This window comes from Schaalia sp. Marseille-Q2122 (genome assembly GCF_903645355.1).
Lineage (GTDB): Bacteria > Actinomycetota > Actinomycetes > Actinomycetales > Actinomycetaceae > Pauljensenia.
In genome coordinates, this window is sequence record NZ_CAHJXR010000008.1 from 57,672 (window position 1) to 115,342 (window position 57,671).

The window sequence follows — 57,671 nt, forward strand, 5'->3', positions numbered from 1 at the left end:
GGCAAGTTTGTCATTCACTTGATGGTATGCACCCGCCGCCAATGGGGACGACGGGTATCAACCATCAGGAGTTTGTCGTGAGCACCTTTGCGCCAGGACCGCTTCTTACTGCGGCCCGCTCATTCCCGTCCGTGACATGGAATGATTCCTCTGACCTGGACGAATTGCGTCAATCCATCTCCTTCGGCGGCGTGGGCGCCACCTGCAACCCCGTCATTGCACTCACCACGATCTCCGCCCACCTCGACACCTGGACGCCCCGCATCCAAGCCATCGCCGACGCCCACCCCACGTGGAGCGAATCCGAAATCGGCTGGCAGGCCGTCAAGGACATGTCCGTCGAGGCCGCCGCCTTGCTTGAGCCCGCTTTCGAAGAGCACAAGGGCCGCAATGGCCGCCTGTCGGTTCAAACCGATCCGCGGTACTACCGCAACGCCGACAAGCTCGCGGATCAGGCCGAAGAATTCCACCACATGGCGAAGAATATTATCGTCAAGATTCCCGCCACCGAGATCGGCCTCAAAGCCATTGAAGAAGCCACCTACCGCGGTGTCTCCATCAATGTCACCGTCTCCTTCACCGTTGCCCAGGCCGTCGCCTCCGCAGAAGCCATCGAACGTGGCCTCAAGCGCCGCGAAGCTGAGGGTCTGTCCATTGATGAGCAGACCGCCGTCGTCACGCTCATGGTGGGACGCCTTGATGACTGGGTGAAGGAAGCTGTCGCACGCAAGGGCATCTTCATTGATGCCTCCGCTTTGGAGTGGGCGGGCGTGGCCACCTTCAAGAAGGCCTACAAGATCTTCCAAGAACGTGGATACCGCTCGCGCGTCTTGGCCGCAGCCTTCCGTAATGTCTTGCACTGGACCGAACTGCAAGGCGGCGACGTTGTGGTCTCCCCGCCCTTCAAGTGGCAGGCCATTATTAACGCCTCCGACTACGAGCCCGTCGCCCGCATTGACGAGCCCGTCTGCGAACACTACCTCAAGGAACTCAGCCGAGTCCCCGAATTCCTCGAAGCCTACGAGGAAGATGGCCTGGCCGTGGAGGACTTCCAAAACTACGGCCTGACCCGCAAGACCCTGCGCCAGTTCCTCCAGGCCGACGCGGATCTGGACAGCCTGGTGCGCAACATTATCTTGCCTGCACCCTAAAGGCCCTGTCTCCTCCCCTTAGGGACAGTGGCACCCGCCGTGCGGCCCGAGACTCCACCCCTTCGTCTCCGGGCCGCACGGTTTTATGTGCGCTCGCCCTATCACGCGGGCGCGACGGGATCTCCTCATACGCCCCTCCCCGCCACTACAGCTCACTTCAGTCTCGGCGCCCAACTGTGCACCCAAGGCGGAATTGAGCCCACGTCGGCGCCTGTACCGCGTGAACGCACATGCGGGAGTCCATTGGCGCTTGATCAGCCGGTGAACCAGGCTGCGCGCCTACGCTTGCTCCTTCAACCAGGAGCATAGAAGCTGGCAGTCATCAGGAGAGAGCTCAGCGATAATACGCTCGCCCTCGAGAAGCAAGAGGGTACCCTCTGCAAAAGCCATCCCCTGCAGCGCCTCACCTACCGCGCTGTCAGCCACAATCACTTCAGGTGACACCAAGAAGTAATCGCCCGGCGGCTGGGAGTCTCGGTCGGCTTCAATGAGGATAGGCCCGTCGCAGAGTTTGAATAGCTCCTGATAGTGAAACCCCAGGCTGAACTGCCCATCAGAAATGACAACGCGTCGCCGCATCTTGCGCCAAGTGGCCAGCAGTCCTCGAGGTGGTACCTCGTCAACACGAATATCGAGATTATTAAGAACGATGGACTTTGGATCATTCATCATTGCTCCCCAATTGCGCTAAGGCTTGTGTAGAGATCATTGCATGCGGGGCCATATCCCGTACGAGAGCCCTTGGAACATAACAGTCCTCAAGTAGCACTTAGGTCACCCTAGCGCCCAGGTGTGCACCCAGGGCAAGATCCGGCCTCAAACAGGCGTTTTCTCCGCTGGCGTCACACGTGGGCGCTGCTGGATAGACGCCTTTAGGCTTTCGGCGCCACCACAATGATGGGCGTGTCAAAGACACCGTGCACCGTCACTGACCCGTCGGCACACTCCACGTCAGCACCAACAACAGTGCCCTTGACACGCGCAGCTGACCAGTCAAAGCCTTCAGGTAGGTTGGACAGCAGGAAAGTGCCCTTGCAGTCATCACTCACGCTCTCCGAAGCGAGGAACACCGCGCAGTGATCCTCGTGGCCGATCGCTCGCACCCACGCCGACGTGCCGGTGAAGGCACACACGGCTTCTGGCGCTTCCATGGCATGTCCGCGAACCAGTTCCTCCTTACCAGCAACCATCCACGAGGCCATGCCTTCCAGGCAGTCGATCTGCTCTTGTGGCAGCGTGCCGTCGGCGCGCGGGCCGACATCAAGCAGCAGACGCCCACCCTTGCTCACGACATTCACCAAGTGCTTAAGGGCCGCAGCAGCACTGAGGTAATGCTCGGGTCCTTCGGCGCGGTTATAGCCAAAGGACAGGCCAATACCGCGGCAGTTTTCCCAGGTTTCCTCGCCCTCGTTTTCCGACATGTGCTGGTATTCGGTGGTGAGGAAGTCGTGGTGAACGCCGCCGTAGCGGTCATTCGTCACGCCTTCGGGGCAGCGAGCGTAGAAGTATTCAAAGAGACGACCCAGGCCGTACTCCTCGAAGTGTTTGCCCTCGTCGGGCCACTCAATGTCATTCCAGAACACGTCGGGCGTGTAGCGGTCGATCAAGTCCACCGAATGCACGTAGCAGTAGCGCGCGTACTCAGCATCCTTCGGGCGGCAACGGTCCATCACGTCATCTTGGTGAATGATGGGGCGGAAACGGCGGTAGTGCCAGTCCAATCCACCCGAGTAGTACACGCCAAAACGCATCCCGGCGGCGCGGGTGGCCTCGGCAATGTCAGCGACGAGGTCGCGGCGCGGGCCGCGGCGGACCGTATTGCGATCCCCCGTTTCGGGCGCATCCCACAGGGTCACGCCGTCGTGGTGTTTGGTGGTGGGCACGACGTAGTCGGCGCCCGCTCGTTTGAAGAGGTCGGCCCAGGCGGCGGGGTCGAAGTTGACCGGATCCCACATGTCGAGGAAGGCCTCGTAGGACAGGGTGCCGTAGAGGTCGAAGTGACGCTTGGCGGCCTCGGAGCCGGGGATGCGGATGGTGTTGAAGTACCACTCGGCGTAGGCGTTGTGGGTGAACCACTTCTCCCAGTCTTCTTCCTCGCCGAGCTCAGCGTAGGGCTCAGCCCAGGCGGGCACCGAGTAGGGGCCCCAGTGGATGAAGATACCCAGTGGCGTGTCGGTGAACCATTGCGGGGTGGGACGTTTGAGGTCCTCCCAGGTTGTTGCGGTGAACTCCATTGTCATCGGCCTCCGAATGCGCCCAGGGCGACGCCCTTTTCCAGCTGTCGTTGCAAGAATACGACGATAAAGATCGAGGGGATAGTCGCCATGGTGACTGCGGCCATCATCGGACCCCAGTCGGTGCCGCGTTCGCCGGAGAACATCTGCAGACCAAGGGGGATCGTGGCCAGGTGGGAGTCATTCACCACGATCAGCGGCCACAGGAAGGTCGACCAGTAGTCGATGAAGGCGAACACGCCGACCACCAGGATCGGTGCCTTGAGTAGGGGCAGGAGGACGTGGAAGAGAATGCGCACGTCACCGCAGCCGTCAATGCGGGCGGCTTCCTCGAATTCGCCGGGCAGGGAAAGCAGGAACTGGCGAATAAGGAACGCACCAAAGGCGCCAAAGGCGAAGGGCACGATCAGGGCGAAATAGCTGTTGACCAGTCCAGCCTTTTGCATACCGATGTAGAGGGGGATCACGAGGACTTCTTGGGGCAGCACGAGGGTGCCCAGGAAAAGCAAGAAGAGGTGATCACGGAAGCGGAAGCGTAGGCGCGAGAAGGCGTAGGCCGACAGCAGGGACACGGTCATCACCAGCAGGGAGCCCGCGGTGGCAACCAGCAGCGAGTTGAGGATGATTCGCCCAAATGGCATGGATTGCAGGGCAGAGGGGTAGTTCGACCACGCGATCTCACTGCCCATGAGTGAGGTTCCCGTGGAGAAGACCTCGACGGTGGGCTTGAGGGAGGTCACGACCATCCAGAAGAAAGGGAAAAGGAAGAACGCGCCGATAACGGTCATGCCGATGGTGGAGATCGTCCGGTTGAGCACGCTGCGCTGGGTCACGCTGTGGTGGCTGGTGCTGGAAGTCTTAGGCATCGTAGTTCACCCACCTCTTCTGCTGTGTGAATTGAAGGGCGGTGATGAGCATGACAACAACGAAGAGCACCCAGGCCATTGCTGAGGCGTAGCCGAGCTTATCGAAGGAGAAACCGTTGCGGTACAGGTACAGCACCATGGTGTTCGTGGATTCACCCGGGCCGCCCAGAGTGAGGAAGTAGGGCTGGGCGAAGACCTTGAAGGCGCCGATGACGGTCATGACCGTGCAGAAGAAGACGGTGGGAGAGATCATCGGGAAGACGACGAGGAAGAAGCGGTTCCAGCTGTTGGTGCCGTCAATCTTGGCCGCTTCCAGTACCGAGGTGTTCAGGCCGTTCAGGCCTGCGGTGAGGACGACGATGTTGTAGCCCAGGCCCTGCCACAGGGACATGAGTAGCAGTGAGCCCATGGCGAGGGTGGGGTGGTTGAGCCAGGGAATCGGGTCAATGCCGAGGGTGCCCAGGGCATTGTTGACCACGCCGTTGTCGTTGAGGAGAAGACGCCAGATGAGGGCGTTTCCTGCCATGGGCGTGACCACCGGGATGAAGAAGATGACGCGCATGAGGCGCGACCAGCGTTCCGGGATGGCCTGGAGCCAGTAGGACAGGGCGATGGCGATGACGAGGTTAAGAATGGTGTAGAGGATGGCGAAGACCACGGTGTTGCGCATGACCGTCCAGAAGGCGGGGTCAGCGCCGCTCAGCATCCTCGTGTAGTTATCGACGCCGACGAATTCGGCTCCTCCGTGGAGTGACCACGAGAAGAAGGAGATAACAAGGGAGGCGATCAGGGGGATGACGATGAAGAACAGGAAGCCGAGCATGCCCGGGCCAAGGTAGATGGCGGCTTTGAGGCCATCCCCTGTGCGGGTGTCCGCAGGGGCTTTATCGTCCCTGCGGACACCCTTCCTGTCTCCATTGCGGGTGCCCTCGAGGGCGGCAGTGGAAACACTCACGTTGGGTCCTCGCTATTCAGTAGCGTGTGGCTGCTGGCGCTCTTACTGAGCGCTACCTGCGATGGCAGCAAGCATGTCGGCTGCGGTCTGGGTACCGCGGTAGCCTTCAGGGCTGTACTGCACGAAGGAGGTCGACACCTGGTTCCAGGAGTTGTTGGAGACGAAGGGGATGCCCTTCTTGAGGAGTTCTTCGATGGCGGCCACGTTGTCTGCTGGCTTCTTAGCTGCCCAGCGCTCAACCTGGGATTCAACGGAGGGAACGGTGCCCTGGGTTTCTGCCACGGCGCCGATGACCTCGGGGGTGACGAGCTTCATGAGGACCTTGAAGGCGCCTTCCTTGTCCTGGCAGGTCTGGGAGATGCCAAAGCCGGAGCCCTGGATGACGCCGATGGTGTCACCGGAGGGCGAGGGAATGACGGCAACGCCGAGGTCTTCGCCGAGTTCCTTTTCGAAGGCGCCGTACATCCAGGGGCCGTCGAAGATCATGGCTGCGGTGCGTGCATTGAATGCGCCCTGGGCGACGTCGTCGCCGTCAGCGGCGGAGGGGGCGGCAGCGACCTTGTGGACGTTGACGAGGTCGAAGGCGAATTGGACGCCGTCAACGAATTCCTTGTCGGTGATGCCGAGGGTGCCGTCGGCCTTGGTGACAACGCCACCGAAGGAGTGGGCGAGGGTGCCGGGGGCGTTGTCCATGAAGCCGGACTTGATGGCGACACCGTACTTGCCGTCCTTGGTGAGGGCCTTTGCATCGGAGAGGAACTGTTCGGTGCTGTAGTTCAGGCCGGGCAGTTCGAGTCCGGCTTCCTTGAACATGGCCTTGTTGTAGAAGAGGACGTCGGGTTCTGCGTCGTAGGGTAGGGCGACGATGTTGCCGTCGACGGTCATGCCCTTCATCATGGCGTCGTTGTACATGGAGACATCGACGTTGTTTGCCTTGATGAGGTCATCGAGGGGGGCGAGGATGCCCTTGAGTTCCTGAGCGCGTGCAGCCTGGGTGGTGAGGATGCAGGGTGCGTCAGGGTCGGTCATGCGGGTCTTGACCTTGGTCCAGTAGTCGTTGAAGGCGGGGCCGTCGAAGGTGAGGGAGAACTCCGGGTCGGCTTCCTTTGCTGCGTCAACGAAGGCTTGCCACTGGGCGCGGTCATTCGCTGTAGATACCCAGGTGAACATTTCCTTGGTGTGGTCGGCGCCGTCGGCGGCTCCGCTTTGTCCGCCTCCTCCTGAGCAGGCGGCAACGCCAAGAACCATTACTGTTGCGGACGCGATGGCGGCAACCTTGTGGAACGTCTTCACTGTCATCATCCTCCTGAGGATGTCACCCCTTCGTGCGTGTTTGACGTCATCGTCACGAAAGTCATTCTGTGTTTATGTGGAACGAACTCCGTAGTTCGCGGTGGCCCTTCTCGGCTGGCCTTCGTTAGCGCTACCGAGACTGGGCGACTACACCCTCCGTTGGGTGCCAACACATGAATGTTACATGGTCTGATTATGTTAGGACAATGGAATTCGCAGGCAATTTTCAGGAGAGCGGATAAAATGGCGAACTTCCGCCAAAAAGTACCGCAACGCAAGTTTTCCAGAACGCCACGGTCATCCGTGCATGACTACTGACAAAGAGAGTTTGTACTGTCATTTACTACCACCCTACTTCCCCGCCACCAGCTCCCCTCAAAAGGCCCCTGACAGGCAAAACGGGTGCAGTCGAACAATGTCCACTGCCCGGCCAAACCCCGTATTCGCACGCCCGCACGTCACATGCCGGTAACCTCGTGCATCTGCGCAAGCGCGCGCAACCTCGCGGCACAATCTTCAGGCAGGGTGTCACCGTCAACGATTCCTGGATCCGACTCAATCACCATTTCCTCGGCAGAACTCCACGACGGCCAGGCTTCACACACGTCGACCACCACCACCGTGACATTGTCTCTGCCGCCCGACTCAATCGCCGATTTCACGAGGCACTGGGTGGCCTCTTGGGGGTCTTGCACGCCTGCGAGGATGTGCGCGATGACCTCGTCGCTGACTTCACCATGCAGACCATCTGAGCACAGAAGGTAACGGTCACCCGTGACAGCAGGAAGAGTGAGTTGATCAATGGCGAAGCTGGCACCAAAACCCGCACCCAGCGCCTTTGTCAGCACATGCTTTCGTGGCATGACCTCAGGAAATGCCGATTCCACAAATCCCAGCGCACAGAACTCCTGATACTCCGTGTGATCGACTGTCAGCTGCGTGAGCTCCCCGCTCCGATACCGGTAGACCCGAGAGTCCCCGATATTGAAGATCCGCACGCAGGGCAGTTCAGCATATGTTGAGAAGACAATTCCGGTCATCGTTGATCCGGGTGCACCCTCTGACCGTCCGAGTTCAGACAGACTTCGAGTGGTGTAGTAGAGCGCGGCCAGCACCTCACTTGAATCTGCGAAACCACCGTGAGGGGTGTGAGCGCTCATTTCCTCAATCACCTTGGCAGAGGCAACTTCACCCGCACGATGCCCGCCCATTCCGTCTGCAACAACAAATAGCGGAAAGCGCGCAATATAGGAGTCTTCATTACCGCGTCGAACCAGACCTTGATCCGTTGAGACACCGGAAGCAATGCTCACCCCACATGGGCTGTTCTCTCCAACCGTGGTGGCATTGGCAGCGAAATACACACCACTCACCTCCGATTCGTGTGGGCCTGAAAAGGCGTGCACACAGGAGAAACGGGCACTCCAGCCCATAGCAGTGTCACCCTTTGTGTCTGGCCATCATCGTCGGTGGGCCAAGTATCCATATTTGCTTCCTGTGCGTCGTGGCATCAAACTCTGCGATCCTCGCAGCGCGTCTCATTTCCTTCCGCCACTGTCTTTTGACAGTTGAGGAGGAAGCGCGCCGCCAGCAACACTACCGTGATTGTAGTCCCCGGAAAGAGTGCCGCGAAAACGCTCGCAGTATCTTTTTCAGCATTTTCCGATACACCCGTACGTGCTACTTTTCCCTGTGCGTAAGCTCGACGCATGGCGATCTTTTCATCTTCCAACGCGGGAGCTGCGGCGACAGAGCCCTGCCCCTGCCTTTCGGGCCGCGTCCTTGCGCAGTGCTGCCTGCCCTACCTTGAGGGAGCACCCGCCCCCACGCCTGAAGCGCTCATGCGCTCGCGCTACACGGCCTTCGTCTTTGGCGACGAGGACCACCTTTTCCGCACCTGGCACCCCCGCACTCGGCCTCGCCCTCCCCTGTGCGACCCGTCAGTTCGCTGGCGGGGGGTGGAGGTCCTGCGCGCGCAAGTGCGGGCAGTGACCTCGAAGGACGAGGGCGACGCCGCAACCTCGTTGCGTGAACCCTCGCCCATCGGTGTGGTGGAGTTTCGCGCCCACTGGAGCGATGCGAGCGGGCGCAGCGGCGTCATGCACGAGGTTTCCCGCTTCGACCTGACTTGCACAGGTGGTGCGGTTTTTCCTTGCTTGGGTCCTGTTTTTCGTTGGTTTTCTGCGGTTGTGTTTTCTGTTTTGGGTCACTAACGGGGCCTTTAGAATAGGGGCGTGACCCCGTTTATTCGTCGTGTGAGAACTGCTTCTGGTGCTGTTGCTGTGCAGATTGTGGAAAAGCAGGGACGCAAGAACGTCGTCCTCAAACACGTCGGTTCGGCACATTCTGAGGCGGAGTTGGCTGTGTTGATGCAGGCCGCACGCGAGGAACTCCACCCTGATCAGCTGGCTTTCGATTTCGGGGCGTTGGAGCAAAGTAAGGTTGAACCTTTACAGGTCACTCACATGCAAGCGGGCGTGTTGTGGAAGGTCCTCGAACAGGCTTACGCTGACCTTGCTTTTGACGTGCTGGACGATGAAGCGTTTAAGCAGATGGGGGACTGCTGTAGGTTTGGTTGACAGTTTTCCTTCTGGTTTTCAGGCCGCGATTGATACGGCTGGTTCCATGATTGTTTCGTATTCGATGGGTGTCAACTTCCCCAGCGCTCGCTGGCGTCTCTTCCTGTGATAAGTCCGTTCGATCCAGTGGGTGATCGCTGCTGACAGCTCGCGCCGGGTCGCCCAGGATTTGCGGTCGAGGACATTCTTTTGCACGAGGGCGAAGAAAGATTCCATCGCGGCGTTATCCCCACACGCTCCGACTCTGCCCATCGAACCTTTCGCCCCGTAGGCTTTCAACGCGGCACCGAACTTCCTGGATCGGAATTGCGAGCCTCGATCCGAGTGAACAATCACGCCCTTGGGCTCACCGCGCTTCCTCATTGCGTCCTCAAGTGCCGCCACCGCGAGGTGTGATTTCATCCGCGCGCTAGTCGCATACCCAACGATTGTGCGTGAACACAGGTCCTTGATCGCGCATAGATACAGTTTCCCTTCCCTCGTCCAGTGCTCAGTGATATCTGTGACCCAGGCCGTGTTTGGTGTATCAGCGTGGAAGTGGCGTTGGAGCAAATCATCATGAACCGGAGCACCCGACTTCCTCCCACGCGGCTTTCGCCGAGCAATGACAGAGAACGCCTGGATCTTCGAGCACAATCGCCATACGCGCCGCTCGGAAATCTTCACGCCTTGCCCGTGAAGCTCATCAGCAATGAACCGGTAGCCGAACTCTGGATCATCAGCGTGGATCTGGCGAATCTTGGCAATGATTTCCTCGTCTTGGGCTTGCCTGTCTGAGACAGGGCTGGCTAGCCATTTGTAGAAAGCTTGGCGAGAGAATTTCAATACCCGAGCCGCGATCGTCAAGGTTGCCTTTCCTTGAGCGATCAGTTTTTCCACGGTCGGGAAGATCTTTTTGGGCGAATCGCCTCCTGGCTCAAGTAGGCTGCTGCGGCGCGCAGGACTTCGTTTTCCATCTCTAGCTCACGAATCCGCTTCAAAGCGGCGCTCATCTCCTTGGCGACCTCCGGGTCACTCGAGGGGCTCATCCCGTGAGCCTGTAGGCGGGCGTCAGTGATCCATTTCTGTAACGAGGACCGCGAGACACCCAGATCAGCGCATACTTGCCGGCGGCTCATCCCTGATTCGACCAGAGCGACCGCGTCAGCCTTGAACTGATCAGAATACAACTTCGGCATAATCAACATCCTTCCCCTTGCCCCACACACGTGAAGCAAGCCAAGTGTCAACCAAACCTACAGCAGACCCGTGCTCGAGGAGCTAGGACGTGAGCCGATGCATCGCAACTCCTACCAGGCATCACTGAAACGCTGCGCTCAGCGTTCCTACCGGGACCGGCTTGCTCAGGCCTGCTTTGCTCACACCAGCACTCATGGGGATTTGTCCCTTGTGCTTTATGACGTGACGACCCTGTATTTTGAGGCCGAACGTGAGGATGAATCCTGGGATGCCAATGGGGCGTTTCGCCGTATCGGGTACTCCAAAGAACGCCGGGTTGACCCCCAAATCATTGTTGGCCTACTCGTTGACCGGGCGGGAAACCCTCTGGAGGTGGAAGCCTTTGAAGGGAACAAGGCTGAAACCCACACCCTCATCCCCATTATCGAGCGCTTCCAAGACCGCCACGGTGTTCATGATTTCGCCTCTTCCCAAATGAGGGTGTGGGTGGGTGTGAGCTAGTGCGGGGGTGTTGGTGTGTGGATAGGCGTTGAGGTCTTCCGATGATGGGAGTTAACACAGCACCCAACGGGAAGACCTCAACATGCCCAACGCTACCTTCATTGAGCCTGATTTGACTACTTTTGCTGGTTTGGACGGCCTTGGGCTCATTGTTACCGGCCAGTGTATTGAGCCTGAGCGAGCAGTGCTCGAATGCCGCGTGGTAGAGCCGGATAACTGGTGCAGGAGGTGTGGCTGCCAAGGACTAGTACGCGACAGTGTGACGCGAAGGCTTGTGCATGTGCCTTTTGGGTGGCGTCCTACCAGTTTGTTGGTACGGCTGCGTAGGTACCGCTGTCGGGAGTGTGGGCATGTGTGGCGACAGAACATGGAGTCAGCAGCAGCCCCCAAAGCACTCCTGTCCAGACGGGCGGCGCGATGGGCGTTGGAAGCGGTTGTGTGCAAGCACTTGAGCATAGCTAGCCTCGCCCAGGGGCTAGGGGTGGCTTGGGATACCGCTAACGACGCTGTAGCGGCTGAGGGCCTGGAGGTCTTGATCAATAACCCGGCCCGGTTTGACGGTGTGAGAGTTATTGGCGTGGATGAGCATGTCTGGCGTCATACACGCAAAGGAGACAAGTACGTTACTGTCATCATCGATTTGACCCCGGTCAGGGACGGTACTGGCCCGGCCCGTCTGCTGGACATGGTCCAGGGGCGTTCCAAACAAGCTTTCAAGAATTGGCTAAGCGAACGCGATCAAGCCTGGCGTCGGGGCGTTGAAGTGTTGGCCATGGACGGTTTCACCGGGTTCAAAACTGCCGCGAGTGAGGAATTACCCCAGGCCAGGGCCGTGCTAGATCCCTTCCATGTCGTCAAACTAGCAGGAGATGCGCTTGACCAGTGTCGGCGGCGTGTTCAACAAGAACTCCACGCACGCCGTGGGCGATCAACTGATCCCTTGTATAAGGCCCGCCGCACCCTACACACCGGCATCGACCTGCTCACCCCTGTCCAGCACAAGCGTCTAGAGACGCTGTTTGCCAACGATGACCATGCCCAAGTTGAGGTCACCTGGGGCGTGTACCAAAAAATGGTGGCCGCCTACCGCCATCCCGACAGGGCCAAAGGCAAGCAACTCATGCAAGACCTCATCACCGCGATCTGCAAAGACGTGCCCGAGGCCCTTAAAGAGATCAAAACCCTGGGACGAACACTAAAGAAACGCGCCACTGACATCCTGGCCTACTTCGACCACCCCAAGACCAGTAACAGTCCCACCGAAGCCATCAACGGTCGCCTCGAACACCTACGCGGCACCGCTCTGGGCTTTCGCAACCTGACCAACTACATCATCCGCAGCCTACTAGAAACAGGCGGCTTCAAACCCCACCTACACCCTTAAATCGGAAGAGCCCCATATCTGATACATATCGCAATGTATCCAGTTGAGGTCAATATAACGTTCAAAAATTGCCGCTTTCAAGTGCTTCACAAAATATGAACATACGTTCCCGTTAGCGAACATCAGTTCAAGGACACACATAATTTTGCGCTAAGTTCTGGTGAATACTGTGTGAGGCTCTGTTTATCCAGGTGGGAGGCTTTTCGACTTCTTCTCTTCTGATGCCGCGTCCGCGTAAGTATGGAGAAGCTGCGCCTGAAGCTGTGCTGTCATGGGATTTTCAGTGCTCGCTGTTGGTGTACCTCAGGAACCTAAGGCGGTTTCACAGGTAGTTGTCGAGACTTTTGGACTGCTCACAGAAGCAGGTGGAACCGTCCTTGCTTTCGCTCCTTTCTGGCTTAAGGATGGATTATTTTTGTGGCACAGGAGTTTCTTGGGAGTTCAAAGAGCGCGCTGTTCGTTCAGCGTTCGATCACTAGGAGGTACATGGTTGTTCGTCCTTTGCGGCGGCTGAATCAACCGGCTTCAACTCTGTTGTTTCCCCGCATTCAGTGCTGGAGTGGACGAAATAGGACGCAGGCGCTTTAAAGGATGGTGAAGCAAGCGCTATCGGTGACGCAGCAGAACATGCTCACCTTCGCTGGGAGAAGCGCAAACTGTGACGGATCGACGAACTCCTCAAGGAAGCGTCACCAACTTCGAGATCTCACTCGTTCTAGGCAGCCTTTCCTTCGTAACGCCAAGCTTGCGCACGATTGAGACACAACTGCCGTGACCGATAGCGTCGGGTCATCAATCAAACGATAGTCGACCCGGCGCGCTGCCCGATCCTTGTACTCCTGTAAATATTGTTGGGGAATAATCCAATCCTCCTCGAAAGACCGAGGTACAAAACTCAGGACGGTTCAGAACTCCAACTTTGGTCGCACCTGGTGGTGAAAATTTCCCCTTTTTGGGCCTGTTTTATACCACCAGCTGCGACCAAACTCTTTTAGCCACCTGTGGGACAGCGTTCTGGCACGCGGTGTGCGCCCGTAGAATGGCAGCCATGTCCGCAGCCAATGATGTTCCTGCCTCGACCGTTACCCCCTGCCCTGCCACCGCCCCGGCACTTCCCGCCCTGCCTGTGCGCGGCGTGGATGGCCTCGTCCCCCTGAATGCTGATGCGCGCATTGCCGCCTGGCAGCGCCTGCAGTTTGGCCTCTTTGTGCACTGGGGGGTGTATTCCCTGTACGAGGGCTCCTACCGGGGTGTCCCGCAGGGGATTGGCTATCCGGAGCAGATTAAGGCGTGGATGCAGATTCCTGACGAGGAATACCTGCAGGCCGCCCGCGAATGGCATGCTGAGGAGTGGGATGCGGCCGCCCTGTGCGCTGCGGCGAAAGCGGCGGGCATGACCTACGTGATGATCACGACGAAGCATCACGATGGTTTTTGCATGTGGAACACGGCCACAACGGATTTCAATATCGTCGCCCAGAGCGCCTTCGGCCGCGACCCCCTGGCTGAGCTTGCGCGTGAATGTGCGGCTCAGGGCCTGGGGTTGGCCTTCTACTTTTCCATTATTGACTGGACCCAGCATGAGGCAGAGCCCTACGCGAACCTCAACGCGATCCCTGAGTCGATGATGCCCCTCATTGTGGCCCAGATTGAAGAGCTGCTGACCAACTACGGGCCGATTGTCGAGTTCTGGTTCGACATGGGCGGACCGACGCCCGATCAGTCTGAACGCCTGGCGGCCACGGTCCGCCGCTGCCAGCCGAGCACGACGGTGATGAATTCGCGCGTGTGGAATGACTGCGGCGATTTCGAGGTCGGCGGCGATAATGACATCCCCGACTTCTTCCAATACGGCCCCTGGGAGTCGGTGCGCTCGATCTTCCCGGCCGCCTGGTCCTATTGCACGACGGACAAGTGTGACCGTTCGCCTGAGACGATCATTCCGCAGGTCAGGGCCGCTATTGGTGACCTGGTGACGGTTCTTTCTGGGGGCGGGCAGTTTGCCTACAATATTGGCCCGATGGGGTCGGGGGCGATTGACCCCTACGACCGGCAGGTGTTGGAGGGGATTGGCGCGTGGATGGCGCGTCACCCGCGAGCGCTACGAGGCGCCCGCCCGACCTGGCTGCCGATTGAGGCCGCCTCTGGTGCCTGGCGGGCGACCGCCACCGACTCGGAGCTCTACCTGTTCCCGGCCCAGTGGGAGGAGGGGCTGGAGATTCGTCTGCCGGGTGTGGCCAACGCGGTGTGGCGGGCCGAGGTTGACGCGGCGGGCGCGGGTGCTCGCGGTGGGGTCAGCACCGTCCGTGCTGTCAGCGGGGTCGGCACTGTCGGCTTGGTCGGCGGGGACACTCATGCCGCCTGCACTTCCGGCACCGCTGACTCCTCCTCCGCTGCGAGCCTCAACAGCACCGTCTTTGACGAGGCCGCCCGCGCCCTCCCTGTGCGCCGCGAGGGCAACGAGTGCGTGGTGACCCTCGTGGGCCCCTGCCCTGATGACATCCAGCCGGTTGTGCGACTGGAGTTGGATGGGCCGCTACGTCTGCTCCCTGCGACGGCAGTCCCCCTGGCTGCCGCCCCTGAGGAGGATTCGTCCCGCGCGTGGGCGACGCTGCGGGGCTGCGACCTCGTGGCTCACCGCAGTGCGAAGGGCTACGGCGGGGGCTTTGCCGCCTTCGATGCCGTGGTGTTCAATGCGTCGGACACTGGGTTCCCACATGTGAGCCTACGCTTTTTCTTCGACGAGGGCGACGCCCCCTCCCCCACCACCATGTACCGCCTGACCTGGGGCGATACCTCGATTGACGTGAGTGGTACCGAGCTGGCTGCTGGCCCTATTCGCCTGGATACACACGTGGGCGCACATGTGGGAGCACACGCGGCGGCGCGCCTGCGGATCGAATACGCCCACCCCTTCTATTACGCCGATGCCCTTGACCTGCGTGTGGCGAGCATTGAGGTGGAGTGTTTCGCACACTCCCCCTCCCCCAGTGTGCCGGTCGTTTCTGCCGAGCCCGCCAGTGTTGGGGCTTATGCGGGCGAGCGCGTGCGCCTGGCTGCGGCTGTGAGCGGCTGGCCTGCGCCCAGCTACCAGTGGTATCGGGTTGATGTGGACGCGCTGGATAGCGAGGGCCTTCCTGGTGTTGCGATCCCGGGCGCGACGGCCTCGGTCCTTGAGATCGCTGGACCTGAGATCAGCGCGCCCGAGAGCGCCGGAGCACAGCACGCACACTCAAGCGCGTGCTACGTCCTCGTCGCCACTAATGAGCATGGCAGCGTCACCACGCAGCCCGCCACCATCACCCTGCGCTCTGGTGAGGCCCAGCGCGGTGTTCCGCCGCGCGTGGGGGCGATTACGGTGGAGGCTGTCATGGGTGAGAACCTGTCCATGTCCGGCGATGGGGCGAACCGTATTGTCACCATCAGTGCGGGCACGGTGCTGGGCTGCGCGGTGGAGGTCAGCGGCGACCCCTACCCCACCCTGCAATGGCAGTTGCTGCCCAGCGGGGCTGTGGACTGGGAGGACCTGCCCGGCCAGAGTGCCCCCACCTGGACGCGCATCATTGACGAATCCTTCAACGGTGCCAAACTACGCGTGCAGGCCGCAAACCCCGCAGGCGTAGTAACGAGCGGTATGGTGACTCTGCGGGTTTTCTGAGGCGCGTTTTCTGGTACAGGTTTTCTGAGCCGAGTATTCGAACTTTGGCCAAAAGAGTGATGCGACTCACACGCACGTTTGACCTTCTCAGATTCAATTTGAATTTTAGACTTGGGGAGTTGTGGTCCCGTAAGGGGAGAAGGGGTGTGGCTCTGTTGGGTTCTGAGCTGGCGTTGACTATTGGCGCTCAGGGGCGTGCTGGGGATATGGTGCGCCAAGCGCGTGCTGAGCTTGAGGCGGCGTGGGGGACGTGCGTCGATGATGTCGAATCCGCTGGTGCTGGTGTGCGTAATGCGGGGATGCCCGTTGTGGGTGAGGCGATTATGGCCTGGGGTGAGTTGCTTGCCGAGTTGGTGGGGGATTTAGAGGCTTTCGCGGGGGCGTTAGACGCTGTGGATGTGAATGCTTCTGCGGTGGATCGTCAGGTTGAGCAGGCTTTCACTCAGGCTCTCAATAGTCTGCCTGACAGTGAGGTGGGTGCGCAGTGAATGCAGCAGAGTTAGTGCATTCGTGTGCGGCGTTGAACCAGATGAGTGGGGCGCTACGTAAGATGCGCGGAACGCTTGTGGGGACCAGCGCCGATTTGGATGAGTCCTTAAGGGTTGCTTTGGCGGGGTGGAGTCAGGATTCAGCCTCTCGTCAAGCTCAGATGCAGCGCTGGGAGCAGTTACACGCCCAAACTAGGAGGCTCAGCACGGCGTTGGGCGCAATCATTCAGGCTGTGGATGCGATCAACCTGGAGGCCGGTGAGTGTGAGGATCACACGGTGGCAATGGTTGTTGAGGGGCGCGTAGCGTGGTAGGTAATGATTTTCGCGTGGAGACGTCCTCACTGGCCTCGCTGGCCTCAGAGTTGGACACTCTGGTGGGGGATCAATGGCGTTTTGATGTCGAGGATTTCCTCCCGGCTCGTTTTGAGGTCACCGACGAGGACGTGTGGAGGGCAGTCAGCGTGTTTCGTGACCGGTGGGAGCTGGGCATGAACGCCCTCACTGAAGATCTTGCCCAGGTCAGTGAACGTCTCAGCGCCGTTGCGGGTAGGTATATCGAGTTTGACCAGACCGCCACCGAGGCTGGCCAACGCGCCCTTGAAGCGGTCCACGCAGCAGCGTTCCGTTGCCCCGCACCCACTCCAAGTACGCACCCTCACACCAGCCAGGAGTAGGGGCATGACGGGGCGGGTATTCCACGTTAACGCCAACCCCGGCGCTATTGCCAGCCGGGCCACGACGTTGCGTGAGCGCGGCCAGAAGGTGTGTGCCGTAGCAGACCAGATGCGCACCCTTGGGCCCGGCTTGTGGGAGGGCCCCGCAGCGCAGGCTTTCCATGAGCGCTTCACCCTTGAGCCTGACCGGTGGGAGGAGATGGGTCAAGCCTTCATTGATGCCGCCCAATCCCTGACCTCGTATGCCCAGGCCCTCCAAACCGCGCAAGACCACGCCAGTGAGTGCCAACGGCGTTACGACGAGGTTCAAAGCATGCGCGCCCAGCATCGCGCACACCCCCAGGCCAGCATCACCGATCAGCCTTACGCGTGGAGTGTGAGCCCCCGTTTTTCTGATCTGATTGGACCTGACTTTGCGGGGATGGAAGCAGCGATCGAGGCCGACTGGCAGGCTGCGATAGCCGATCTGAGATCTTCCTCTACTGCGTGTGTCAACGCCCTCAACGCCGCCTGCGCTAACGCCCCCCAACAACGCTCCTGGTTTGACGTACTCAACGCCTACCCTCGCGGCCAATACGAAGCCGGCATGGACATCGCCCTAACTGGCTTGCACACTCTCATCACACCCGTCACGCTCGCATGGCAAGCCGGTACCGGCAAAATCTCTCCGGAGGCCGCATGGAAAGTTCTCAAGGCTCCCTTTACCCACCTGCGGGACCTGGGGCAAGCCTTCATCAACGCGCCCCTGGACACCGCTGGCAACATCATCTGGACTGCCCTTGACATTGAGGGCCTCGCTGACGATGCGCCCCGCGCCCTAGGTAAACACACCGCCAATATTGGCTTGTCTCTCCTCGGCGGAGCCACCTTCCTGAAAAGCGCCAAAATCCTGCATACCCTCAGCCGCCATGTCAACCCTCCTGCCTTCGTTAAAGGTGTTCACCACCACACCCACCTTCCCTCCAATGAGCTTGGCATACGCCGCAGGCCCACAGACCACGCCCCTCATCACCCACCACACCACCCCACAGACTCACACACACCCACCCTCTCAGCCTCCTCCCTGACAGCACCCACCCACTCCCCACCCCAGACTCCACCCCGCACCAGCCCCAACACCAACGCCAGCTCCGGCTGAGGTAAATCCCTTCGCTGACCTCGAACGCCGCCTCAACACCCACACCCACACCACAAACAACCCCACCAACTCACACATCGACCACGACCGCCTCCTCCAACGCCTCAACCCCAACCACCACACCAACACTGACGCTCCTGCGCCCACCACACCCCCTGACATCACCCGCGATCATCACCTCCCCGCCAACCCCGATCGCGACCCCGCGCCCGAGCCCAGCAACACTCACCACCTCGCCGAGAACGACGGCCCAGAGCACCCCGAACACCCCACCACCACCGAAAACCCCACCCACTCAACACACCCCACGAACACGCCTCTCGATAATGCGGAGGCGACAGCGACGTATGACCCTCACTCCACCCAACCTTCCACCCTGCCAACGCTCAAGAGTGAAGAAGAAATCGCCGCTCTGACACGACCCACAGGCATCAGCGACAAACACTACGAAACCCTACGCCTCGAACGCACCCAAGCACCCACAGGAATAGACCACCTCGCACGCACAATCCCTATCGTGGGAGACAACTCGGTCCCGCCCCCTCGCGATGCTTCTGCCCTTGATCAAGGCACGTTGGCATTGGTCGAAGATGTGGGAGAAGTCCTTGGTAGAGATCAGTACGGGAATCTGCGTAGCTATAACCAATGGTGGGATGAGACCATCGGACGAAACAAGATATGGCCTGAAGATGGCGAGAAACTGCCTGTAGAAGTGCGCATTCCTGAAGGAGCAAAACTCGCCCCCGGAGTCAACGAGCCAACGCAGTACACCATATGGGGTGGAGCCTTTAAAGAATCCGTGATTGACTGGGGAGGCGACAAGGCTCGCTCACTGGCAGAGGGCATCGTACATCAGGAAGGTAGCCGAAACGACCTTCTCGCAGCCTTCAAAGCTCACTACGACCTACCTTCCGAGGGCGCTATCTATTTCGACCGTGTCGGTGAACCTAATGGTGGGTTCCTCGGATTGATCGGCCCCGACGGTCCAGCGAGTTTCGGTGAACGTTCTCTTAACCCATCGTCTCTTCATAAGACCTATTACGCATACCAACTCATCGAAGACAACATTCCCGACGACTACACCATCCGATCAGGCATCACGGCGCCCTACCATGGAGGACAGGGCGGAGCCGTCCAACTCCAGATCTTCAATAGCCATGGAGACGAAGTTAAAGTTGAAAAACTCATCATTGACGGCGTGCTAAGAAAGGTCATTTGATGACGCTCCTACAGAAACTCGTGGAATTCACCCGACACAGGGGACCCATGCCTTCCTATCGGGACGACACTAACGAACTTATCTTCGACGGCGACATCGAGCGCTTCGCCTTCCATTTTTGGGAAGAAAACGGCCTCTGGCATTACGGGGAAAGCGGAAGCAACAACAAACGCTCCACTGAGCTTTCCACTCCTGACTTCGATATCGCCCTACGCTGGCTCATTTACAACGTCGCAGGCTCAGCCCGCCACCGTCTAAGATTCCATCCCCTTAGAATTCCCATTGATGGGGCTCTCGATCACGAAAACATTGCGACCGGATGGTCCATCCAACTCGATGATGATCTTATCGGCCAGCTCATCACCCCCGATGGCAAGGTCCTCGACATGCAAATGCAAGTATCCACCCGCAGAGCCGCGCAACTTGTGATCCTCTCCCACCTCATGGCCTACACGCCCGAACAGCTCCTCACCTCCTACATGGACCCCTACGGACGCCCGCATCTGACCCAATATCTCCACGAGGACCCCGCCCTCACACGCATAGGCAAACCCTCCCACCCCATCCCACCCCTAGAAACCGCAAACTGGGGAAAGTCCCCTGGCCATGTGAGCCGCGCACGCAGCGCCACCTCGTAGCAGCCAGGGGGACCTCTAAAAAGCCAGAGTTAAGGGAGCATCAGCTCCACTGCTCCTCGGGCCTGCCCTCCACAGCCCACAGGGTGTGGAACACGCCCTCGCGGTCCACACGGAAGTAGGTGTGCGAACCGAAGAAGTCGCGCTGGCCCTGGATGAGGGCAGCCGGCAGGCGCTCGGCGCGAATCATGTCGAAGTAGGACAGGGACGAGGCAAACACCGGGATCGGCACGCCACCAGCAGCCGCGAGCGCCACCACGCGACGCAGCGAGGGCACAGCCGCCTGAATACGCGAGGCGAAAGGCTCGGCCGCCAGCAGCAACGGCAGCTCGGGGTCAGCCTCGTAAGCCTTCGTAATGTCGTCAAGGAAGACGGCGCGAATAATGCAGCCAGCGCGCCAGATCTTAGCGAGCGCGCCCTTGTCGATCTGCCAGTTGTAGGCGGCGGCGCCGGCGCTGATCTCGTCAAAGCCCTGCGAGTAGGCGACGATCTTGGAGGCGTAGAGGGCCAGGCGCACGTCCTCAACGAAGGCTGCGCGCTCGGCCTCGTCAATGACGATGGGCGCTGCGCCACCTTCAAGGGCGCGGGCGGCCAGGCGCTGCGGGCGCGACGAGGAAGCACCGCGGGCGAAGGTGGCCTCACCAATGCCGGTCACGGGCACGCCCAGGGACAGGGCGGTCTGCACCGTCCAAGCGCCGGTGCCCTTCTGGGAGGCCTCGTCGACAATGAGGTCCACCAGCGGCGTGCCGGTCTCGGCGTCCACCTGGCGCAGCACCTCGACGCTGATTTCCATGAGGTAGGAGTTGAGTTCGCCCTCGTTCCACTGGGCGAAGATGTCGGCCACCTCAGCGGGGGTGATGCCCAGGCCGCGGCGCAGCAGGTCGTAGGCCTCGGCGATGACCTGCATGTCGGCGTACTCGATGCCGTTGTGCACCATCTTGACGAAGTGGCCAGCGCCATCAGCACCAATATGGGTGCAGCAGGGTTCGTCACCCACGTGGGCGGAGATCTTTTCAAACATGGGGCCCAGGCGGTCGTAGGACTCCACGGTGCCGCCAGGCATGATCGAGGGGCCCCACAGGGCGCCTTCCTCGCCGCCGGAAACGCCGGCGCCCACGAAGTGCAGGCCGCGGTCGCGCGCCCAGGATTCGCGGCGGACCGTGTCAGAGAAGAGGGCGTTGCCGCAGTCGACAATAATGTCGCCGGGCTGCATGTAGTCGGCCAGCTGGATCATGGCGGCGTCGGTAGCCTCACCAGCCTGCACCATAATGATGGCCACGCGAGGCTGCTCAAGGGAGGCAACGAACTCTTCGACGCTTTCGGCGGGAATGAAGGTGCCCTCAGAGCCGTCGCCGTGGTTGCTCATGAGTTTTTCAGTGCGCGCCAGGGTGCGGTTGAAGACGGCGGTGCGGTAGCCGTTGCGTGCGAGGTTACGGGCGAGGTTGGCGCCCATCACTCCCAGGCCGTACACGCCAATGTCAGCAGAGCCGGTGGCGGGCGTTGGGAAACTCATGGGTGTTCTCCATTCACTAATCCGTGCGGATGTTCTGGGTTAAGCCTATGCGGAGAGGTGCCTGTCGTGCTCGCCGCGTTCATTGGCGCGCGTCGTGCGTTTGCTCAGATTGACGAGGCAGGTTCGGATGTTCAGAGACCGTTAAGAAGCTGCGGAATATCCCTAGCTCCATAGGCAATTCGGATGACGTTCACGGTAGTCGTGTCCGTATCGGCGAAGAATAGGACTGCGTAATTTCCAACTGGCATGATCCGAATTTCATAACGGGCATCATGACACCCGTTGTGAAGAAGACGAAACTTCTCGGGATACTCCTCCAATGCCTCTACTGCATCCAAGATTCGGTCGATCAGTCGGCTTGCTGCTCGCGGCGCACACAGAGTTGAAGAGATGTAGTCGTGGATGGACCATAGGTCCGTGTGTGCTTGCTCGGTATAGACGACGGTCCACGTCATGCCTGGCTACGATTCTTGAATGACTCTCTGACTTCGGCAGCAGGAAGACCCCGACCCGCCTCACTATCTTCAAGACCTCGCTGAATCTCGGCATGCAGTGCCACCTCAGACGCTTGCCGTAAATCGATAATTCCTTGCGGTACAAGGTTTAAGGAAAAGGGAAGTCCTTGATGCTGGATAACCTGCCTAAGGAACATATCAACCGCATTCGACATTGGAACACCCAGTTGGTCAAGAATGTTCTCTGCGCTTTCCTTAACCTCTGGCTCAACTCGTGCAAAGATCGTCGCTGTCTTAGCCATGGTCCCCTCTTTTCGCTTTCGATGGCTATCAAAACCCCGGCTATCTAGATGCTAGCGAAAAGCTTTCTACTACGCAGCTTGGTTGCTTGTGTTCCAAACCCCCACCTCTCCTAGCGCGACGCCCACCATTCCAGCAGAGCAGCCTTCGCTGCCTCCTCACCCATGGGACCATTCTCAAGGCGCAGGTTCAAGAGGAACTGGCGTGCCTCACCGACCTCGCGGCCCGGCGTGAGCCCCAAGATTTCCATAATTTGAGCGCCATCAAGATCGGGGCGGATCGCGTCGAGCTCTTCTTGCTCGCGCAGGGCCTGGATGCGGGACTCCAGGTCGTCGTAGGCGGCCGACAGGAACTGCGCCTTACGGCGGTTGCGGGTGGTGCAGTCGGCGCGGGTGAGGCGGTGGAGGCGCTCAAGCATCTCACCGGCGTCGGTGACGTAGCGGCGCACGGCCGAGTCCGTCCACGCCGCATCCCCGTATCCGTGGAAGCGCAGGTGCAGGGCAACTAAGTGGCACACTTTCTCGGTGGTGGCCTTATCAAAACGCAGGGCCTTCATGCGCTTGCGCGTCATCTTCGCCCCCACGATCTCGTGGTGGTGGAAGGACACAACGCCTCCCCCCTCGAAGCGGCGGGTGGCCGGCTTGCCCACATCGTGCATGAGGGCGGCAAAACGCAGGATAAAGTCCGGTCCGGGCACGGGCCCCTCCGGCCCGGTTTCCAGGTCCATGGCCTGATCGAGGACGGTCAGGGTGTGTTCGTAAACGTCCTTGTGGCGCTTGTGCTCATCCTTCGTATCCTGCAGGGCAGACAGCTCCGGTAGGACAATGTCGGCCACGCCCGTGTGCACCATGAGCTCAATGCCGCGTCGCGGGTAGGGCGAAATAATGAGGCGTTCAAGCTCTGCGCGGATACGCTCAGCCGAGACGATCTCCAGGCGGTGGGCCATGACATCCATGGCATTCATGACATCCTCGTCCACGTCGATCCCCAGCTGGGCGGCAAAACGTGCGGCACGCATAATGCGTAAGGGATCATCGTCGAAGGACTGCTCGGCAGTGACGGGCGTGCGCAGGCGCCCCTGCTGCAGGTCCTCCAGACCATTGTGGGGGTCAACGAGGACCATGCCCGGCAGACGCATGGCCATGGCGTTGACGGTGAAGTCCCGGCGAGTGAGGTCCCCTTCCAGAGTGTCACCGTAGGTGACCTCAGGCTTGCGGGAGCCGACCTCGTAAGAATCCGTGCGGTAGGTGGTGACCTCAACGGTGAGGTCCTTCTTGCGCGCGCCGATGGTGCCAAAGTCGCGGCCCACATCCCAGGTGGTGTCGGCCCAGGAAGAGAGGATTTCCTCGGTCCGGTCCGGGCGGGCCGAGGTGGCGAAGTCAAAGTCGTGGGGGGTCACGCCCAGGAAGGCGTCGCGGACGGGGCCGCCAACGAGGGCGAGCTCCTCGCCTGCGGCTTCAAAGACGCGGCCGAGTTCGAGCACGCCTGCGGGGAGTTGGGCGAAGGCACCTTGGGCGTTGGCCATGAGGGTGGCCATATCCACATTTCCTGGGATGGCGGCCAACGAGGCGCCCTGCTTGGTGGCCTGCGCGCTGCCATGCGTAGCTCCCTGGGTGGCGCCCCGGGTGCTGCCCTGTGTGCTACCAGGGGCGGCGTGAGGCGCGGAGGGAACCTCGGTGGTGGGGGGCATGTCGCTCGACGTGGAATCCACGGTGTGTCCTTTCAGGCGTCAGACTTCTATCGTCCCACACCCCGATCCGTGCCCCCAGGCTCCCGGGTGTGAGTTCACCCCCCTTCGCGGGCTTTGGGGCCCGAAAATCCCTTGGGCGCACATGTGGGCGCACGCTGCGGGAAAGACCATGAAGAAAGGGGACTTTCGCCACGGGCGTGTTCCTGCTTTGGCAGGTTTTAGCGCCTTGACTGCACTCCGCGATGAGCGCCACGCTCGGGCAGATGGGTGTTTGACGCCAAAGCCGCCTAAAGTTGAACCATGCCTGCCTATTCCACAGAGCGTCGCCCAGGGGTCCCCCGACCCCCGCGTCGTCATGTCTCCAAGGCATTGCATGGGCAGGCCACGCATTTGCCGATCGTCGGTGAAACCTCCGCTGGTGGCATCGTCGTTGATGTCAAGGGGGGCATCCCCTACGCGGCGATTATTGCCCGCCGCAACCGTGCAGGCCGCATTGAGTGGTGCCTCCCCAAGGGCCACGTTGAGCACGGTGAGACGCCCGAGCAGGCTGCCCTGCGTGAGGTCTTTGAAGAGACCGGCATTCAGGGGCGAATTATTAGCCACCTTGCCACCATTGACTACTGGTTCTCAGGCCATGACCGGCGCGTCCACAAGGTGGTTCACCACTACCTCATGGACTACCTGTCAGGTCACATCACCGTTGAAGGCGATCCTGACCAAGAGGCAGAAGATGCCGCGTGGATCCCTCTGCGGGAAATGACGCGCCAGCTGGCCTACCCTAATGAACGACGTATCGTCGGTATCGCACTGGATCTGCTGTATCAGGGGGACTAATTGCTGTTGTCCCGTCTGTGTGCTGCCCTCGTTACTGCCGCCCTTCTGCCCCTCGCTCTTCCCGGCGTCGCTGCGCCCGCCCACGCCGCGCCCAACACTCCTGCGCCCGCCCATGCCGCGCTGTCGCCCGTATCTACCGCACCCTCTGCTACCGCCCTGCACGCCAGCTCCCCCTCTGCCCGTCCTCTGACCTTCGCTGAAGAGGGGAGCCAGCAGTCGGGTGACCTCGTCGTGTCGATTGATAACTTCGCGCCCCGAGTGTTGACGGATGAGTCAACCCTCGTGGTGTCAGGGACGGTGTCGAATCATGGGCGCTCAACCCTCCCTGCACCCACTGTTCAGGTGTTTATGCAGGCCACGACGCCGGTGTCGATGGAGCAGATGGCTCATTTCTTTACCGGCCTTTTGTGGAATGGGCCCCTCATTGCCTCCGAGTCCTTGACCGGTTCCCTCGCGCCAGGCGAATCGCGAGCCTTTACCGTGACGGTGGATCGCGCCTCCTTGCCTTTGGAGGGGCAGTGGGCGTGGGGGCCTCGCGGAGTGACTGTCGAGGCCACCGCCGGGGACGAGCAGAGCAATGACCGTTCCCTCATCGTGTGGGATGCGGGTCAGGATTTTGTGCCTTCACGGGTGAATGTCGTCGTTCCGTGGACCGTGAGGAATGCGCCCCTGGCCGTCTATGCGCCCGCAATCGCGGGCCAGCTGCAAAGCCGACCGGGAGTGACTTTGGCAGTTGACCCGGAGGCTGTGGATACGGGTGATGAGGCGATGAGTGGCGTGGTGCGTGAGCGCCTGCTGACCGGCACTCACGAGGTCATCCCCCTGCTGCCTTTTGACGCCGATCCTGGGCTGACGATGGCGGTGTCGAGTGAGTGGATCCACCAGCTGTGCGATCGTTCTCGGGAGGATTTCCCCGCCCTCTTAGCTTCGACTGCTGGCAACAGCGCCGATGGTGCACAAAGTGGGGATAGTGTTCAGTCCGCTGCTCAGAACGAGGGCGAGGCGCCCCAGAGCGCGCCAGCTCCTTCCCAAGCTCCGACGAACCTGCACGAAAACGGAGCTTTAGCCACGGTCCTTCGGGATGTGCGCTGGCCATCGGAGGATAGTTTCGGCCTGGAGTTCCTGGCGAAATCCTCGTCGTTGGTGACGCTGGCACCTGCGGGGGCCCTCCCCACGGCGGAGGACATTGATTTCCTTCCCGCACCCCGCGTTGAGGTTGATCCCCTGACGGGGCAGACGCTCATTAGCGGCGAAGCTGAGGCGGGTGCGACGGTGTTGACCAGCCCGGCATACCTGTCGGATCTGCTGGGCTGGGGGCCATCGACGGTGGCCGATAATTTGGATCGCGATCAGTTGTTGGCTGCTGCGGGCGCGATTATTACCCGCGAGCGCCCGCAAAGTGAGCGGTCCTTCTTGGCCGTGATGCCTCGTCGTTCTCAACTCAGCGAGGATGCTGTGGCACGCCTTCGCGCGTTGACGGAGCACAGGTGGGTTGCTCCCACGACCTTGAGTGAGATTGCGGCTTCCCCGGCGACCGACATTGCGCGGATTCCCCTTGAGTCTAAGCCTGTGGATGAGGCGAGCCTTCAGGCAATTTCTGTCCTTGATGGGGTCTTGGAAAGAGCCCAGGCCACTGAGGCGGCATTGAGTGATCCTCAGCCTTTGCGTGAGGAACTCACGCGTTTTACTTTTGAGGCCTTGAGCGCCTCCTACGAGCCTCGCCAACGTCAGGTCGCGGCGGATCTGCTGCGCGTGAAGACCTCCGCGTATTCTCACGCTGTTCATGCTGAGCCTTCCGCCCCGATCAATGTCATTTCCACCTCGGTGAATTTCCCGGTTCGGGTGGTGAATTCCCTGCCGTGGGAAGTGCGGGTGCGCGTTGATTTGGATCCTTCAGATCGCCGTATGCGCGTAGTGGAAATCCCTGAGGTCACCATTCCGGCGCATTCCGCACGCGCGGTGGAGGTGCCGGTCAAAGCTATTGGCTCGGGCGATATCAACGTCACTTACAAGGTGTTAACAGTCACCGGGACTGTGCTCGATAACAGTCATTCTGTCAGTGTGCGCTTGCGCGCCGAGTGGGAGGATGCGGCGACAATGGCTGTTGCCACTGTCGTTGGTATCGCTTTTGTTGGCGGTCTGATCAGAACACTTCGCCGACGGATGCGGGCGTCGACAGGCCTTCCGGGCGCGGGAGGCTCCACCCCCACCGACGAGGTGATCCCTGTTTCGGACGCTTCCCCATTGTCTGCGCCCCCCGATACGCTTAACGACGATCGTGTTTTCCCGACGAAGGATGAGGGATGAGTTCACCGGCATCTGACGCTCCTGCCCCCCAGGCTCCACGCTCCTCGTCATTGCTGCGTTCAAGTGCTGTGATGGCTTCAGGCACTCTCGTTTCACGCATCCTGGGTTTCATTCGCGCAAGTATGTTGCTCGCGGCGTTGGGGTCGGTCGCTGGTGGTGTCATGGCCTCTTTCCAGACGGCCAACACCTTGCCCAATATGGTGTTTAATATCCTCGCTGCGGGCGTGTTTGATGCTGTGCTCGTGCCGCAGATTGTGCGGGCAATGAAACGCACCCAGGGCGATGTGTACGTCAATCGTCTGATCACGTTGGCGGGCACCATTCTTTTTGCCGTGACGCTGGTGGCGATGGTGCTTTCTCCCCTGCTGATCCTCATTACGGCAGCGGGCTATGACGCGGAAATTCGCGCGTTGGCGATTGCCTTTTCGCTGGTGTGCTTGCCGCAGATTTTCTTCTACGGCCTGTATAACCTGCTGGGCGAGGTGCTTAACGCTCGGGGCGTATTTGGCCCCTACATGTGGGCGCCGGTGGTCAATAATATTGTTGGCATTGCTGGCTTGGCTGTGTTCCTGGTCATGTGGGGCGTCGAGCCAACCATTTTGCCGATCGCTGATTTCACGGGCCCACAGTTTTGGGTCTTGGCCGGCTCGTCAACCTTGGGCGTGATCGCCCAGGCCTTGGTTCTCCTCATTCCTTTGCGTTCGGCGGGCATTAAGCTCCGCCCGGATTTCCATTTCCGCAGCACTTCTTTTGGTTCGGCCTCGAAGGTGGCGGGCTGGACCTTTGCGACCTTGGCTGTCAGCCAGGTCGGTGTGCTCTCAACGTCGAATATTGCCGCTCAGGCTGACGCGTGGGCTCACCGCTACCAGCCGAATCCCAGCGCTGTTGCTGATGCCGCGCAGGTGGTGGTGGGGAATGCTGCCTACGCGACGGCGTTCATGATCTTCATGGTGCCGCAGTCGTTGATTGCGGTGTCCTTAGCGACGGCGGTGTTTACTCGTTTGAGTCATGCTGCGGCACAAAATGATGATCGGACGGTGGCGGAGAATTACTCCTTTGGCGTGAAGGCGATTTCGAGCCTGACGCTGTTGGCTGCTGCGATCCTCATGGCCGGGGCCATTCCGATGATGCAGATGGTGGCGCCGACAACGCGCCCACCGGTTGTCGAGGGCTACGCGTGGGTGCTTTTGGCGCTGATGCCGGGTGTGGCCTCGACGGGCATGATTTTGATGAGTCAGCGTGTCTTTTTCGCCTACGAGGACGCTAAGCCCGTGTTCTTGATGGGTATTGTGCCCACGATCGTTCAGGTGATTGTCGGCTGGTCGGTATTTTTTGCGACGGGTCCACGCTGGTGGGTTGTGGGTGCGGCTGCTGCGGAGACGGCATGCCGCGTGGTGCAGGGTCTCATTGCCATTGTGTGGGTGGCCCGCCGGAATCGCTATGTCAATCAGCGTCAGCTGCTTTTGTCGTATGGCTATTCTTTTGTGGCGTCTGTGGCGGCCCTGCTGGCTGGCCTTGGTGCAATGTTTGTCATGGGGTGGCACACAGATGCGCAAAGTGTGTTGGGCCGAGTGGGTGCTTCCATGGGGCGCCTTATTGTGGTGTCAATCGTTGCGACGATTGTGTTTTGGCTTGTCATGCGTTTCCTCGCTCCGGCTGAGACGGCGCGGGTGGGTGGCTTGATCGCGCAGCGTCTTCCTCTGCCTCTTGGGCTGACCCGTTTTATAGTTGGTCGGCAGGAGAAGGATTCTGTGTCTTCTGACGACATCGACCGCCCCGATACCGGCGACTCTGGAGATCTCATGAACCGTGATGAGCACGACGAACCTCAGGAACACCATGGCGTTCCTGAATCCTTCGCGCCTCCTGCTGTTCCGCCGCGCGCTTTCCCCGCACCTGCTGAAGCTGAGGCGGACGGGCAGGCTCTTCCTCCCCTTTCCTTCCCCGACTGGATGCAGTTGACGCCCAGCGAGGTCTCCGACATGCCGTCGGCATCTGGCAGTACCGACCCGTTCACTGATTCCTTCGCCGCCTCCGAGGATGCCGCTGATGGCATGCGTGTCGCTGGCGAGGATTTCAGGGAGGATTTGCGTGCTTTTAGTGCGGCTTTGGAAGAGTCCCTCACTGACGATGATGAGCCGGTGACCCAACCGGCGGGTATCCCGATCTACCCCGACGCTGTGCCCGCCCTCGTCGGCGACACGGCTGACGAGGGCGACGCCCTCGCCGGAAGCCCCGTCGCAGATGGTGTCGGCGTGGAGCCTGCCACGCAGGGGGCCGCAGCAGATGCAGCGGCTGGTCCAGCAGCGGGTACCGCGGCGGGTAGTGCGGGCGCCGCAGCCCTGGCTGGAGGCACTGCTGCCGCGAAGGAGAAGGCCGCTGCGGCCGCAGCTGCGGTGAGCGCCGGAGCCGCGACAGCGTATGTCGCTACCGCCGTGCATGCGCGTAAGGCCCTTACGGCTGTGCAGGATGCGTTTAGTCGTGCGGTGGATAAGGCGAAGGCCTCGGCGCGAGCCGCTGACGCGGCACCTTCTGCGGGCATTGCGGCCGATGCGGTCGAGGCGGATAGTCTTGATGACACGCTCACTGTGGTTCCGCGTTTTGAGGAGGTAGCAATGTCCCCCGCGCCAGCCGGGTCTTCTACTCGCCCTGGCGGCGCGCCCGCGCAGGCGTCACCTGGTCGTTTCGATCCGACCAAGCCGACGGTCATTTTCTTCGTGCTCTTCACGATTGTTGCCTTCGTGTGGGCGGTACAGACGGCCACAGCTCCCTTGGAGCAGCCGTCCTTTAGCCGCGCCGATGAGATGGCTTCTGCCGATCAGTCGGCCGCTCAGTCCGATGCTCAGTCCGGGGCCCAGTCTGGGGCCGCACCAGCGCCTGTGGCAGCTCCTGCGGGTCCGCAGATTTCTTCTGTGACGGTCCTGTCGTGGCGCGACGATCAGGGGGACTATGAGGATCGCGCGATCAATATGATCGACGGCAATATGGAGACCGAGTGGCATTCTCGTGAGTTTGATCGACCTTTTGGTGATGACACTTCCCTGGCGCTGGTTGTGCGTTTCAAGGAGAAGACCACCTTGTCGGAGCTGACCTTGCATATGCCTGAGGGCACTGAGGGGGGCGAGATCTCTCTCAAGGCTCCCAATGCGGAAAGTCCGCGTCGCGGCGAGGTCCTCGCCACGACCGATATGAAGCCCACGACCACTATTTCCCTGCCGACGCCTGTGGAGACCGATTCGGTGACGCTGACTTTCCGTCAGGTGCCTCGTTCGGTTGATGGCGCCAACTGGGCGTGGATTTACGAAATCACTGCGAAGTAAGAGTCCTTCGCGACGAAGTAGAGGAAGAAGTAATGTCTGAAACAGTACATGACGTTGTGATCGTGGGCTCTGGCCCGGCGGGCTACACCGCCGCGATTTACACCGCCCGCGCCGGCTTGGCTCCTGTCGTGGTTGCCGGTGCGATCACCGCTGGTGGCGCCCTGATGACGACCACCGAGGTGGAGAACTTCCCCGGCTTCCCTGAGGGCGTCATGGGCCCGGACTTGATGGAGAATATGCGCGCCCAGGCAGAGCGTTTCGGCGCTGATATTCGCTTTGAGGACGCTTCCGCTGTTGACCTTAGTGGCGAGATCAAGACCGTCACTATTGACGAGGAGACCCTGCGCGCCCGCGCCGTCATCATCGCCACGGGTTCTGCATACCGTAAGCTCGGCGTTGAGGGCGAGGAGCGTCTGCTCGGCCACGGCGTGTCCTACTGCGCCACCTGCGATGGTTTCTTCTTCCGCGATAAGGTGCTGGCCGTGATCGGTGGCGGCGACTCTGCGATGGAGGAAGCTACCTTCCTCACTCGTTTTGCTTCCAAGGTCTATGTTGTTCACCGCCGCGACCAGCTGCGCGCTTCGAAGGCCATGGTGGACCGCGCGATGAATGATCCCAAGATTGAGTTCGTGTGGAATTCCACCGTCGCTGAGGTTCTGGGCGATTCGACCGTGGAGGGGTTGCGCTTGGCTTCGACCGTCGACGCGTCCGAGTCGACTCTCGCTGTTGATGGCGTCTTTGTCGCCATTGGTCACCTGCCGCGTAACGAGGTTGTCGCCGACCAGGTGACCCTCGATGAGGCGGGCTACATCGTGGTGGACGAGCCGAGCACCCGCACGAACCTCGCTGGCGTGTTCGCCTGCGGTGACGTGGTTGATCACAGCTACCGTCAGGCCATTACTGCCGCCGGTTCGGGCTGCCGAGCCGCCTTGGATGCGGAGCGGTGGCTGGCTGAGCAGGGCTGAGAGTCCCTCACTGGCCCTCTTCCAGGGTGTTATCGCACTGGAAGGCCGATGATGTCATGACGCCACTGTATGGCTCTGATCGCTTTCGGAGCCATACAGTGGCACACTTGGTTTAGCCTCGTGTGTCGCGAGGCTTCGTCTGTATGAACGTTAGGAAGGTCCCGTGAGCGGAGAGCATCGCCTTTCGGGTGACACGCAAGGAAATCGTCTCGATCCATGGTTTGGCGCCTACGCCGAACGAGCGCATAACCTGCGAGCCTCCGAGATCCGAGCGCTTTTCTCCGTCGTGTCCCGCCCGGAGGTTGTCTCTTTGGCAGGTGGCATGCCCAACCTTAAGGATCTTCCTCTTGATGCGCTGGCTGAGTCGGCGAAGAGTTTGATTGCCAATCATGGCGCTCAGGCTATGCAGTATGGCTCGGGTCAGGGTTGGGCTGTTTTGCGTGAGCAGATCTGTCATGTCATGACCTATGACGGCATTATTGGCGGTGATCCTGATGACGTTGTGGTGACGACGGGTTCGCAGCAGGCTTTGGATTTGATGACGCAGCTTTTTGTGGATCCGGGCGACGTGGTTTTGGCTGAGTCGCCGACGTATGTGGGCGCTTTGGGTGTGTTCCGCGCGCAGCAGGCTCATGTGGTTCATATTGATATGGACGCTGATGGCATGATTCCTCAGGCTTTGGAGGAGACCATTGCCCGCGTTCGCGCCGAGGGCCGCACCATTAAGCTGCTCTACACTATTCCGAACTATCACAATCCGGCTGGCGTGACCTTGTCGGCTGAGCGTCGCCCGCTGATCGCGGAGATTTGTCGGCGCGAGAATATCCTCATTCTTGAGGACAACCCCTATGGGCTTTTGGGTTTTGATGCTGATCCGCTGCCGGCGTTGAAGTCCTACAGCCCTGAGGGTGTGGTGTACCTGGGGTCGTTTTCGAAGATGTTCGCTCCTGGTTACCGTATTGGCTGGGCTTACGCTCCTCACGCGATCCGCGACAAGCTCATTCTTGCTTCTGAGGCGGCGATTTTATCGCCTTCGATGATTGGGCAGATGTCGATTGCGCAGTATCTGACGGATTATGACTGGTATAGCCAGGTGAAGTCTTTCCGTTCGATGTACAAGGAACGCTGTGATGCGATTCTGGGTGCTCTGGAGGAGTATCTGCCGGAGTGCACGTGGACGACGCCGCAGGGCGGCTTCTACACGTGGGTGACGCTGCCGGAGGGTCTTGATGCGAAGTCGATGTTGCCGCGTGCTGTGCGCGCTCAGGTGGCTTATGTGTCGGGGACGGCGTTCTACTATGACGGTCGCGGTGCGAATCATCTGCGTCTGTCCTTCTGTTATCCCACGCCTGAGGATATCCGCGAGGGCGTTCGTCGTTTGTCGACGGTGGTGAAGGCAGAGAAGGAGCTGGTGGATATGTTCGGTGCCGGCTTCCACCACGACAACTAACCAAAACCGCTTTTACCTGCGAATATACACTTTGGAGATGACGATGGCTGACATTCCTAAGGTTCTCATCATCGCTGGTGGTCTCACCCACGAACGTGAGGTGTCCCTGCGTTCGGGGCGCCGCGTTGCGAATGCCTTGACCCAGTTGGGGCACGAGGTGCGCGTCTGCGATCTTGATTCGGCGCTGCTGGGTTCGATTGAGGAGTTTGCGCCTGACGTGATTTGGCCGCTCGTGCATGGTTCGGTGGGCGAGGACGGCTCGCTTCAGGCCCTGCTGGAGACGTTGAGTATTCCCTTTGTGGGGACGGGTTCCGTGCAGGCAATGATGGCGTCGAATAAGCCCACGGCGAAGGGTTTGGTGGCGTCTTCGGGCTTTGATACTCCGGGGTGGATGTCTCTGCCGCAGTTGTTCTTCCGCCAGTTGGGCGCGAGCCAGGTGTTGGGCGCCTTGGAGAATGCGATTCAATTCCCTGTGGTGATTAAGCCCGCTGATGGTGGTTCGGCTTTGGGTATTTCTAAGGCCGAGGATTTCGCGCAGTTGCGTGCGGCGATGGTGGATGCCTTCGCCTATGGTGAGCGCATTATGATCGAGGAGTTTGTTCAGGGCCGCGATGTGGCCGTATCGGTCCTTGATTTGGGTGATGGTTTGGTGGCTTTGCCTCCGGTGGAGATTTCCACGGATTCAGGCGACTATGACTACGATGCTCGCTACACCACAGATGAGACGGAGTATTTTGTCCCGGCTCGCCTGTCTGATGAGCTCATCGCTGAGGTTCAGTTGACGGCGATGGATGTTCACCGGATTCTGGGCTTGCGGGACCTTTCGCGCATTGATTTCGTGGTGAGTGAGGATGGGACCTGCTGGTTCATTGATGCGAATGTTTGTCCGGGGATGACGGATACGTCGTTGCTTCCTCAGGCTGCGGAGGCGGCGGGCTCTTTCCCTGACGTGTGTTCGGAGATCGTTCATTTCGTCGCTCAGGGCCGTCCTCTGCCCGAGGAGGTCGTGTCCCCTACTGACGAGGTCGTCGCCGAACCTTCAGGCGATCCTCAACCCTGAGTCGCTCCCCCACTGTCATTCATCCCCCTTCAGGCGCTCCACAGGCACCAGGAGGGGGATGATGCTTACGAGGCACACGCGGCCAGCCGTGTGCGCTTACAACGCCACCCAAGGACACCCGCACACCCAAGCAAGCGGAGGGCGGGGTGAAGTCCGTAGTACCAACGGAACCCGCCCAACCTAGCAAGCGGAGGGCGGGGTGAGCCGCTTGCGGCGCGGTTGGGCATAGGAGCCGAAGCGAAGCGAAGGCGAGTGGGCACAAGCGGCTCACCCCGTCGTCCGCGCCCCCACCAGTGCGGCGCGGTCAAGGAGGAAACAGCGCAGTGCGAGACGGGCTTGTACGGACTAAGCCTGAGCCTCACAAGGCCATTGAAGGGTCTTCATGCCGAAGTATTGTGCGCCGCGCAGGTGTTTTTCGCGGTCGTCAATGAAGAGGATTTCTTCGGGTTCGGTTTCTGCTGCTTGTGCGGCAAGGCGGTAGATGGTGGATTGGGGCTTTCGTTGGCCGCATTCGCCGGAGAAGATGAAGTGACTGAAGCGGTCTTTCGCCCAGGGGGCTGCGCGTAGCGCCTGTGCGACGCATGCGGGCGCGTTGGCGAGGATCCCGACGGTGCATCCGGCTTCGAGTGCGCGGTCGACGCAGCGGAGTGCTTCTTCGTTTGGGGTGTACATGCGCCGGATGTCAGCGTCGACGAGGGCTTGGATTTGTGCGTCGGTGAGTTCGGCGTTGCCGCAGTCTCCGGCGACGGCATTCCAGAATGCGGCGTCGCTGCCTCCGGCATCGTGTTGGTCTCGGTGTGCCCACATGGCGTGGTCGACGAGGGAGACAATGACAGGGTCGGTGCAGTCCAGGGAGAGGAGGCGGCAGAATTCTTGGGGGTCGGGTCTTTCGGTGACGAGGACGCCGGTGACGTCGAAGTACACGGTCTGAATGCCGGCAAAGAATGTCATGGGAACCTTCCCCTTTCTGGTCGCTGTTGTTGCCCCGCCTGAGTCGGTGGTGACTTTGGGGCGACAAGAAGCGGCCTGCGCACTTCCATTCTGCCGGTTTATGTGGGTGTCAGGGGCGTTCTGGACATAAGGGAGATACTTGTCACCGTGAGGAGGTGTGACGGTCGACCTAATGGGGGCTTTTAGCCGCGCTCACCTGAGTCTAAAGGCCCGATTTCGCTCCCGCTTTCGTCTGTTGTCTGATAACTAGGCCTCTGATGGCAACGCTGTTTCACGTGAAACACTGGAATGTCGTTGGAGCAACCTTTGCACGTCGCCTTCGAAGGCTGCCATCTACTACTGATGCACCCAGTTCAGGAGATTCCAGGTCGAGCCCCGCAGTTGAAGCTCCTAGCTCAACGGTTCCGCTCAATGGGGCAGCACCTCTCCCCCATCCGGCCTAAGCGCAATCGCAAATACTACGGTGCTCCGCTTTGGCTGACGCGACCCCGTTGGGCACTCGAATGAGCCTCGTCAGTCCTGCGGCACGCAGCGCTGATAATGCCTGCATGTCCTGCATCCTGCTATGGTACGCGCCTACGCGCTGATGCGCCTGCCACCCGCAGGCTCATAGTGACTGACATACTGCTCGCTCATGACCGTACCAGAGCAAGAGGTTAATCCTAATCAGCTCCGCATCCGAGCAGCCATCTGTGGGGCATGTGGAGATCGTGTGGGCTCCCTGTCCCAGCAGCGAGCAGTCACCCAGAAGACTGTATACGCGGTGCCTAGGCGTCCCTTACGAGCAATGCAGCAATACGTTCAAGGTCATCCGCGCCGGCAAACTCGATGACAATCTTGCCTTTACGACGTCCTTCAGAAATCGTGACGCGTGTGTCGTAGGCATCCGACAAGGTGGAGACGAGCCTCTCCCCTAACGGCGACAGAGTCTTCTCCCCCGGCTTCTGAGTTGCCACAGGGTGTCGCGGAAGACCCAAACGCACGAGTTCCTCCGTCGTACGGACGGAAAGGCCTTCTGCCACAATCCGTTCCGCCAAGCGCTCCATGTCGGCTGCCTCGTTGAGACCGAGCAGTGCACGCGCATGGCCGGCTGTGATGGAACCGCCCGCGAGCTTGCGTTGGACAGCAGGGGGAAGCTTCAGCAGGCGGAGGGTATTGGCAATCTGGGGCCGTGATCGGGCAATGCGCTTGGCGAGCTCCTCTTGGGTCGCGCCGAAGTCAGCCATGAGCTGCTGATAGGCCGATGCCTCCTCCAAGGGATTGAGCTGCACCCGATGTAGGTTTTCGAGCAGTGCATCACGAAGCAGATCATCGTCTTCCGTATCACGAATGATCGCCGGTACGGTTGAGTTTCCGGCCAATTCCGATGCACGCAGACGACGTTCACCCATAATGAGTTCGTATCGGGCATCAGGCTTTGCTTCAAGGAGTTGCCGAAGCGTCTCGGTAGGCTCGTCACTGGCCTTAATGGGCCGAACGACAATTGGTTGAAGCACACCGACCTCGGTGATGGAAGCCGCGAGCTCTGCAAGTTCATCCTCATCGAAGACTTCGCGTGGCTGACGGGAATTCGGAATGATCTCATCCACTCGGAGCACGCCAAAGCTGGCGCCAGGCACGGCCATCAATTCAGGCTCATCCTCAGATGTTTCACGTGAAACACCGTTCTGAGGAGTGCCCATAATGGCGTCAAGAACATTCGTCGTCACGCGGGCAGATGTCTGTCCGTCATCGGCCAAGGACGTTTCACGTGAAACATCCATCTGAGGTGCGCTCTTGCCGGCAGTGGCCGCACCTGATTCATTCGACGCCGATTCGGTCGGCATGGATCCGCGCACTGCTTGGGCTTGAATCGGCGCCTCGGCTTCACGCGCTGCTGCTTCAGCGCCAACGCCTGCCTCGGCCTGAATCTTCACCTTTTGCCCCCGAGCCGAACGTGACTTCGCGGGATCTACCGATGTTTCACGTGAAACACTCTTACGGCCTTGGCTTGACCGTCGGGGCTGAAGAAGCTCCCGGGCAGAACCTCCCCTTGTGCGCGAAGACGAGGCGGAGGCGGACTCTGGGAAGAGGACATCTAAGGGGCGAGCGCTCTCACCACGCGGAGCCGGTGGAGCATCGGGAATCAAGGAGCCAAGGCCATTACCCAATCCGCGACGGGGCCGCGACGATTGGGAGCCAGTTTGCTGCGTCGGGCGTGCATCGGCCATATCGTGTCCTCTTTCCCCATGCGCACAGCACCTGATGGTAAGCGCATTCAGTAACAGTCATTGCGAGGTCACTTAGTCAGCCAAGCGCCCGCGCTTTTCGGTAGGTACTTAGTCTAACGCGCGAAACGGGGCGATGGGTGCCGACGCCCGCAGTCATGACGTCATATCCCCCGCCGTGCACAAGAGACAGCGCCAGGCGCTCCTGCCCGAGGTGCTATGACATACGGTCGCCGACACGAGGGACGGTGAACAAAGGATCAGTCGCGAGATGCGTGCTGTGCGAGCCGCTGACTGAGCTCGAGCGCCGCCTTCCGATAGGCCAGAGCACCAGCAGAACGAGGATCGTAGGAAACCACACTCTGGCCGTAGGAAGGGGCTTCCGAGACGCGAACAGATCGTGGAATGACCGTCTCAAGGGTTTGCTCCGGGAAGTGTTCCCGCACTTCAGCTTCGACCTCTTCAGACAGCTTCGTACGGCGATCCACCATCGTCAACAGCATCGTGGAAACAAAAAGACGAGGGTTCAGCGCAGCCCTAATGCGTTCAATCGTCTTCCACAACTGAGTCAGGCCTTCGAGGGCGTAGTACTCCGTTTGGATTGGAATCATCACCTGATCGCAAGCCACCAGGGCATTGAGGGTCACCAAACCCAGGGAGGGCGGACAGTCAATGAGGACAACGTCAACCTCCTGGTGCTCCTCCACAAAGGCAGAAACGGCATCGGCGAGCAAGAACTCGCGGCGCTCAAGATCGACGATCTCAATCTCTGCCCCCGAAAGGTCAATGGTCGCTGGGCACACAAGCAAACGTTCACTGTCAGGGCAACGTTGGAGGGCTTCGACGAGCGGGGTCTGACCAATAATGACGTCATAGGTCGACAAGGTGCCGGCTGAGTGTGCAACACCCAAAGCGGAGGATGCATTGCCCTGGGCGTCGGCATCGATCACTACTACATTCAGGCCACCTTTTGCTAGGGCAACAGCAATATTCACCACGGTGGTTGTCTTACCGACGCCACCCTTTTGGTTGGCAACCGTGATGACCACGGGCGCAGCCGGCCTGGGATACACAGCCTTGTCTAACATGCGCTGATCAGCCAAATTACGCTCTAGCTGAGCGGACAGAGGCGTGCCTCCGGTTGAAGTGCTCATCTCTACCTGCCTTGTTGAAACAATTCTCTTGACCACTTTAGAGCAGAAGCGAGGCCGACCTCTAGGCGACGGCCTCGCTTCTGCTCACATGGGCGGTGCGCCTACTTCACGCGGCGACACACCACAACGAATGTTGAATCCTCTTCCATGATTGAAGGGACTTCGTGGACCTCAGCACGCAAATGATGACGCTTCAACTCTGCTGCCGCCTCTTCAACCTCAAGAGCCGCACGACGCCCCTTAAGGGCCACCAGCGAACCGCCAGGAGCAATGAGCTTAGACGTCATACGGACCAGCTTGGTCATATTCGCCACCGCACGAGAGGTCACCACATCGGCTTTCCCCTTGCCTCGCAACTCCTCGGCGCGAGCCTGATGGATGGTGACATTGTCCAGGCCAAGCTCATCGACGACATCGGCCAGCCAATCGCAACGCCGCTGCATGGGTTCAGCAAGGTGAACATCCAACTCAGGTCGCGCAATAGCCACCACGATGCCGGGGAACCCGGCACCCGAACCCACATCGAGAATCTGAGCCTGCCGAGGAAGGAAATCCAGCACGGCTGCGGAGTTGACGAGGTGGCGTGACCATAGCCGTGGGACCTCCCGAGGGCCAATGAGCCCACGCAACTCACCCTCCTCCTCAAGCATGTGCGCGAAGGCCTCCATCTGCCCAAAGGAAAGACCGAAGAATTCACGCACAGCCTCGGTTGGCTGCTCAAAGGTGACGCCATCAGGCAGTTCAGGAGCGCCATCGGGGTAGGAGGTTGGGTTCGCACAGATACCCTGGCAGCCAGAATCCTCACTCAGGGCATGCCCATGATGAGCGTGCCCCGCGCCCTGCCCTTGGCCACTGTGGCCGGGACCGGCATGCCCATGACCACTGTGGCCATGGCCGCCATGGTCAGGGTGATCCTCAAGCGAACGCTCCACGGAGGTCACTCGTCGGTCTCAGTCTCGTCGGTGGCCTCGTCCTCCTCATCGAGGGCTCCGGCGTCGGCGGGAAGAATCACGACGAAGCGGTGAGGCTCGACGCCTTCAGATTCGGAGACCAAGCCGGCTGCGGCGACGACGTCGTGGCAGACCTTGCGTTCGAAGGGGTTCATGGCATCGAGGCGCTGTACTTCGCCGGTAGCGCGCAGACGGGAGATCGCCTCTTCGGTGATGGCCTGCAGTTCGGCCTTACGGCTCGCGCGGAAGCCAGCGATGTCAAGCATGAGACGCGAACGTTCCCCCGTCTCTGTTTGGACAGCCAGGCGGGTAAGCTCCTGGAGGGCATCGAGGACCTCACCATCCTCGCCAACAAGCCGGGCGAGGGCGTCAGGGTCGTCGGCGACGATCTCGACGCTGGCGCGCCCGTTTTCGACGTCGATTTCAATATCACCATCAAAGTCGGCGATATCGAGCAGTTCTTCGAGGTAATCGGCCGCGATTTCACCTTCTTCTTCCAGGTGAGCCAGGCGTTCCTTTTCGCTCTCAGTCATCGGATTTCCTCATCATTTAGGGGTTATCGGTTCTGGGGGGCTCAGCGGCCTTTTTTGCTATCGCGGCGGGCCTTGCGGCGGGCTTGACGGCGTCGTTCAAGCTCCTCGGGGGACAGGCCTGCTGCGTTGGTGGATTCGTGGGCGTCGGCTTGAGCTTCAGCAGCCGCCTTGCGTTGGGCCTTGCTCTGGCGGCGAGGCTGTTCGCGGCGTTCGCTCTGCTGGGCGCGGCGTTCAAGGTTCCGTTCAGTCTGGCGCTTCACGCCGCGCATCCACATTTCATCAGGGAGGGTGGTCCATTCCTGGTGAGAGAGGTTGCGGTAGATGGTGATGACCTCACCGTCGGAGAGCTCTGCGGGGAAGTCCGAAGCAATCTTGGAGGCCTTGCCCTTGGTGACAAGGGTCTGGCGGGTGCGGGCGTTGAGTGCGGCGAGGTCTTCAGCGCTCAGGGCCAAGGCGCGTTCACGGTCATAGTCGGCGAAGAAGTCCTTCGCCCAGGACTGGTAACGCATCTGCCGCTTGGCGACCAGGTCGAGGTAGGCGGGGGAGCCGGGGGTGGGCATGTAGTGCAGGGTCCACAGCTGCTGGGCCAGGGCCCAGACGGTACCGGTCACCATGTAGACGAGCAGACCCATTTGGAAGACGAAGCCGGTGACGATGAACATGGCCGGCATCATGTACATCATGAGCTTCTGGGAGCGCACCATGGGGTTGTTGGGGTCATCAACCGGTGGCATGTTCCGCACGAGCATCATGCGCATGGACAGGAACTGCAGGGTAACCATCGCGGCAATAAGCACGATGAAAGTGACGATACCGGCAATGTCGGAGGTGGAGCCAATAGTGTTGGACAGTTGCACGCCCATGACGGTCGAACCGTCGATTTCCTTGGCGAGGGTCTGGTCGATGGGGCCCAGGCTTTCTGCTGCTTCACCACGGTAGGTGTAGACACCATCGGCGATGAGCTTAACGGCGATGAAGGCCTGGTACATACCAAAGAGGATGGGCATCTGGACCAAGACGGGCAGGCAGGAAGCGAAGGGGCTGGTGCCGTGCTTCTTGTACAGGGCCTGGGTTTCTTCAGCCATCTTCTGGCGGGACACCGGGTCGGTCTTGCCCTTGTACTTTTCCTGGATCTTCTTCATTTCAGGCTGGATGGCCTGCATGCCCCTAGAGCTCTTAATCTGCTTGAGGAAGAGGGGGATGATGAGGATGCGAACGACGATGGTCACCAGGATGATCGAGATCACCCAGGCAACACCGGAGCCGCTGCCCATGCCGATGGCGACCAGGCCGCGGTGAATCATGACCCACACCCAGGTGATGGCCACCGCAAAGGGGTGAAGGATCAAATCAAACATTCGTGACTCCTCAGTTTGGTCGGAGAGTGTTCTCCGTGGTCTATCCGGTCAGGCCCGGAAGTGTGTTGTCGTGGGGCCTGTCGTCGGCCTCATTGGTGGTCGCGTCCAGTCCCATCGGGACGTAGGATTCGCCGCTGTGGTGTCCTACCCAATCATCGGGTGGGACCCACGGGTCGGGTGTCCATCGTCCAGGTGGCGGTACGTGATCCACTCCCCCATAGGACCAGGGGTTGCAGCGCAAGAGACGCCATAGGGACAAGATAGTCCCTTTAATGATGCCGTGAACGCTCAGGGCTTCGACTGCGTAGTTGGAGCAGGTCGGCGCGTATCGGCAGCTGGGTGGCATCATCGGGGAGATGAAACGCTGGTAGAGCCTTACCGGCGCGATAGCCGCGCTGCGAAGTAGGCGGCGCAGGGTTGCGAGGGCGTTCATGGTGTGTCCTTGTTCGCGCTCGCTGCCGCTGTGGCCGTGCCCTGACGGGTGTGAAGTTTTCGTAGGGCGCGTCCAAGTGCGCTGTCGAGGTGTTGCTCGAGATCCTCGTGGGAGGCGTCGAGGGCGGCCGCATGAGCGCGGATGACGAGGTGAGTGCCGCCGGGCAGTTGGTGGAGGCGGTCGCGCATGAGGTGGCGTAGTTGACGTTTGACGCGGTTGCGTCCGGTGGCACGTTTGATTTCGCGCTTGGGTACGACGAAACCGACGAGGCATCCGTGGGGATCCTCGTCGGTTCGACAGTGCACGACAACCAACGGCGTTCCGGCGCGCGCTCCCTGTCGGGAGGTTGTCCGGAAATCTGCCGGGTCAACCATGCGGTGCGCGCGGGGCAACACCTCGCGGCGCCAGTCTCAGGCGGACAGGCGTGCGCGGCCCTTGCGACGACGGCTCGCGATGATGGCGCGGCCGGCGCGGGTGCTCATGCGCAGACGGAAGCCGTGCGTCTTGGAACGACGACGGTTGTTGGGCTGGAAAGTCCGCTTGGTCACGACAGTACTCCTCGGGGGGAACGAGGGGACTTCCCTCGTTCATCGGTCAGATGTGTTGACCTCTTTTCAGAATGCTCTGATGAGCGCCAACATGTGTTCGCTGGGGAACACAGACAAACCAAAAGACTAGAAGGCATTTGCGTTTCGGTCAACGAAAGGCGTCGGCGTGTGAACGCCTCGAGTTATCCACATGTGTGGATGACGGTGTGGATAGTGCAGTCCACAATCTGTCGACGCGGACTTCTTGGGGCAAATGTGCCGATGTCGATCTTTTGGCGCTCTGGCCCGGATCACCTGTGTAACTACATTGTTGTGATTCACTGGTGCTGTGCACACACCTTTGTCCCCAGCCTGTGGAAAACTTGTGGACACGGTAGTATTCATGTGCGGCTGAAACACTGCACAAGGCCTCGATTCGTGGCCAACTTCACTACCTCATCACACCGGCAGGAGAGCTCATCGTGGTTTCTGACAATCTCTCAGCAGCATGGGGCCACGCCCTAGAGATTCTCGCCGATACCGTTGGTCCAGCCACCATTAGCCTCATGCGCCGCGCACGCCCCCTGGCCAATATTGAAGGCACCATTCTCATTGCTGTGCCCGACGCCTTCGTGCAAAACAGGATCGAAACCCACGCTCTGTCCACGCTTATCCCCATCCTCAGCGAACTCATGGGCCGAGAGATCCGAATCCACTTCACCGTTGATCCCCTCTCCATCCCCGATACGCCCGTTGACGCCGCCGAGGATGCCCAGCAAACGCCCTCGCCCCAGCCCTCTCCCCTCCCCCAGCGTGAGGGTATCTACGAGGGCGACGCCGCGGCCCTGGCCTCCTCGCCTGAAACCGAGGAGGTCCCCATCGTCACTCTTCCTCCCGCGCTCAAGGACTCCTCTGCGGCGGTGCTGCCCGGACCTGAGAGCGGCGAGTACACGAGCCTGACCATTGATCGCAACACCACCAACCTCAACCCCAAGTACACCTTTGACACCTTCGTCATGGGCCCCTCGAATCGTTTCGCCCACGCCACGGCCTTCCAGGTCGCTGAAAGCCCCGGCCAGGGCTACTACAACCCCCTGTTTATGTATGGGGATTCCGGTCTGGGCAAGACCCACCTGCTGCACGCGATTGGTCACTATGCGCTCACCCTCTACCCGCATTTGAAGGTGCGCTATGTGAACTCTGAAGAGTTCACCAATGACTTCATTAACTCCATTCGTGAGGGTCATATCGAAGAATTCCAGCGTCGCTACCGCCAGGTTGACCTGCTGCTTATTGATGATATTCAGTTCATCGGCGGTAAAGAGCAGACGATGGAGGAGTTCTTCCATACCTTTAACTCCCTCTACAACCTCAATAAGCAGATCGTCATGACCTCCGATCTGCCCCCTGCCAAGCTTTCAGGTATTGAGGATCGTCTGCGTTCACGTTTTGCGATGGGGTTGATGGCCGATATTCAAGCCCCTGACCTTGAGACCCGTATCGCGATTTTGCAAAAGAAGGCTCAGGCTGAGGACCTCGTGGTCAATCCTGATGTTCTGGACTACATTGCCTCACGCATTTCGGCCAACGTCCGTGAACTTGAGGGTGCCCTGCTGCGCGTGACGGCCTACGCCCAGATCAGCCAGCAGGAGATCACCACCGACCTTGCGGCGGTTGTCCTCAAGCATGTCATCTCTGACCCCAATGATTCAGAGATCACCGCCAACCTCATCATGGCCCAGACGGCAAACTACTTTGGTTTCTCCGTTGAACAGCTCTGTTCGAGTGAGCGTGCGCGCGCCCTGGTTGAAGCGCGCCAGATTGCCATGTATCTGTGCCGTGACCTGACGGATCTGTCCCTGCCCAAGATTGGCGAGGCTTTCGGTGGGCGCGACCATACGACGGTCATTCACGCGCATAAGAAGATCCAGCAACAGATGCCCAATAAGAAAGAGACCTACACACACGTGACGGAGCTGACGAACCGCATTAAGCAGGCGGCTCGAAACTCTGCCTGAAAAGCGCTGAGGGCCGCGCGTCGGCCCCTGTTGCAGCAGTATTCACAGCTCTTGTGGGCAGCGCGTGGACAAGATCGAACAGCCTGTGGACGATGCGGCAGTCGATGTGGATGACGAATGACAGCCCTGAGTGTCATTCACAGTCCCGTTGCCTCATCCCCTGTTTTACCCACAGCTGCATCCACCGCCGATTAGGCCAATAATACGGGGAAAACTGATGTTTTCCACAGAATCCACAGACCCTATGATGATGACGAACTACAAGAAATTCTTGTCATTCGATGATGGGCTCGGAACAGACGCTGCGCGACGATACTGACCGTGCGTGTCATTCAGACGGTGTCCGTATCACAAGAATGAGTGACTACACGAATCAACACGCATACGGGTACAGTTAAGGAAGCTACTGCCGTAATTCACTGTGGAGGGACGTCCATGAAGTTCACCGTCGCACGCGACGTACTTTCTGAGGCTGTTTCGTGGACGGCACGCGCCGTCCCCAACCGTCCTGCAAGTCCGATCCTGGCCGGCGTGCGTATGAGTGCAGCCAATGATGTCTTGACCCTCTCGTCCTTCGACTACGAGGTCTCCGCGAACTCCGAGGTTGCCGCCACCGTTGAAGAACCCGGCGAAGTCCTCGTCTCTGGACGCCTCTTGGCTGATATCTCCAAGTCCTTCCCCAACCGCCCCGTGCGCGTTGAACTCGACGGACAAAAAGTGAGCCTGACCTGCGGCTCCTCCCACTTCACCCTGGCAGTGATGTCCCTGGACGAATATCCCCTCCTGCCCGCCCAGCCCGAAGCACGTGGCCGCGTTGACGCCGCCGTCCTCGCTCAAGCTGTCAACCAAGTCTCCGTTGCCGCCTCCCGCGACGACACCCTGCCCCTCCTGACGGGCGTGCGCATGGAGATTGAGGGAACGAAGATGACCCTCCTGGCCACCGACCGCTACCGTCTGGCCGTGCGCGAACTGACCTGGGAGCCCACCGAGGAAACCTACTCCGAAGCGGCCCTCGTCAAGGCACGCATCCTCCAAGACGTCGCCAAGTCCATGACCTCCGGCGCCGCTGTTGAACTCGGCGTCAGCCATGAAGCAAAGATGGGCACCTCCTCCCTCATTGGCTTCGCAGCCGGTGGGCGCCGCACGACCTCAACCCTCATGGATGGCGACTACCCTGCGGTGCGTCGCCTCCTGCCTGAATCCACCCCGATCATCGCGGTCTGCCACCGTCAGAGCCTGCTTGAATCCGTCAAGCGCGTCTCCCTCGTTGCTGAGCGTAAGACCTCCGTGCGCCTTGCGTTCTCTGAAGGCCAAGTGACCCTTGAGGCTGGCCAGGGCGAGAACGCGCAGGCCTCGGAAGTCCTCGAAGCACAGCTCAGCGGTGAGGACATTGCCACCGCCTTTAACCCCCAGTTCCTCATTGAAGGACTGTCGGTCATTGACGCTGAATACGTGCGTTTCGGTTTCGTTCACTCGACCAAGCCTGCCGTGCTGACCGGCCAGGAAAAGGAAGAGGGCGGGGAGATCACGAACTTCCAGTACCTGCTCATGCCCATTCGCTTCGGCGTCTGAGCGGCTACAGGTAGTAGCCGACTCCTGGGTCAGGCACGGGGTTTGAGTGCGCGTTTCACACCTTGCCGTTGACGACTTTCGTTCCTACAAACATGCCGTCGTCGAATTTGACCCCGGTGTGACGGTCCTGGTCGGCCCCAACGGGCAGGGGAAAACCAACCTTGTTGAAGCCCTGGCCTACCTGTCGACCTTCTCCAGTCACCGCGTATCGGCCGAGGCCGCCCTCGTGCGTATCCCCTCCCCCGAGGAAGAGCCCATTGGCGGGGCCGTGGTGCGCGCGCGCCTCATCCAAGGCGAACGCGAACACGTCATTGAGCTTGAGATCGTGCGCGGCAAGGCTAATCGCGCGCGCCTGAACCGCACGCAAGCCCGGCCACGCGACATTGTCGGTATGGTGAAAACCGTGGTGTTCGCCCCTGAGGACCTGTCGTTGATCCGCGGCGAACCGGGCGTGCGCCGCAGTTTCATGGATGACCTCACCATCCAGAAAAAGCCCCTTATGGTGCAGATCAAAAGCGATTTTGACAAGGTTGCTAAGCAGCGGGCAGCCCTGATGAAACAGGCACAGTCCCGCCTGCGACGCGGTCAAAGCCCCGACCTGTCGACCATCGACATTTGGGACGAAAACTTCGCACGCCTCTCTGCACGTATCACCGCCGAGCGCGCCGCCCTCGTGCGCGAAATGGCTGACCCTGCCCACGAGGCTTACGACAAGGTGGCGGACTCCCCCAAGCAGCTGAGCTTACGCCTGGATGCCTCGATTGATTCGGTCCTCTTGCCCAACGCCGCCGATGGCGCGGGCGTGGAGGAACGCCCCGACCTGGAGGATGTTGCGGCCAATACGGAGCGCCTCCTGGCTGCCCTGACCCATGTGCGCGAACGGGAAATGGAACGCGGCGTGAACCTCGTCGGTGCCCACCGCGACGACCTGCACCTGGAGTTGGGCGGTATGCCTGTGCGCGGCTACGCCAGCCACGGGGAATCCTGGTCGGTGGCACTTGCTCTGCGCTTGGCCTCCTTCGAGATCCTCAGTGACGAGGGCGAACAGCCTATCCTCATCCTTGATGATGTCTTCGCTGAGCTTGACGCGCGCCGCCGTACCCGTCTGGCGGGGCTTGTCGCGGAGGTTGACCAGGTGCTGGTCACTGCGGCGGTTGCCGAGGACGTGCCTGATGCGCTGGTCGGATCGGTCCTGCATGTGCGCGCCGATGCTGAGGCTGGCACCGTGGTCACTCGGGAGGCCACCGATGAGTGATGCCCAGAGCGCACCCCACTCCCCCGCTGGGGCCGACTGGCCTGAAGGCTGCGGGCCGAAAGATCCCGTAGCGGAATTCCCCAGGCCGGAGGAGGAAAATATCGACCCGGCGAGCCTGTCCACCCGCGGTGAACGCAGCCAGGTCGTCCTCGACGTTCTCGAACGTTTCCAGGAGCAGGCCGCCGAGGCCGGGCTGCGGCGCCGCTCTTGGCGCAGGCGGCAGCGGCATTTCGCGGCCGGAGCCACTGAGGAGTTCGCCCTTCCCGCCGACGCGGAGGTTGAGGCCGCCGATGAGGCCAGTGCTGATGATCTCAGTGCTGACGAGGCCACTGCCGCCGAGGTCGGCGCGCGGCGCGAGGCCGGCCCCGAGGGCGCAGGAGGGGGTCGAGCGAGCGAGCCAACCCCCGAAGACCTCGTCTTCCTTGAAGGCGATCAGCGCCGCTCCCCCGCTGCGTGGATTGCCCACCCGGGCCTGGCGTCCTCACGGCGCAACTACCGGCGTTCCTCCTCGCTGGGCGCAGTCCTGGGGCGCATGGTGCGTGCGGAAGGCTGGGATCAGCCCACGAAACTGGGCTCAGTCATGGCCAAGTGGCAGACCATTGTCGGCCCGAGTGTGGCCCAGCATTGCGTGGTGGAAACCTTTGAGGATGATCGTTTGATCGTGCGCTGTGATTCAACGGCATGGGCCAATCAGATGACCCTGCTCTTGCCCCATATTGAGCGCCGAATTGCGGAGGAAGTCGGGCATGGCGTGGTCAAACAGGTCATTATTCGGGGGCCTCATCGGCCCTCGTGGAAGAAGGGCTTGTATTCGGTGCCGGGCAGGGGTCCGCGCGATACCTACGGCTAAACGCGGGGTGGGACAAGTCACCCTTAGTATTTTTGCAGTTCAACAGGGGTTTTCGCGGGCTGTGCGGGAGGAAAAGGTTCACCGGATGCAGCGGTGTTTTTGATAGAATGAAACCCTTGGAATTCAGGCAGAACCGCCAATCCTGACGGTCTGTTACCGGGCCGGATGCTTTCCGGCCGATGAGGGGAGCCATTGAGTGGCTGATATGACAGCAAATACCACGGCCAGCAACGGGTCTGAAAGCTACGGCGCATCCGACATCACCGTTCTTGAAGGACTTGAGGCCGTTCGTAAGCGACCCGGCATGTACATCGGTTCCACCGGTGAACGCGGCCTGCACCACCTGGTCTACGAAGTCGTCGACAACTCCGTCGACGAAGCCCTGGCCGGATACGCCGACCACATCGAAGTGACGATCCAAGCCGATGGCGGTATTCGCGTCGTCGACAATGGCCGAGGCATTCCCGTCGACATCCACCCCACCGAAGGTAAGCCCACCGTTGAGGTCGTCATGACCATCCTCCACGCCGGCGGTAAGTTCGGCGGCGGCGGCTACGCGGTCTCCGGTGGTCTGCACGGCGTGGGTATCTCCGTCGTTAACGCTCTTTCCACCCGCGTTGACACCGAGATTCGCCGCCAAGGCCACGTCTGGCGCATGTCCTTCGCTAACGGCGGCACCCCCATCACTGAGCTGGTCAAGGGTGAGGAAACCGAAGAGACGGGCACCACCCAGACCTTCTACCCCGACCCGGAGATCTTCGAAACCGTTGAATTCTCCTTCGAAACCCTGCGCGCCCGCTTCCAGCAGATGGCCTTCCTCAACAAGGGCCTGCGCATCACCCTCATTGATGAACGCGAGGGTGCTCTCGAGGCCGCCCTCGGCGACGGCGATGAGATCGCCGGCGAGGAAGAAGAGGCCGCTGACAAGCCCGAACGCCTGGAAGTGTCGTACATGTACGAACACGGCCTGCGCGACTACGTCGCTTACCTCGACTCGGCCAAGAAGATCGACGTTATCAATAACGAAATCATCGATTTCGAGTGTGAAAATGCCGAAGGGACCATGTCCCTGGAGATCGCCATGCAGTGGACGAGCGCCTACACCTCCTCGATCCACACCTACGCCAACACCATCTCCACCACCGAGGGCGGCACCCACGAAGAAGGCTTCCGCACGGCACTGACCACCCTCATTAACCGCTACGCGCGCGACAAGGGCCTGATCAAGGAACGCGATGATAACCTCTCCGGTGACGACGTGCGTGAGGGCCTCACCGCCGTCATCTCCGTCAAGCTCACCGAACCCCAGTTCGAGGGTCAGACCAAGACCAAACTGGGCAACACCGAGGCTCGCACCTTCGTTCAACAGCAGCTCTACCAAAACCTCCTGGACTGGCTCGACGCCCACCCCGCTGACGCCAAGGCCATTGTCGCCAAGGGCCAGCAGGCTCAGCTTGCCCGCGTCGCCGCCCGCAAGGCCCGCGAAGCCACGCGCCGCAAGAGCGCCCTGGACTCAGTGTCCATGCCCACCAAGCTGCGTGACTGCTCCTCCCGGGATGCCTCGCTGTGCGAAATCTTCATCGTCGAGGGCGACTCCGCTGGCGGTTCGGCAGTGCTGGGCCGCGACCCCGAACACCAGGCGATCCTGCCCCTGCGCGGCAAGATCCTCAACGTGGAAAAGGCGCGCCTGGATCGCGCCCTCAACTCCGACACCATTCAGGCCCTCATTGGTGCCCTGGGCACCGGTATCGGTGAAGAATTCGACGTGGAGAAGCTGCGCTACCACAAGATCGTCCTCATGGCTGACGCCGACGTGGACGGCCAGCACATCGTCACCCTGCTGCTGACCTTCCTCTTCCGCTACATGACGCCGCTGGTGGAGCTCGGCCACGTCTACCTGGCCACTCCCCCGCTCTACCGCCTCAAGTGGACCAACCACCCTCACGAGTACGTCTTCTCCGACAAGGAACGCGACGACTGCCTCGCTGCGGGTGTGGCCGCCGGCTACAAGCTGCCCAAGGAAGGCGGCATCCAGCGATACAAGGGTCTGGGTGAGATGAACGACCAGGAACTGTGGGAGACCACCATGGATCCCTCCACCCGCATCCTCAAGCAAGTGGAGGTGGGCGAGGCTGCCGCCGCCGACGAAGTCTTCTCCATCCTCATGGGTGATGACGTCGAATCGCGCCGCCACTTCATCCAACGTAATGCCCACGACGTGCGTTTCATTGACGCCTGACCCCGCCCGTAGAACACAGGAGAACACCCCGTGAGTGACAACACCACAGACCTGACCCCGGGCGCCGACACCCCCAACGACGACGAGGTCACCCTCGCCGTCGGCACCGACCTCGTTGATCCTCAGGGCGATGGGCCTGACGGTCACGACCCCCACGGACGCATCGACCCTGTCGACCTGCGCTCGGAGATGCAGCGCTCCTACCTCGACTACGCGATGAGCGTTATCGTGGGCCGCGCCCTGCCGGATGTGCGCGACGGCCTCAAGCCCGTCCACCGCCGCATCCTCTACACGATGTTTGACGGCGGCTACCGCCCCAACGCCGGCTTCTACAAGTGCATGCGTGTCGTGGGTGACGTGCTGGGTCAATACCACCCCCACGGTGACGCCTCGGTGTATGACGCCCTGGCCCGCATGGTCCAACCCTGGTCCCTGCGCTACCCCCTCGTTGCAGGTCAGGGTAACTTTGGTTCCCCCGGTAACCTCGGGCCGGCAGCGCCTCGTTACACCGAATGTAAGATGGCCCCCCTGGCCATGGAAATGGTGCGCGACATCGACGAAAACACCGTCGATTTCCAGGACAACTACGATGGGCGCAACCAAGAACCCACCGTCTTGCCCTCGCGCTACCCCAACCTGCTGGTCAACGGTTCTGAGGGTATCGCCGTTGGTATGGCCACCCGTATCCCTCCGCACAACCTGCGTGAGGTTGCTTCGGGTGTGCAGTGGGCACTTGAGCACCCCGAGGCTTCCCGCGAGGAACTCCTCGAAGCCCTCATGGCCCGCATTAAGGGCCCCGACTTCCCTACCGGCGCCACCATCTTGGGCCGATCGGGCATTGAGGACGCCTACCGGACGGGACGAGGCTCCATCGTCCAGCGCGCCATTGTGGACGTAGAGGAAATCCACGGCCGCCAGTGCCTGGTCGTGAAGGAACTGCCCTACCAGGTCAACCCCGATAACCTCGTGGCTAAGATTGCCGAACTGGTCAAGAACGGCCAGATTCAAGGCATCGCTGACATTCGCGATGAGACCTCGGGCCGTCACGGTCAGCGCCTCATCATCGTGCTTAAGCGTGACGCTGTGGCCAAGGTTGTCCTCAACAACCTCTACAAGCGCACCGCCCTGCAGGACTCCTTCCCGGCGAATATGCTCGCCCTCGTTGACGGCGTGCCCCGCACGCTCAGCCTCGATGGCTTCATCCGCCACTGGATCACCCACCAGATGCAGGTCATTGAGCGCCGCACCGCCTTCCGCCTGGCCAAGGCCCGTGAACGCCTGCACATCCTGGAAGGCTACCTCAAGGCCCTGGACGCCTTGGACGAGGTCATCGCCCTCATCCGCCGCTCCCCCACCGCCGACGCCGCCCGCGAAGGCCTCATGGAGCTGCTGAGCATTGATGCCATCCAGGCTGATGCGATCCTGGCCCTGCAGCTGCGCCGCCTAGCCGCCCTTGAGCGTCAAAAGATCCTCGATGAGCACGCCGCTTTGCGCGCCCGCGTCGAAGACCTTGAGGACATCCTGGCCACCCCCGCACGCCAGCGCGACATTATCGGCATTGAACTGGCTGAAATCGTCGACAAGTACGGCGATGAGCGCATGACGACGATCCTGCCTTTCGGCGGGGAAATGTCGATGGAAGACCTCATCCCCCAAGAGGACGTGGTCGTCACCATTACCCGCGATGGTTTCGCCAAGCGCACCCGCACCGACAACTACCGTTCCCAAAAGCGCGGCGGTAAGGGCGTGCGCGGCACGCAGCTGCGCGGCGATGACGTGGTGGAGCACTTCTTCGTCACCACCACCCACCACTGGCTGCTCTTCTTTACCAACCTTGGCCGCGTCTACCGCGCCAAGGCCTACGAGATTCCCGAGGGCGGCCGCGACGCCAAGGGCCAGCACGTAGCGAACCTCCTGGCCTTCCAGCCCGAGGAAACCATCGCCCAGGTGCTCGCCATTGAGAACTACGAGCAGGCCGAATACCTCGTGCTCGCCACGAAGTCGGGTCTGGTGAAGAAGACGAAGCTCGCCGACTACAACTCCCCGCGTACCGGCGGCATTATTGCCATCAACCTGCGCGAGGACGAGGCCGGCCGCCCCGATGAGCTGGTTTCGGCTCACGTGGTCAACGCTGATGATCACCTGCTGCTGGTCTCGCGTGAGGGTCAGGCCTCCCGCTTTGCCGCCACCGATGAGCAACTGCGCCCCATGGGCCGCTCGACCTCTGGCGTGAAGGGTATGCGCTTCCGCGATGACGATGAGCTGCTCACCATGGAGGTTGTGCGCGAGGGCGCTGACCTGCTCATCGTCACCGAGGGCGGCTACGCCAAGCGCACCCCCGTGGAGGAATACCCCGTCAAGGGCCGCGGCATCCTGGGTGTGCGCGTCGGTAAGCTCTCTGAGGAGCGCGGCGGCCTCGTGGGCGCGTTGATGGTGGATGCTGAAGAGGATGTCATGGTCATTACCTCCTCGGGTAAGCTCGTCCAGGTCAATGCCTCCGATGTGCGCCCCACCAGCCGAAACACCATGGGTGTGATCTTTGCTCGCCCCGATGGGGATGACCGCATTATTGCCATTACCCGTAATCCTGAGCGTGAACTTCCTGGGGAGAATGGGGAGAATGGGAATGGAGCGGAGGCTCCCGAGGGCGCTGACGCTGAGCGTTCTGCAGGAACCTCGGAGGAAAATGCTCCGAATGCTGACGAAACCGCCCCGAAGGATGTAGCGTCAGAGGGAGAATCCACAGTTGAGGAGGATGACCAGTGAGCGAACAGACCGCGCCTGGAGGCATCGTTGAAGACGGCCCCCGCCAGGTCAATCTTGCGATCGCACGCATTGACCCCTGGACCGTCATGAAGGTGTCATTCCTCCTCAGCGTGGCTCTGGGCATTGTTTCGGTGATTGCCACCGCCATCTTGTGGACCATGCTCGACGCCATGCACGTCTTTGCCTCTATCGACGAGTTCCTCACCAAGTTGGGCGCTGAACGCTTCACCGTCTTGCTTGACTACGTGCGTTTCTCTCGCCTGCTGTCCTACACGACCATTGCGGCAGTGGCCAACGTCGTCCTCATGACGGCCATTGCCACCGTGGCAGCGATGCTCTACAACGTCATTGCCTCGCTGGTCGGTGGTGTGCGCGTGTCCCTCATGGACGAGTAAGAGCGGAATCTTCGCACGGGATTGAGCCAAGCGGCCCCACTGAGAGTGGGCACCCTCATTGAGAGTGTTCCACTTCACGCGGGGCCGTTTTGCTCTTTGGCCCATGTTTTGTCTACCATTGTGGAGCACCCGTTAAGGGGGCATGCAGTTGGGCCTATAGCTCAGTAGGTTAGAGCGCAGTCCTGATAAGACTGAGGTCGGTGGTTCGAGCCCACCTAGGCCCACTTCCGCAATCTCGGCATTTGCCAGAGGAGGCACAATGAACAAGTGGATCACCGCAATTGTGGTCGTCGGAGCTGCAGTAGCAGTCGGACTCGTGGTGAGACAAGTTGCTCAAGACCTCTCTGACAATGCAGAATTGTGGAGGTCAGTCACTGACGATCCGGCTCTGGCCTGATCGGAAGCGACACCCAGCATGGGGCCATGGCGCAATTGGTAGCGCACCTGCTTTGCAAGCAGGGGGTTAGGGGTTCGAGTCCCCTTGGCTCCACCAACAACCGGGCCTGGACGATTGTCCAGGCCCGGTTTTCATGTGCGCGCAGCATGGCTGCCATCTGGCCTGTTGCCTCTTAACGCTTACGGGCAACAAGGTAGATGACCGCGCAGACGGCGCCAATCGTCGCCAACGGGCCGGCCGCTAGCATTGCCAGGCCACCGCCAATATTGGCGCCACTGCCCTCAGGCATCATGGCGGAACTGACAAAGAAAAACACGACAGCTGCAGCGGCGAGCACGAGGCACGCGATGGCTGCCCACAACAGGTATTTCATGGTGTCTCCCTCCCTTCACTGCGAAAAAGACCCTGTCCTTCATTATCCCTGAAGTCGCGGCGCTCAGCAGGGAGGAGCGGGGGAGTGGGGCACCAGAAAAGAAAGCCAGGAGCACCCTCGGTGAAGAAACGCATCACGCGGTAGGGTAGTGGCCACACAGTGACCACACAGTGACCACCCAGTGGCCGCCTGGGCGCAGACAGGTGAGGAGGATCCAGTATGACCAGGAGTACAGACACTATCCGCACGCGTCTGGTGGAACTGTCCGAAGAAAAGCACGCTGACTTCACCGCCAAGCTCGCCCCCACGGTGCCACGCGAACACATCCTTGGCGTGCGCGTCCCTGCCCTGCGCACACTCGCCAAACACCTGCGCAGGAAAGAACCTGCGCTTGTAGAGGCTTTTCTTATCTCGCTTCCGCACGAGACTCTGGAAGAAAACCTGCTCCACGCACTCATTCTTAACGAAGAGAAAGACTTCGACGAGCTCATCCGACGCCTTGAGGAGTTCTTTCCTGTCATCGACAACTGGATGGTCTCCGACATTATTTCTCCAGGCCTGACCGCTACCCACCACGAGGAGCTCGAAGGATCAATCAGCCAATGGCTTACTAGCAACCAGGTCTACCCCGTCAGGGTCGCTGTCCAGCTCCTCATGTCGTACTACCTCGACGACTATTTCCGAAAGGATCACCTCAACTGGGTGGCGGCAGTGAGCAATCCTGACTACTACGCCCGCATGGCCTGCGCCTGGTATTTCGCCACCGCCCTCGCCAAACAACCCCACGCCACCGGACCCTACTTCTTCGCCAAGGCCGACGAAGAAGGCATGGACGACCAGACACGAAAAATGGCCATCACGAAGGCCTGCGAAAGCCGCCGCATCCCCGATGCAACGAAGGAAGCACTCCGCAAGGAGCGTCAACGCTTGAGCATCGCCAGCGCAGGAACACGCCAAGGCCCAAAGAAGGCCGAATATAGTGCGGGTTTGGCCACGATTTGCCAAAAGTGACCTGCATATCTAGCGCTCGCTAAGGTCAGGGCCCTAGGGTGGAGAAGCAGCAGTGTTTCTGACGGACATTCCGCCAAAACACCGCAGTCCCTGTTGTCAACGAAAAGAGCACCCATGGCACGCAACCCGCAGGACCTGCCAATGGACACTTCCCACCTGCCCTCCCGCGCCGAGGCCGCCCGCCAACGCGCCGCCGCAGCCGAAGCCCAAGCAGCAACCCGGGCCCGCAGTGCACGCACACCCGAACCGACGCCAGCCCCGCAGCGCTCAACCACACCCGCTGCGGCCTCAACGCCGCGCTCAACCTCTGCTTCCACGCAGCGCCAGGCGGGCGCCTCGTCCTCGTCGACAACAACCCCACAGCGCCGATCCGTCCTCCAACGCGGCGCCCAAGAAACCAAACCCGCCTACGACTGGCCCCAAGCCTCCAGCGGCAAACGCTCACCCAAACGCTCCGCAACCGCGCCCGCCGACAAGAAAAAGCCCCTCTCCAAAGGACGCCGCTGGGCACGCCGCATCGGTAAAGGCATCGCCTTCTCCATGCTCTTCCTCGTCCTGGCCGGCCTGGGCGTCTTCGGCTACCTCTACAACCGCCTGACCATCCCCGCCGCCGACGAGGTCGCCCTCGCCCAAACCACCACCGTCTACTACAACGACGGCACCACCCGCATGGGCACCTTCTCTGAGGTCAACCGCACCATCATTGACGCCTCAACCCTGCCCGACTACGTACCCCACGCCATCGTCGCCTCCGAAGACCGGACCTTCTACACCAACTCCGGTATCGACATCCGCGGCATCCTACGCGCCCTCTACACCAATATCACGACGGGAAGCCGTCAGGGTGGCTCCACCCTGACCCAGCAGTACGTGGAGCGCTACTACATGGGGGATACCACCAGCTACGTTGGCAAAGCTAAAGAAGCCATCCTCGCGCTGAAGATCAACAATCAGCAGACCAAGGATGAAATCATCGGCAACTACATGAACACGATCTACTTTGGGCGAGGCGCCTACGGGATCGAAGCAGCCGCGAAAGCCTACTACGGCAAGGCCGCTAAGGACCTTACCCTCTCTGAGTCAGCCATGCTGGCCGGCATCATCCCCGCACCCTCCGTGTGGGACCCCGCCGTTGACCCTGAGCAGGCCCAATCCCGCTGGGAGCGCGTCCTGAACCTCATGGTCGAAGACGGGTGGATCAACAAGGCCGAGGCCGACGCCGCGACCTTCCCCCAAACCGTCGACCCCAACGCCGAACGCACAGACGAGTGGGCTGGGCCGCAGGGCTACCTGCTTGAACAGGTCCGAGCCGAACTCAAGGCCACCGGCGCCTTCACCGACGAACAGATCGAAAACGGCGGCCTGACGATCATCTCCACCATCGACAAGGCGAAGAACGATGCCGCCATTGCGGCCGCCAACACGATGAACGAGGTCGAAGGCTGGAATCCTGAGACCATGCACCTGGCCCTGTCCTCCGTAGACCCCAACACCGGAGAGATCGTCGCCGAATACGCCGGACACGACTACCTGGTCCGCCAGCAAAACGCCGTCACCCAAGACATCTCGGCGGCGGCCTCGACCTTCAAAACCTTCACCCTGCTCGCCAACCAAATCAACGGCGGCAGCATTGAAGACCTTTACGATGGCCGATCCCCGCGCCGCTTCGACGGCCTGGCTGAAACCGTCGAAAACGACGGTGGCTACTCCTGGGGCCGCGTGAACCTCACCAAGGCCATGCAGTACTCAATCAATACCGCCTTCGTTGAACTCAACGAAAAGATCGGATCCGACAAGACCCTCAAGGTCGCCATTGACGCCGGCATCCCCGAAGACACCCTCGGCCTGGACGGGACCTTGCTCAACGTCCTGGGCTTTGCAGCCCCCCACAATATCGACATCACCGGCGCTTACGCCACGATCGCATCGGGCGGGTACCGCATCACGCCCCACATTGTGCGCGAAGTGAAAAACGGTGACGGCCAAGTGGTCTACAAGACCATCATCGACCCCAAGCAGGTCTTCAACGCCACTGAACTGTCGGGCATCATGCCCGCCCTCGAGGCCGTCATGCAGCGCGGGGGCACAGGCGAAACCGTAGCGAGCCTGGGCCGTAAGGTCGCAGGCAAGACGGGGACCTCCGAGGAACAAAAATCCGCCCAATTCGTCGGTATGATCCCCCAGCTTGTCACCACAGTGAGCATGTACCAATCCGATGAGAACGGTAATCCTGTGCCCCTGACCAATATTGGCGGCCTGGATCAGTTCCACGGCGGCGACTGGCCAGCCGATGTGTGGCTGGCCTACATGAAAAAGGCCACTGAAGGCATGGACAATATCGACTACCCATGGCGGGTGTCAGTCCAGCAGCGACCTCGACTCAACGAACCCGTCCAACCTGCCGTTGAGGAAACACCTCAGTCGATGCCTGAGGAGCAGGAAGAAGAACCCACGCAAGAGCGCGGCGACAATACATCAGACGAGCAAAATACGCCGTCACCTCAAGATCCCAACGACACCTCTGACCCGAATACGCCTGGAAACGGAGGGGGGAGCACCCCCGGTAACGGTGACAATGACGGAGGGCAAAATCCTCCCGGCAATGGGGGTGGCCAAGACGGTGGCGCCTCGCCTGGATCGCCTCCAGCAAATGGCTAAATCACCCAACCTTGGGTGAGACCTGGGGTGCTTGTCGGCTGTAACGGCCGCAAGCACCCCACTTTTGTGTGTAGGGGCGCAAGGGGCGGCTGCCGAGGGCGGTGGAAGTGGCTTAGGCAGGGGCGGCGAGCGAGGGGGGACAGCGAGGACACGGCTGGGATAGTAGGGCAGAGC

The 57,671-nt window shown here is 60.6% G+C and carries 48 protein-coding genes, 2 tRNA genes and 1 pseudogene; 30 read left to right on the plus strand and 21 right to left on the minus strand.

The genetic code is table 11. The annotated features are described in order from the left end of the window. The first annotated feature begins 41 nt into the window (after positions 1 to 41). Complete coding sequence (locus HWX48_RS09865; RefSeq protein WP_175957096.1) at positions 42 to 1,151, plus strand: transaldolase family protein; 1,110 nt, start codon at positions 42 to 44, stop codon at positions 1,149 to 1,151. A 279-nt stretch (positions 1,152 to 1,430) separates the two neighbouring features. On the opposite strand, the gene HWX48_RS09870 is transcribed toward HWX48_RS09865, so the two are convergent. The 6 genes from HWX48_RS09870 to HWX48_RS09895 form a co-directional block, all read right to left on the minus strand. After that, positions 1,431 to 1,823 (minus strand): hypothetical protein, encoded by a 393-nt coding sequence (locus HWX48_RS09870; RefSeq protein ID WP_175957098.1) that lies wholly within the window; start codon positions 1,821 to 1,823, stop codon positions 1,431 to 1,433. Positions 1,824 to 2,023: 200 nt separating this feature from the next. Next, on the minus strand, positions 2,024 to 3,385 hold the full coding sequence (locus tag HWX48_RS09875; protein ID WP_368483994.1) for an alpha-L-fucosidase: 1,362 nt from the start codon (positions 3,383 to 3,385) through the stop codon (positions 2,024 to 2,026). Between the two features lie 2 nt (positions 3,386 to 3,387). After that, the gene (locus HWX48_RS09880) at positions 3,388 to 4,251 is read right to left on the minus strand and encodes a carbohydrate ABC transporter permease (RefSeq protein WP_175957101.1); all 864 of its coding nucleotides are present in this window, start codon (positions 4,249 to 4,251) and stop codon (positions 3,388 to 3,390) included. After that, the gene (locus HWX48_RS09885; protein ID WP_175957258.1) at positions 4,244 to 5,074 is read right to left on the minus strand and encodes a carbohydrate ABC transporter permease; all 831 of its coding nucleotides are present in this window, start codon (positions 5,072 to 5,074) and stop codon (positions 4,244 to 4,246) included. Before HWX48_RS09885 ends, HWX48_RS09880 begins: the two co-directional genes overlap by 8 nt. A 174-nt stretch (positions 5,075 to 5,248) precedes the next feature. Then, the gene (locus tag HWX48_RS09890) at positions 5,249 to 6,505 is read right to left on the minus strand and encodes an ABC transporter substrate-binding protein (RefSeq protein ID WP_254873065.1); all 1,257 of its coding nucleotides are present in this window, start codon (positions 6,503 to 6,505) and stop codon (positions 5,249 to 5,251) included. 452 nt (positions 6,506 to 6,957) lie between these two features. After that, positions 6,958 to 7,812: a PP2C family serine/threonine-protein phosphatase gene (locus HWX48_RS09895; RefSeq protein WP_175957105.1), complete on the minus strand. Its 855-nt coding sequence runs from the start codon at positions 7,810 to 7,812 to the stop codon at positions 6,958 to 6,960. 396 nt (positions 7,813 to 8,208) lie between these two features. Between HWX48_RS09895 and HWX48_RS09900 the strand changes: the two genes are divergently transcribed. After that, the gene (locus HWX48_RS09900; RefSeq protein ID WP_175957107.1) at positions 8,209 to 8,712 is read left to right on the plus strand and encodes a YchJ family protein; all 504 of its coding nucleotides are present in this window, start codon (positions 8,209 to 8,211) and stop codon (positions 8,710 to 8,712) included. A 21-nt stretch (positions 8,713 to 8,733) separates the two neighbouring features. Beyond that, on the plus strand, positions 8,734 to 9,078 hold the full coding sequence (locus HWX48_RS09905) for a hypothetical protein (protein ID WP_175957109.1): 345 nt from the start codon (positions 8,734 to 8,736) through the stop codon (positions 9,076 to 9,078). A gap of 18 nt (positions 9,079 to 9,096) precedes the next feature. Here HWX48_RS09905 and HWX48_RS09910 read toward each other — a convergent pair. After that, positions 9,097 to 10,256 (minus strand): IS3 family transposase gene (locus HWX48_RS09910; protein ID WP_175957111.1). Its coding sequence is split into 2 segments (ribosomal slippage): positions 9,097 to 9,981 and positions 9,984 to 10,256, totalling 1,158 coding nucleotides; the frame shifts between segments, so codons are not numbered across the junction. Between the two features lie 142 nt (positions 10,257 to 10,398). On the opposite strand from HWX48_RS09910, the pseudogene HWX48_RS09915 reads away from it, so the two are divergent. The 9 genes and pseudogenes from HWX48_RS09915 to HWX48_RS09955 form a co-directional block, all read left to right on the plus strand. Next, positions 10,399 to 10,701: pseudogene (locus tag HWX48_RS09915) on the plus strand (IS1634 family transposase); the annotation flags it as partial. Between the two features lie 139 nt (positions 10,702 to 10,840). Further along, positions 10,841 to 12,142 carry an ISL3 family transposase gene (locus tag HWX48_RS09920; protein WP_175957114.1) on the plus strand — a complete coding sequence of 434 codons (1,302 nt, stop codon included), beginning with the start codon at positions 10,841 to 10,843 and terminating at the stop codon, positions 12,140 to 12,142. A 1,048-nt stretch (positions 12,143 to 13,190) separates the two neighbouring features. Next, positions 13,191 to 15,800 carry an alpha-L-fucosidase gene (locus HWX48_RS09925; protein WP_175957116.1) on the plus strand — a complete coding sequence of 870 codons (2,610 nt, stop codon included), beginning with the start codon at positions 13,191 to 13,193 and terminating at the stop codon, positions 15,798 to 15,800. Between the two features lie 146 nt (positions 15,801 to 15,946). Next, the gene (locus tag HWX48_RS09930; RefSeq protein WP_175957118.1) at positions 15,947 to 16,288 is read left to right on the plus strand and encodes a hypothetical protein; all 342 of its coding nucleotides are present in this window, start codon (positions 15,947 to 15,949) and stop codon (positions 16,286 to 16,288) included. Further along, entirely contained in the window at positions 16,285 to 16,602 is a 318-nt protein-coding gene (locus HWX48_RS09935) for a hypothetical protein (protein WP_175957120.1), read from the plus strand. The genes HWX48_RS09930 and HWX48_RS09935 overlap by 4 nt, the downstream gene beginning before the upstream one ends. 14 nt (positions 16,603 to 16,616) lie before the next feature. Next, positions 16,617 to 16,964 carry a hypothetical protein gene (locus HWX48_RS09940; protein ID WP_175957122.1) on the plus strand — a complete coding sequence of 116 codons (348 nt, stop codon included), beginning with the start codon at positions 16,617 to 16,619 and terminating at the stop codon, positions 16,962 to 16,964. Between the two features lie 4 nt (positions 16,965 to 16,968). Next, a complete protein-coding gene (locus tag HWX48_RS09945; RefSeq protein WP_175957124.1) occupies positions 16,969 to 18,102 on the plus strand; it encodes a WXG100 family type VII secretion target in 1,134 nt (377 codons plus the stop codon). Between the two features lie 574 nt (positions 18,103 to 18,676). Beyond that, on the plus strand, positions 18,677 to 19,321 hold the full coding sequence (locus HWX48_RS09950) for a glycohydrolase toxin TNT-related protein (protein ID WP_175957126.1): 645 nt from the start codon (positions 18,677 to 18,679) through the stop codon (positions 19,319 to 19,321). 47 nt (positions 19,322 to 19,368) lie between these two features. Further along, entirely contained in the window at positions 19,369 to 19,959 is a 591-nt protein-coding gene (locus HWX48_RS09955; protein ID WP_175957128.1) for an Imm61 family immunity protein, read from the plus strand. A gap of 40 nt (positions 19,960 to 19,999) precedes the next feature. On the opposite strand, the gene gndA is transcribed toward HWX48_RS09955, so the two are convergent. The 4 genes from gndA to HWX48_RS09975 all read right to left on the minus strand — a co-directional run bounded on the left by gndA (position 20,000) and on the right by HWX48_RS09975 (position 23,749). Then, a complete protein-coding gene (gene gndA / locus HWX48_RS09960; RefSeq protein ID WP_175957130.1) occupies positions 20,000 to 21,469 on the minus strand; it encodes an NADP-dependent phosphogluconate dehydrogenase in 1,470 nt (489 codons plus the stop codon). A 131-nt stretch (positions 21,470 to 21,600) separates the two neighbouring features. Then, positions 21,601 to 21,924, minus strand: a complete 324-nt coding sequence (locus HWX48_RS11440) for a type II toxin-antitoxin system RelE/ParE family toxin (RefSeq protein WP_175957132.1) — start codon at positions 21,922 to 21,924, stop codon at positions 21,601 to 21,603. Continuing rightward, a complete protein-coding gene (locus tag HWX48_RS09970) occupies positions 21,921 to 22,226 on the minus strand; it encodes a type II toxin-antitoxin system RelB/DinJ family antitoxin (RefSeq protein WP_175957134.1) in 306 nt (101 codons plus the stop codon). The genes HWX48_RS11440 and HWX48_RS09970 overlap by 4 nt, the downstream gene beginning before the upstream one ends. Before the next feature lie 110 nt (positions 22,227 to 22,336). After that, positions 22,337 to 23,749 carry a CCA tRNA nucleotidyltransferase gene (locus HWX48_RS09975; RefSeq protein WP_175957260.1) on the minus strand — a complete coding sequence of 471 codons (1,413 nt, stop codon included), beginning with the start codon at positions 23,747 to 23,749 and terminating at the stop codon, positions 22,337 to 22,339. A gap of 465 nt (positions 23,750 to 24,214) precedes the next feature. Between HWX48_RS09975 and HWX48_RS09980 the strand changes: the two genes are divergently transcribed. The 6 genes from HWX48_RS09980 (at position 24,215) to HWX48_RS10005 (ending at position 33,850) form a co-directional block, all read left to right on the plus strand. Further along, on the plus strand, positions 24,215 to 24,748 hold the full coding sequence (locus HWX48_RS09980; RefSeq protein ID WP_175957136.1) for an NUDIX hydrolase: 534 nt from the start codon (positions 24,215 to 24,217) through the stop codon (positions 24,746 to 24,748). Further along, positions 24,749 to 27,055 carry a DUF6049 family protein gene (locus HWX48_RS09985; RefSeq protein WP_175957138.1) on the plus strand — a complete coding sequence of 769 codons (2,307 nt, stop codon included), beginning with the start codon at positions 24,749 to 24,751 and terminating at the stop codon, positions 27,053 to 27,055. Continuing rightward, the gene (locus HWX48_RS09990) at positions 27,052 to 30,375 is read left to right on the plus strand and encodes a murein biosynthesis integral membrane protein MurJ (RefSeq protein WP_175957140.1); all 3,324 of its coding nucleotides are present in this window, start codon (positions 27,052 to 27,054) and stop codon (positions 30,373 to 30,375) included. Before HWX48_RS09985 ends, HWX48_RS09990 begins: the two co-directional genes overlap by 4 nt. 32 nt (positions 30,376 to 30,407) lie before the next feature. Continuing rightward, a complete protein-coding gene (trxB, locus tag HWX48_RS09995; protein ID WP_175957142.1) occupies positions 30,408 to 31,340 on the plus strand; it encodes a thioredoxin-disulfide reductase in 933 nt (310 codons plus the stop codon). Positions 31,341 to 31,503: 163 nt separating this feature from the next. Further along, complete coding sequence (locus tag HWX48_RS10000) at positions 31,504 to 32,790, plus strand: PLP-dependent aminotransferase family protein (protein ID WP_175957144.1); 1,287 nt, start codon at positions 31,504 to 31,506, stop codon at positions 32,788 to 32,790. Positions 32,791 to 32,833: 43 nt separating this feature from the next. After that, complete coding sequence (locus HWX48_RS10005) at positions 32,834 to 33,850, plus strand: D-alanine--D-alanine ligase (protein WP_175957147.1); 1,017 nt, start codon at positions 32,834 to 32,836, stop codon at positions 33,848 to 33,850. Between the two features lie 345 nt (positions 33,851 to 34,195). On the opposite strand, the gene HWX48_RS10010 is transcribed toward HWX48_RS10005, so the two are convergent. The 9 genes from HWX48_RS10010 to rpmH all read right to left on the minus strand — a co-directional run bounded on the left by HWX48_RS10010 (position 34,196) and on the right by rpmH (position 41,984). Beyond that, complete coding sequence (locus tag HWX48_RS10010) at positions 34,196 to 34,801, minus strand: HAD-IA family hydrolase (protein WP_175957148.1); 606 nt, start codon at positions 34,799 to 34,801, stop codon at positions 34,196 to 34,198. 767 nt (positions 34,802 to 35,568) lie between these two features. After that, complete coding sequence (locus HWX48_RS10015) at positions 35,569 to 37,011, minus strand: ParB/RepB/Spo0J family partition protein (RefSeq protein WP_175957150.1); 1,443 nt, start codon at positions 37,009 to 37,011, stop codon at positions 35,569 to 35,571. A 257-nt stretch (positions 37,012 to 37,268) separates the two neighbouring features. Next, complete coding sequence (locus HWX48_RS10020) at positions 37,269 to 38,162, minus strand: ParA family protein (RefSeq protein ID WP_175957152.1); 894 nt, start codon at positions 38,160 to 38,162, stop codon at positions 37,269 to 37,271. 101 nt (positions 38,163 to 38,263) lie between these two features. Further along, the gene (gene rsmG / locus HWX48_RS10025) at positions 38,264 to 38,902 is read right to left on the minus strand and encodes a 16S rRNA (guanine(527)-N(7))-methyltransferase RsmG (protein ID WP_175957262.1); all 639 of its coding nucleotides are present in this window, start codon (positions 38,900 to 38,902) and stop codon (positions 38,264 to 38,266) included. Positions 38,903 to 39,099: 197 nt separating this feature from the next. Continuing rightward, on the minus strand, positions 39,100 to 39,645 hold the full coding sequence (locus HWX48_RS10030; protein ID WP_175957154.1) for a R3H domain-containing nucleic acid-binding protein: 546 nt from the start codon (positions 39,643 to 39,645) through the stop codon (positions 39,100 to 39,102). A gap of 41 nt (positions 39,646 to 39,686) precedes the next feature. Continuing rightward, positions 39,687 to 41,003 (minus strand): membrane protein insertase YidC, encoded by a 1,317-nt coding sequence (gene yidC, locus HWX48_RS10035; protein ID WP_175957156.1) that lies wholly within the window; start codon positions 41,001 to 41,003, stop codon positions 39,687 to 39,689. Positions 41,004 to 41,043: 40 nt separating this feature from the next. Continuing rightward, entirely contained in the window at positions 41,044 to 41,436 is a 393-nt protein-coding gene (gene yidD, locus HWX48_RS10040; protein ID WP_175957158.1) for a membrane protein insertion efficiency factor YidD, read from the minus strand. Further along, entirely contained in the window at positions 41,433 to 41,831 is a 399-nt protein-coding gene (gene rnpA, locus HWX48_RS10045) for a ribonuclease P protein component (protein WP_175957160.1), read from the minus strand. Before rnpA ends, yidD begins: the two co-directional genes overlap by 4 nt. A 15-nt stretch (positions 41,832 to 41,846) precedes the next feature. Continuing rightward, complete coding sequence (gene rpmH / locus HWX48_RS10050; protein ID WP_124869965.1) at positions 41,847 to 41,984, minus strand: 50S ribosomal protein L34; 138 nt, start codon at positions 41,982 to 41,984, stop codon at positions 41,847 to 41,849. Positions 41,985 to 42,445: 461 nt separating this feature from the next. Between rpmH and dnaA the strand changes: the two genes are divergently transcribed. The 10 genes from dnaA to HWX48_RS10100 all read left to right on the plus strand — a co-directional run bounded on the left by dnaA (position 42,446) and on the right by HWX48_RS10100 (position 53,551). Continuing rightward, entirely contained in the window at positions 42,446 to 43,981 is a 1,536-nt protein-coding gene (gene dnaA / locus HWX48_RS10055; RefSeq protein ID WP_175957162.1) for a chromosomal replication initiator protein DnaA, read from the plus strand. Positions 43,982 to 44,416: 435 nt separating this feature from the next. Further along, complete coding sequence (dnaN, locus tag HWX48_RS10060) at positions 44,417 to 45,553, plus strand: DNA polymerase III subunit beta (protein ID WP_175957164.1); 1,137 nt, start codon at positions 44,417 to 44,419, stop codon at positions 45,551 to 45,553. A 46-nt stretch (positions 45,554 to 45,599) separates the two neighbouring features. Next, positions 45,600 to 46,808, plus strand: coding sequence for a DNA replication/repair protein RecF (recF, locus tag HWX48_RS10065; protein ID WP_175957166.1), 1,209 nt, complete (start codon positions 45,600 to 45,602; stop codon positions 46,806 to 46,808). Further along, the gene (locus HWX48_RS10070; RefSeq protein WP_175957168.1) at positions 46,801 to 47,658 is read left to right on the plus strand and encodes a DUF721 domain-containing protein; all 858 of its coding nucleotides are present in this window, start codon (positions 46,801 to 46,803) and stop codon (positions 47,656 to 47,658) included. The genes recF and HWX48_RS10070 overlap by 8 nt, the downstream gene beginning before the upstream one ends. Positions 47,659 to 47,863: 205 nt before the next feature. Further along, positions 47,864 to 49,897, plus strand: coding sequence for a DNA topoisomerase (ATP-hydrolyzing) subunit B (gyrB, locus tag HWX48_RS10075; RefSeq protein WP_175957170.1), 2,034 nt, complete (start codon positions 47,864 to 47,866; stop codon positions 49,895 to 49,897). A gap of 162 nt (positions 49,898 to 50,059) precedes the next feature. Beyond that, on the plus strand, positions 50,060 to 52,663 hold the full coding sequence (gyrA, locus tag HWX48_RS10080) for a DNA gyrase subunit A (RefSeq protein ID WP_254873075.1): 2,604 nt from the start codon (positions 50,060 to 50,062) through the stop codon (positions 52,661 to 52,663). Then, complete coding sequence (locus HWX48_RS10085) at positions 52,660 to 53,058, plus strand: DUF3566 domain-containing protein (protein WP_175957173.1); 399 nt, start codon at positions 52,660 to 52,662, stop codon at positions 53,056 to 53,058. Before gyrA ends, HWX48_RS10085 begins: the two co-directional genes overlap by 4 nt. Before the next feature lie 150 nt (positions 53,059 to 53,208). Continuing rightward, positions 53,209 to 53,282: transfer RNA gene (locus HWX48_RS10090), tRNA-Ile, on the plus strand. A gap of 35 nt (positions 53,283 to 53,317) precedes the next feature. Continuing rightward, positions 53,318 to 53,455: a DLW-39 family protein gene (locus HWX48_RS10095; protein ID WP_175957175.1), complete on the plus strand. Its 138-nt coding sequence runs from the start codon at positions 53,318 to 53,320 to the stop codon at positions 53,453 to 53,455. Between the two features lie 20 nt (positions 53,456 to 53,475). Next, a tRNA-Ala gene (locus HWX48_RS10100) sits at positions 53,476 to 53,551 on the plus strand. Positions 53,552 to 53,627: 76 nt separating this feature from the next. Here HWX48_RS10100 and HWX48_RS10105 read toward each other — a convergent pair. Continuing rightward, positions 53,628 to 53,828: a hypothetical protein gene (locus tag HWX48_RS10105; RefSeq protein ID WP_175957177.1), complete on the minus strand. Its 201-nt coding sequence runs from the start codon at positions 53,826 to 53,828 to the stop codon at positions 53,628 to 53,630. A gap of 219 nt (positions 53,829 to 54,047) precedes the next feature. Here HWX48_RS10105 and HWX48_RS10110 point away from each other — a divergent pair, with 219 nt between their 5' ends. Next, positions 54,048 to 54,839 (plus strand): DNA alkylation repair protein, encoded by a 792-nt coding sequence (locus tag HWX48_RS10110; protein ID WP_175957179.1) that lies wholly within the window; start codon positions 54,048 to 54,050, stop codon positions 54,837 to 54,839. A gap of 114 nt (positions 54,840 to 54,953) precedes the next feature. After that, the gene (locus HWX48_RS10115; protein ID WP_254873066.1) at positions 54,954 to 57,497 is read left to right on the plus strand and encodes a transglycosylase domain-containing protein; all 2,544 of its coding nucleotides are present in this window, start codon (positions 54,954 to 54,956) and stop codon (positions 57,495 to 57,497) included. The last annotated feature ends 174 nt before the right edge of the window (positions 57,498 to 57,671 follow it).

Coding starts and splice junctions, on each gene's coding strand:
- HWX48_RS09875 (WP_368483994.1), bottom strand. CDS start 3,385: ATGGAGTTCACCGCAACAACCTGGGAGGACCTCAAACGTCCCACCCCG.
- HWX48_RS09900 (WP_175957107.1), top strand. CDS start 8,209: ATGGCGATCTTTTCATCTTCCAACGCGGGAGCTGCGGCGACAGAGCCC.
- HWX48_RS09870 (WP_175957098.1), bottom strand. CDS start 1,823: ATGATGAATGATCCAAAGTCCATCGTTCTTAATAATCTCGATATTCGT.
- HWX48_RS09890 (WP_254873065.1), bottom strand. CDS start 6,505: ATGACAGTGAAGACGTTCCACAAGGTTGCCGCCATCGCGTCCGCAACA.
- HWX48_RS11440 (WP_175957132.1), bottom strand. CDS start 21,924: ATGACGTGGACCGTCGTCTATACCGAGCAAGCACACACGGACCTATGG.
- HWX48_RS09920 (WP_175957114.1), top strand. CDS start 10,841: ATGCCCAACGCTACCTTCATTGAGCCTGATTTGACTACTTTTGCTGGT.
- HWX48_RS09975 (WP_175957260.1), bottom strand. CDS start 23,749: ATGGCCAACGCCCAAGGTGCCTTCGCCCAACTCCCCGCAGGCGTGCTC.
- HWX48_RS10020 (WP_175957152.1), bottom strand. CDS start 38,162: ATGAGCACTTCAACCGGAGGCACGCCTCTGTCCGCTCAGCTAGAGCGT.
- HWX48_RS09945 (WP_175957124.1), top strand. CDS start 16,969: ATGACGGGGCGGGTATTCCACGTTAACGCCAACCCCGGCGCTATTGCC.
- HWX48_RS09925 (WP_175957116.1), top strand. CDS start 13,191: ATGTCCGCAGCCAATGATGTTCCTGCCTCGACCGTTACCCCCTGCCCT.
- HWX48_RS10095 (WP_175957175.1), top strand. CDS start 53,318: ATGAACAAGTGGATCACCGCAATTGTGGTCGTCGGAGCTGCAGTAGCA.
- HWX48_RS10005 (WP_175957147.1), top strand. CDS start 32,834: ATGGCTGACATTCCTAAGGTTCTCATCATCGCTGGTGGTCTCACCCAC.
- HWX48_RS10030 (WP_175957154.1), bottom strand. CDS start 39,645: ATGACTGAGAGCGAAAAGGAACGCCTGGCTCACCTGGAAGAAGAAGGT.
- HWX48_RS09980 (WP_175957136.1), top strand. CDS start 24,215: ATGCCTGCCTATTCCACAGAGCGTCGCCCAGGGGTCCCCCGACCCCCG.
- HWX48_RS10115 (WP_254873066.1), top strand. CDS start 54,954: ATGGCACGCAACCCGCAGGACCTGCCAATGGACACTTCCCACCTGCCC.
- yidD (WP_175957158.1), bottom strand. CDS start 41,436: ATGAACGCCCTCGCAACCCTGCGCCGCCTACTTCGCAGCGCGGCTATC.
- HWX48_RS10010 (WP_175957148.1), bottom strand. CDS start 34,801: ATGACATTCTTTGCCGGCATTCAGACCGTGTACTTCGACGTCACCGGC.
- HWX48_RS09970 (WP_175957134.1), bottom strand. CDS start 22,226: ATGGCTAAGACAGCGACGATCTTTGCACGAGTTGAGCCAGAGGTTAAG.
- gndA (WP_175957130.1), bottom strand. CDS start 21,469: ATGAGTTTCCCAACGCCCGCCACCGGCTCTGCTGACATTGGCGTGTAC.
- trxB (WP_175957142.1), top strand. CDS start 30,408: ATGTCTGAAACAGTACATGACGTTGTGATCGTGGGCTCTGGCCCGGCG.
- HWX48_RS09990 (WP_175957140.1), top strand. CDS start 27,052: ATGAGTTCACCGGCATCTGACGCTCCTGCCCCCCAGGCTCCACGCTCC.
- HWX48_RS09880 (WP_175957101.1), bottom strand. CDS start 4,251: ATGCCTAAGACTTCCAGCACCAGCCACCACAGCGTGACCCAGCGCAGC.
- HWX48_RS09865 (WP_175957096.1), top strand. CDS start 42: ATGGGGACGACGGGTATCAACCATCAGGAGTTTGTCGTGAGCACCTTT.
- HWX48_RS10110 (WP_175957179.1), top strand. CDS start 54,048: ATGACCAGGAGTACAGACACTATCCGCACGCGTCTGGTGGAACTGTCC.
- yidC (WP_175957156.1), bottom strand. CDS start 41,003: ATGTTTGATTTGATCCTTCACCCCTTTGCGGTGGCCATCACCTGGGTG.
- HWX48_RS09955 (WP_175957128.1), top strand. CDS start 19,369: ATGCCTTCCTATCGGGACGACACTAACGAACTTATCTTCGACGGCGAC.
- gyrB (WP_175957170.1), top strand. CDS start 47,864: ATGACAGCAAATACCACGGCCAGCAACGGGTCTGAAAGCTACGGCGCA.
- HWX48_RS09885 (WP_175957258.1), bottom strand. CDS start 5,074: ATGCTCGGCTTCCTGTTCTTCATCGTCATCCCCCTGATCGCCTCCCTT.
- HWX48_RS10070 (WP_175957168.1), top strand. CDS start 46,801: ATGAGTGATGCCCAGAGCGCACCCCACTCCCCCGCTGGGGCCGACTGG.
- HWX48_RS10015 (WP_175957150.1), bottom strand. CDS start 37,011: ATGGCCGATGCACGCCCGACGCAGCAAACTGGCTCCCAATCGTCGCGG.
- HWX48_RS10105 (WP_175957177.1), bottom strand. CDS start 53,828: ATGAAATACCTGTTGTGGGCAGCCATCGCGTGCCTCGTGCTCGCCGCT.
- dnaN (WP_175957164.1), top strand. CDS start 44,417: ATGAAGTTCACCGTCGCACGCGACGTACTTTCTGAGGCTGTTTCGTGG.